This window comes from Reyranella sp., from assembly GCF_030651995.1.
GTDB lineage: Bacteria > Pseudomonadota > Alphaproteobacteria > Reyranellales > Reyranellaceae > Reyranella.
In genome coordinates this window covers 1-52,579 of the sequence record NZ_JAUSBN010000050.1, presented here as the reverse complement: position 1 = coordinate 52,579, position 52,579 = coordinate 1, and the positions used below count along the sequence as shown (strand labels likewise).

Here is a 52,579-nt window from a genome sequence, read left to right as displayed (position 1 = left end):
GACTTGGCGGATCGAATGGCCGGCCTGGTGTAGCTCGGCAACCTTGCCGCGCTCTTCAAGACTGAGCTGGTCGTATTGTTCGCCCATTGCAACACCCTAAGCTGGTGTTGCACTTCGTTTGTGAATTCAGGGGGACCTTTGACCCACATGCGATAGCCTGGTCGGCCTGCCTCTACTGTGAGGCAGACCGGGGCGCTCCTGGCTACTTCGCGTACTTGCCCGTGAGTTGCGGCGTGTGCGGGCCTTCGCCCCCCTTCTCCTTGTGCTCGAGGCGCGTGGTGCGGGCCCAGGTTCGCTTGAGCTCGTCCTTCACGTTGAACTTCAGCGTGCCGATCTTCTCGACCGTCAGCTCGATCCTGTCGCCGTCCATGAAGGAATGGAGACCGCGATGGTTGGTGCCGGTGGCGACGATGTCGCCGGGCTCCAGCGTGTGAATGGAACTCACCCACTCGATGATGCGCGGGATGTGGTGCGCCATGTCGGAGGTGTTGAACTTCTGCATCACCGTGCCGTTGTTGGTCAGCGTGATGGCGAGATTCTGCGGATCGGCGATCTCGTCGGCGGTCACGATGCAGGGACCGATCGGCGCGAAGGTGTCGCGCGACTTCATCTGGAAGAAGACGTTGCCCGGCGGCGGCAGGCCGCGGGCCGAGCCGTCGATGAAGCAGGTGTAGCCGAAGATGTGCTTGAAGGCGTCGGCCGGCGCGACGCGCGTCGCACGCTTGCCAATGACCAGCGCCATCTCCGCCTCGCCCTCGAAGATCGTGGCCGGCGCGTCGGGCAGCACCATCGTGTCGCCGTCGCCGATCACCGCGGTCGCCGCCTTGTGGAAGGCATTGATGGCGGGCTTCTCCGGCAGCGTGCCGTCTTCCATGTAGTTCACCGCCATGCAGACGATGTTGCCGGGCTTCGGCACCGGCGGACGCAGCTTCACGCCGGATACGGGCACGCCCTTGCCGTCGGCGGCGGCCTTCTCGACCTTGGCCTTGTAGGCGTCCCACCGGGCGATCAGACCGACGATGAGATCCCGCGCATCGAGATGCGGGATGTCCTTCACGGCGTCGGTCACGTCGACCACCTGGTCGCCCTTGATGACGCCCAGGCGGTAGTCATTGAAATAGCAAAGCTTCACTTCTTCTCTCCCTCTTCGAGCACTTTCCTGGCGACGTTGGCGGCCGACATCGCGGTCGGCCAGCCGGAATAGAATGCGAGATGCGTGATGAGCTCGATCAGCTCGTCCTTGGTAACCCCATTGTTGATGGCACGGGTAAAGTGTCCCGTCTGCTGTTCGGTACGGTTCATCGCCACCAGGGCTGCACACGTGATGAGACTGCGGTCGCGCTTCGACAGCCCGGGCCGCTCCCACACGTCGCCGAACAGGACATCGTCGGTAAGCTCGATCAACTTGGGCGCGAAGGAACGGAGTGCATCGCGCGGATTGGGAGCCGGCGGGCTGGACATGGAAACTCTCCTTTTCAGCATCGGAAGACGAGGCTAGCGTTCCTCCAAAGAGCGGAGGAAACAATGGCCGTCATCAAGGCTGCGGAATTTGCCTGGCCCCGTATGGAGGCGCCCGACCTCGACCAGATGGAGGAGTTCCTTACCCATTTCGGCCTCGTCCGCGCTGAGCGAACGCCCACGGCGCTCTACATGCGCGGCACCGACGATCACCCTCACCTGCATGTCACGCACAAGGGGGGCACGAAGTTCATCGGCTTCGCCTACCACGCCGCCGATGAGGAGGACCTGAAGCGCCTCGCCCAGTTGCCCGGCGCCTCGGGTATCGAAACCCTCGACGAGCCGGGCGGCGGCAAGCGCGTGCGCCTGACCGAGCCCAACGGCTACCAGATCGAGGTGGTGGCCGGGCAGAAACGCGTCGAGCCGATCAAGGTCCCCCGTGACGAGCATAACACCGCCCGCGAGCCCGGCCGCCGCGTGGGACGGGTGATGCGGCTCGGCAAGTCGCCCACATCGATCCAGCGCATTGGGCACGGCGTGCTTTCGTCGCCCAGGGTCACGGAGACCGTGGCCTGGTTCCGCGAGACGCTGGGCATGATCCGCTCCGACGACGTCTATGTCGGCGAAAAGGACAACATCATCGGTTCGTTCAATCGCCTCGACCGCGGTGACGCTTACGTCGATCACCATGTCTTCTTCTGCAATCACAATCCGAAGGCCGGCCTGAACTACGTCTCCTACGAGGTCCAGGACATCGACTGCGTCTTCCAGGACCACGAGTACATCAAGCGACTGGGCAAGTACGACCATATGTGGGGCATCGGCCGTCACCTGCTGGGCAGCCAGGTCTACGACTACTGGTGCGATCCCTGGGGCCGCGTCCACGAGCGCTGGGCCGACACCGACCGCCTGAAGGCGGCCAATGGCGGCAATCTCGTCAGCGCCGAGGAAGGCTTCCAGTCGCAATGGGGCGACCGGCCGCCGGACCGTTTCCTGGGTCACGCCAGCCCCTAGGGTCGCTACCTGGTCTTGAACTTGTCCGGCAGGCGCTCCTCGTTGCCGAGCGCCACCTTGCGCACGCCTTCGCTGTCGGGGCTGGGCGGGAAGCCTTCGGAGGCACGCGGTGCCGGCGTCTCGACGACAGTGTTCGAGAGGCGGCCGACGCCCGTCACCTCGATGTCGATCGTGTCGCCCACCTCCAACGGACGGGAGTTGGCCGGCGTGCCGGTCAGCAGGATGTCGCCCGGCAGGAAGGTAATGTGGCGGGCGAGATCGGCTATCAGGTAGCCGCAGTCGAAGATCTGCTCGCTGACCGCGCCCTCCTGGACCATCTTGCCGTTCTTGTAGCTGCGCAGCGTCGACTGTCGCACGTCCACACCCGACACCAGGCCCGGCCCGATCGGGCAGAACCCGTCCATGCCCTTCACGCGCAGCATCGAGCCGGCGTCGGTGTCGCGGAAGTCGTGGCAGCCGAAGTCGTTGGCCGGCGCGAAGCCTGCGATGCAGTCCCAGGCCTCCTCGCGGCTCACGTTCTTGGTGACCTTCGAGAAGACGACCGCCATCTCGCCTTCGTAGTTCACGTACTTGTAGCCCTCGGGCTTCACCAGCTCGCCTTTGTGGGCGTTGAGCGCGGTCAGCGGCTTCTGGAAATAGGTCGGCGTCTTGGGCGGCACGTGGGTGTTGTTGAACTCATAGTAGCGCGAGATGTAGTTCACATGGACGCACAGGATCTTGGTCGGATTGCACGGCGGCAGGTGCACGACATCCTTCTCGTCGGCGGTGCGGCCGTCGGCGAAGACGATTTTTCCGTCCTTGAACTCGACCCAATAGGCGCTGCCGCCCTTCATGACGTGACGGATTTCCCTGCGCGGTCCCTCTAGAACACTCATCTCAGCCAACTCCCCTCACAGAACATCGAACCAGACATGCACATTGCCGGTACCGGCCGCGTTCTCGTACTCCGAGAGCTGCGTGCCGCGGGCACGACAATCCCTGCCGCCCAGCGCCCCCATCATCTGCGCGTAGTGCGCGCCGCGACCTTCGTACTTGGCCGCCTCCAGCTCCGGGAACCGGTCGAGCACGCTGTCGTGCCGCCCCTGCTTCCAGAGCGCAAGCACCTCCATGTCGAGCGCGCGGTTCTCCGGCTCTGACACATTGTCCGGATGCCAGACCCTCGGATTGGGCGGCACATGGTCGAGATCGTAGAACTTGTGGCTCATCGCGCCCGAGGCCAGCAGCACGACCCTCGCATCCGAGCGCCGGATCGCCTCGCCGACGACCTCGCCCATCTGCAGGAAGTGTTTCAACCTGGCCGTCTGGCAGGTGCCGACGCTCAGCACCTTCTCGCCGCGCCCGAGATAGTGGATCACGTTCAGCGTCGGGTAATGGACCGGCAGCGTCTCCTCGACGACGTTGCGCGCCGCGACCTTCTTCTCCTATGCCACCTTCTCGACCTCGGCGGCCAGCGCCGGCGCGCCAGCATGATCGTACGGAAAGCGCGTCATCGAGAACGGCAGCTCGTCGGACGTGTAGGTGCCCTTGTAGTGCGCCGCGCCCGCCACGAGGTGCAGCGAGGTGGTGAGCCAGTGCGTGTCGAACAGCACGAAGGTATCGGGCTTCACCTCGTCGATCTTCGCCCGCACGCGCTCGAAGCCCTCGACAAGGTCCGAGTCGCGACCGTTTCCACGCTGGACCCTGATCTCCTTCGGTTGGACCAGGCCGGGATGGTGCGAGACGATGGCCGCGCCGACGATCTGTCCCATGGCCTTAGGCCTCCTTCGCCGCCTGGATGGCGCGCCAGACATTCTCCGCCGTGGCCGGCATGACCATGTCCCGGACGCCGAGCGGCGCCAGCGCGTCGATCACCGCGTTCATCACCACGGGCATCGCACCCACTGTGCCCGCCTCGCCCGCGCCCTTGGCACCCAGCGGATTGTACTTGGTCGGCACAGGGTTGGATTTGACCTCCATGCTGCACATCATGTCGGCCCGCGGCATCGTGTAGTCGAGGAAGCTCGCGGTCAGGAGCTGGCCGCTCTCGCGGTCCCAGATCACCTGCTCGCCCAGGATCTGGCCGACACCCTGGGCCACGCCGCCATGGATCTGCCCCTTGAGGCCGATCGGGTTCATCACCGTGCCGACATCGTCGACCACGGCGTAGCGGTCGAGCTTTACTTCGCCGGTCTCCGGATCGACCTCGACCTCGCAGATGTGGCAGCCGTTGGGATAGGTGTCCTTCTCGCCGAGATAGGTGGCGTTCTCGTAGAGACCGCCCTCGAAGCCGGTCTTGGGCCACTTGGTGGGGTTGAACGCCGCCATCGCGACCGCCTTCAGCGTCACCATCCTGTCGGTGCCCGCCACCTTGAAGATGCCGTCGGCAAACTCGATGTCCTGCTCGCCCGCCTCGAGAAGATGGCCGGCCAGCCGCTTGCCCTTCGCAATCACCTTCTCGGCCGCCATGAACAGCGCCGAGCCGCCCAGCACCGTCGAGCGCGAGCCGTTGGTGCCCATGCCGAAGGCCACGCGGTCGGTGTCGCCGTCGATGAACTGGACGTCATAGGGATCGATGCCCAGCCGCTCGTTCAGGATCTGCTTGAACATGGTCTCGTGGCCCTGCCCCTGGGCCTTGGTGCCCATCAGCAGCGCCGCCGTGCCCGCCGGATTGAAGCGGATCTCGGCATATTCGGGTTGGGCCGTGCCGGCCGCCTGCTCGATGGCGTTGATAATGCCGAGCCCGCGCAGCTTGCCGCGCTTCTTCGACTCCTCGGCGCGCGCCGCATAGCCTGCCACGTCGGCGAGCTTCAGCGCCATGTCCATGTTCTTCTCGAACTCGCCGCAGTCGTAGTACGGCCCGACCGGGCTCTGGTACGGCAAGGCCGCTTCGGACAGCATGTTCCTGCGCCGCAGCTCGACCCGGTCGACGCCCAGCTCGCGCGCTGCATCGTCGATCAGGCGCTCGATCAGGTAGATCGCCTCCGGCCGCCCGGCGCCGCGATAGGGCGCCGTCGGGTTGGTGTTCGAGAGCACGCCCACCACGTTGATGTAGGCCTTGGGGATCAGGTAGACGCCCAGCACCGTGCCGATCATGCCGAAGGGCGCCAGCAGGTTGCGGTCGGAGCCGACATAGGCGCCGATATTGGCCAGCATGTTGAGGCGCAACGCCACGAACCTGTTGTCCGCGTCGAGCGCCAGCTCGATCTCGCCGACATTGTCGCGGCCATGCTCGTCGGCCATCACCGCCTCCGAGCGTTCGCAGCACCATTTGACCGGCCGCAGCAGCTTGCGGGCCGCCCACAGGGTCAGCCGGTGCTCGACATACTGCCAGCCCTTGGTGCCGAAGCCTCCGCCGACATCGCCCGTGATCACCCGCATCTTGCTTTCGGGCACCTTGAACACGTTCTGCGCCAGCATGTTGCGCACGCGGTGGGGATACTGCACGTCCGCATAGAGCGTCATGCGATCCTCGCCCGGGTCGTAGACGCCCAGGGTGCCGCGCGGCTCCATGTACTGGGCATGCACGCGCGTGATGACGTAGCGGCGCTTGATGACCTTCGCGGCGCCCTTGATCGCCTCCTCGGTCGCGGCCTTGTTGCCGCGCTCGATGAAGTTGGAGATGTTGTCCGGGCAATCGTCCCATACGGCCGGCGCGCCGGGCTTGACCGTGTCTTCGGTGAGCGTCACCGACGGGATCGGCTCATAATCTATCTCGACCAGCTCGGCCGCATCCTTGGCCTGGGCGAGCGTATCGGCGATCACCATCGCCACCGGATCGCCGACGTAGCGCACGCGATCGACGACCAGCGCCGGCCGCTGCGGCGCGAACATCGGCTTACCGTCGGGCCGCTTCCTCGGCATGTTGGCCTTGGGCATGCCGAGCCCGTCGGCCACCACGTCGTGGCCGGTGAGAACCGCTGCCACGCCCGGCGCCCCGGACGCGGCCTTGGTGTCGATGGACCGGATCTTCGCGTGCGCGTGCGGCGAGCGCACGAATACGGCGTGGGCCTGGCCCGGGAGATTCACATCATTGACGAAGCGGCCCTGCCCGCGCAGCAGGCGCGGGTCCTCGAAACGCAACACCGGCTGGCCGATTCCATACTTGCTCATGAAGCTCTCTCCCGCGAACGCTCGAACTGACTGACTCTAGGACTGGCTGACGACGTGGGCGAGCGGGCGCCAGCGCGCAATGTCCGCCTCCACGCGTGCCCGGAACTCGGCCGGACTGGTAACGCGCGTGTCGTTGCCCAGCTCTTCCAGCTTGGCCTTCACCTCGGGCCGCGCCATCGCCTGCTTGAACGCCTCGTAGAGGCGATCCCGGATGGCGGGTGGCAGGCCGGCTGGCGAGGTGAAGCCCAGCCAGGACACGACATCGTAGTCCGGCACGAGAGTTTCGGCGATCGTCGGGACATCCTTGAAGCCCGGATGCCGCTCCTTGGAGGTGACCGCGAGCGCGCGCATCTTGTCGGTCTTCATCAGCGGCTGCGCACTCGAGAAAGTCGCGACATGCATGTCGAGCCGGCCGCCGACCAGGTCGTTGTACGGCGCTCCCATGCCGCCCTTGTACGGAACGTGGACCATCTTGGTCCCCGTCTTCTCCAGGATGAGCTCCATCGCCATGTGCAGCGTCGAGCCGACCCCCGATGTCCCGTAGGTGATCTTGCCCGGCTCCTTCTTCGCTTCGTCGAAGTAGGCCTGCACCGTCTTGAAGCGCGAGTCCGGCGCTACGCAAAGCACGAAGGGGAAACGTGTCACGATCGAGATGAAGTCGAAATCCTTCAGAAGATCGTAGCTGAGGCTCCGGTCGGTCGCCGACACGACGGCCTGCCCGCCGGTCATCAGGTAGAGCGTGTAGCCATCGGGCTTCATGCGCGCGATCTGGCTGGCCGCCAGCCGCTCCGCCGCACCGGGCCGCGGCTCGATGACGATCTGCTGCCCGAGGATCTCGGTCAGCGGCCCGCTGAGATGACGGGCGATCGTGTCAGGGTTGGAGCCGGCGTCGTAGCCGTGCATCAGGCGAATGGTCTGCGACGGGTAGGCCTGCGCACGCGCAATCACGGGTGCGCCGACCGCCGCCGCCGCGGCAGACATCAGCAAAGTCCTGCGTCTCATTTTTCCTCCTCCTGGTTTCCATTGTTCGGGCCGCTGTTATCCCAACGGTCCCATGAACGTCTGATCGGCGTAGGTGTCGGACATCGGTTCGATCGCCTCGGGCCAGTCCTTGCCGACCTTGCGGCGCAGCTCGGCCGGGCGCGGTTTGCCGTCCCAGCCGATCCGTTCCATGTAGTAATGCAACATCAGGCAGTGTCCGGCCGGATCGAGAATGTGCGCGGCGTAGTCGACACCGGGGTAGAGTTCCGGCGGGATGGCGTCGGTGAAGGGCACGCCCTGCTTCTTCAGGAAGCTCACCGCGTCGCGAAGCTGCTGGTAGCTGCCGACCTCGACGCCCATCGAGGCGCAACTCGTCTCGGGGTTCAGCCCCAGCTCGCCGCGCAGCGCCTTGGGGAACAGCGACAGGGAATGGTGCTCGCTGCCGTTGCGCAGGAAGACGCAGCGATGCCCCTTCCAGGTCACGACCTCGGTGCGAATGAAGCCCATCGTCTGCGTGTAGAAGGCTTCCGACGCGCCGACGTCCGTCACGAACAGGCTCATCGGCCCGATATTGGTGACCTTGAACGGCCGCGGCAGGCGTGTGCCGGCGACGACATATTCCTCGCCGGTTCGATCCTGGATGACGTTGCCGGCATTGATATCGATGCCCTTGGCGATGGCGTCGCGCACCTCCTGCTCCTCGGAGATCTGCGGCAGCTCCGGCGTTTCTCGGAAGGCGCGGTAATACATCGACTCCGGCTTGGACCGGCCGTCCCAGCCGATCTGCTCCATGCCGTAATAGAGCTCGACCGTGTGCCCGTCGGGATCGCGAATGTAGGTGTGCCAGTTGCTGCCCGGCATGTCGCGGCCGACCCGGCGGATCTCGACGTCCCGATCGCGGAAATAGTCGGCCGCGGCGAACACCTCGTCCATCGTGCCGACCTGCCAGGTGATCTGGTTGACCGTGACGTCGCGCGAGACGGCGTCGTCGCCGAAGATAGCCCCCAGCGATTTGTGCGCCAGCAGGAAGGCGTGATGATCCGAATTGTGGCTCATGAAGACGATGCGCGGGTCCTGCAGCCGCTTCGCCATCTCCTCGCGTCCCGGCACCTTGGAGAAGTCGCGCGTGTCGGTGACGCGGAAGCCCAGCAGGCGGGCATAGAAATCGAGCCCCCTGTCCATGTCGGCGACGTTGAAGCCGAAATGGCCGAGCCGGCGGATCTTGAACGGCCGCGGATAGCGCACGCCGCCGACGTCGTAGGTGGTTGGCTTCTGAATCGTGTCCATGGTTCCCTCCTCAGCTCTTGCGACGCTTGCCGGGCTTCAGCACGCGGGCATTGCCGCGGATCAGTCCGGGAACGTCGGCGACCGCCTGCTCGACGGTGGTACGGATGTGCTGCTCCAGCAGGGAGCAGGCGAGATCGGAGTCGCGCGCCAGCACGGCGTCGCGAATCTCGAGATGCTCGTTGCGGCGGTGCAGCCGGCTGTGGATCATGGTCAGCCAGTGGTACCGGCGGGCCTGGTCGAACAGCTCGCTCCGGTAATGCAGCGACCAGGGCGAACGGCAGGTCGCCACCAGCGCGTCGTGATAGCGCTTGTGGCGTTTGCCCCACTCCTGCTTCACCGACAGCGGATCGTCCTGCTTGGGCGCCCCGAGTTTGCTCAGCAGGAAGTACGAGCTGACGATCTCGGCTTCCCAGGCATCGGTGCCGTGCCGGATCGCGTCGGCCAGCGTCTTGGTCTCGAGATAGACCCGCAACTCGGAGAGATCGAGGAAGTCGGCCAGCGAGATCGGCGAAACCTGGAACCCGCGTCCCGATTCCGTGCGAGCGAGGCCTTCCGACACGAGATGCGACAGTGCCTCGCGCAGGGTTCCGACGCTGGTGTCATAGCGCTGGCGCAGCTCGCCGAATTTCAGCTTCTGGTCGGGCTTCAGGACGCAGCACAGGATATCCTCGCGCATCTTGCGCAGGACGTCGAAGGTGGCGGCGTCCTCGCGGCTGACATCCTGCGGCGCGGTGGTCGCCGCCAGGTTCTCGTTGGCGCCCTCGAACGGAGCGGCGGGCAGAACTTTGGCCATGAAGGCTCCTCAAACTCCCAGATAGGCTTCGCGGATGTGCGGCTGCTTCAATAGCTCGTCCGGCAGGCCGGTGGCCACGATGCGCCCCTGCTCCAGCACATAGGCGCGGTCGGCGACGCCCAGCGCCTTCAGCACGTTCTGCTCGACCAGCAGCACGGCGGCCCCCTCGTCGCGCACGCGGACGATGATGTCGAACATGTCGTCGACGATGGTCGGCGCGAGGCCGAGTGACGGCTCGTCGAACAGGACGATCCGGGGCTGCGCCATGAGGGCCCGGCCGATCGCCACCATCTGCTGCTGCCCGCCCGACAGTTCGCCGGCCGGCTGGGACCGCTTCTGGCGCAGGATCGGGAACAGGTCGTAGACGCGTTCCAGCGACTGCGCCCGCGCCGCCCGTGGCCCCGGCAGATAGCAGCCCAGTTCGAGATTCTCCTCGACCGTCATCTTGGTGAACAGCCGCCGCCCCTCGGGCACGAGGGCGATGCCGTGGCTGCAATAGCCGTGCGGGCGCACGCGCTTCATGTCGGTCCCATCGAAACGCAACTCGCCCTGCCGGCAGCGCAGCATGCCGGCGATGGCGTTGATCAAGGTCGTCTTGCCCGCGCCGTTGGGTCCGATCACCGACACGATCTCGCCGGCATCGACGTCGAGCGAGACGTCCCACTCCGCGGGTGCGTCGCCGTAGCCGACATGGAGGTTGCGGACTTCAAGCAGCATAGGCCTTGCCGAGATAGATGCTGACGACGCGCGGATCGCGCATGACTTCGCGCGGGGCACCCAGCGCGAAGAGCTTGCCTTCGTTCAGGACGGCCACCCGGTCGGAAAGCTCGACCACGGCCCGCATGAGATGCTCGACGAACACGATGGTGGCGCCCTGCGCGCGGATGGCCCGCACAAGCCGGATGGCATTGTCGACCTCGGCCGGATTGAGCCCAGACAGGACCTCGTCGAGCAGCAGCAGCTTGGGCTTGGCCGCCAGCGCGCGGGCCAGTTCCAGGAACTTGCGCTCGTGCAGGTTCAGCGCGGCCGGCAGCGCCTCTTCCTTGCCGGCGAGCCCGGTGAAGCCGATCCAGTGCAGTGCTTCGTCCCTGATCTCGGTGGCGGTGCGCGGCGGCCCGCCGAAGGTGGCGGCCATCGCCACGTTGTCGAACACGCTCATGTTCGCGAACGGTCGCGGGATCTGGTAGGTCCGCGCCACGCCGCGGCAGGCGATCTCGTGCGCCGGCAGGTGGCCGATCTCCGCGCCGTCCACCGTGATCGTGCCGCCGCTGAGCGGATAGAAGCCCGAGATGACGTTGATCAGGGTGGTCTTGCCGGAACCGTTTGGCCCGACCAGCCCGAGGATTTCCCCCTCGCGCACGTCGAGGTCTACTCCTGCCAGCGCCTGCAGGCCGCCGAACCGCTTGGCCGCTCCCCTCGCCTCGAGGAGGTTGCGCGTGCCGATCCGGGGCGGCGTGACCGGTACGACCGGCACCACGGCAGCATGTGGTTTCTCTTGGACGGGCCGCCGCGGCTTCAGCCACGCCTTGAGCGCCGGCACGATGCCGTCCGGCAGCCAGAGGATGGCCAGGATCAGGATCAGGGCAACGATCGCGCGCCCCACCATTGCCTCTCCGCCGCTGATGAAGGCGTAGAGAAGGGTCGTGATGATCGTCGCCCCGACGGCCGGGCCGAACCAGTTGCGCGAGCCGCCCAGCACGCTCATCAGCACGACGTAAAGCGGCACGGTGAGTTCGAAGGTGCCGGCGACCGTGAGGAAGCCGACATACATCGCATGGATGCCGCCCACGGCACCCGCAATGCCCGCCGACAGCGCGAAGGCGACCAGTTTGTAGCGGAAGGTCGGCACGCCCTTGGCTTCGGCCACATCCTCGTCGTCGTGGATGGCGAACAGGCCGAGGCCGAGCCGCGAATGGGCGACCCACCACGCGATGCCGAGCGTGAGCACGCACATCGCGAAGCCCAGCACGTAGATCGTGCCGGTCTGGGTCGGCATCAGATTCGGCATCGGCACGGCGCTCATGAAAACGCCGGCGCCGCCGTCGATCGGCGTGTTGAGGATGATCGTGGCGATCACGAAGGTGACCGCGAGCGTCAGCAGCGCGAACAGCTCGCCGCGCAGCCGCTTCATGCGGAACACGACCGCGCCGATGCCGACGCCCAGCAGGGCCGCCATTGCCGCCGCGATCGGCACCGTCAGGAGGAACGGCACGTCCGCCTTGGTCGTCAGCGTCGCGGTCGTGTACATGCCGACACCGAAGAAGGCAGCATGCCCCAGGCTGAAATAGCCCGCGAACCCCGAGAGCAGCGCCCAGCTCGTCGACAGCGAGATCCAGAAGAAGACGAGATAGAAGAACGAATCGTAGAAGGCCGGCAAGCCCGCGGTCGGCAGGATCGCGAAGACAGCAATGCCGAGGACCGCCGCGACCTTGGGAATTGTATGCCCCGTGGTCATGACCACTCCGGGTCCCACAGCAGGATGGCGATCAGCACCGAGAAGGAGACGACCGGCGCCCAGGCGGGACTGATGACCGCCATGGCGATCGACTCGCTGGCGCCGATCAGCAGGCCGGCGAACAGGGCGCCCAGCGGATTGCCGAGCCGGCCGATGATCACCACCGCGAAGACGACACCCAGCCAAGCCCAGATCTGGGCCGGCGCCAGGGTCGCGATCAGGGCGATGAAGGTGCCGGCGACGCCGGCATAGGCCGCCCCGATGCCCGAGAGCAGATAGGCGAGCTTGCGGTGATCGACGCCGTAGGCGGCCGCGATGTCGGCATCCTCCGCGCTGGCCCGCAAGGCCTTGCCGACATAGGTCTTGCGCAGCCACAGCCACGTGCCCCAGGCCAGCACGCCCGCCACCAGGCACAGGATCAGCTCCAGCACGGGAATGTAGAACGGCCCGGCCTTGATCGACCAGGTCGCGTAGTGCGTCTCGAAGCGGCGGTAGTCCGCCGTCCAGTAGAGCTGGATGCCGACTTCGAGCATGACGGCGAAGCTGAAGGTGATCAGCAGCGAGCCCAGCTCGTTCACCTTGAAACGCACGAACACCCAGTGCTGCGCCAGGCCGATCGCGAACATGGCCGGCACGATGACCATCACCGACCACCACGGGGCGACGTGATAGGTCGTACCGAGCTCGTAGGTCAGGTAGGCCGCGAGGAAGGCGAGCGCGAAATGGCTGAGATTGACCAGCCGCAGCAGGCCCCAGCTCAGGCTGAGACCCAGCGCCAGCAATCCATACATCCCACCGGCCAGCACGCCCGAGATCAGCGCCTGGCCGAGAAGCGTTGCACTTGGCATCCGACGTTACGGCCCGATCAGCTTCACGCCGGGCGCGGCGAACTCCCGCGGCCAGACGACCTTCCATTGCTTGTTCTGCACCTGCCGGATGAGCTGCGCCGGGGCGCCGTGATTGTAGAGGCCATCGAACTTCATCGGCCCGTAGATCGTGTTGACCACGTTCTTCTTCAGGAAGGCGGCGATCTGCTTGTCCTCGAGGCTCTTCGCGCCGTTCACACCCTGCTCGAGGATCTGCCACTCAGAGACCATGCCGGCGGCCTGCGCATCGATCAGCGGATACGGCAGGTTGGCCTTGGTCGCGCGCTCCTTGTAGGCCGCGGCGATCCTGGCGACACCGGGCCGGCTCATGAAGGGCTCGTCCGGCTCGAGGAAGGTCGACGACCAGACGAGATTGCCGTCGGGCGACAGTGCCAGCGGCCCCGGCGCGGGATAGAGATGGAAGCTGCTCTTGGGCGTGTAGTCGAGCTTGCGCAGCGCCTCGAGGACCTGGTTGCTCTCCAGTCCCAGCGATCCGACCCACAGGAAGTCGGCATTGGCCTCCTTCACGCGCGCGGCAATGGCGCCGAAGTCGCGGTTCCCGGACTCGTATTCGAGATAGAGTGGCACCTTCACGCCGCGCTTCTCCGCCTCCACCTTCATGCCCTGCGCCATGAATTGGGCCGAGGGGAACTTGCTGGTCAGGATGACCATGCTCCTGGGCGGCGTCGGCAGGCTGGCCATCGCGTCCAGGATCACGTTGGGATAGGTCTTGTCCGGTTCCGGTCCGAACGGCGTCGCCGGAAATGCCATGTCGTAGGTCTGCAGCTTCGGGATGCCCATGCTGCTCTGGATGATGACCTTGCCGTAGCGTTGGGCCACGCCCATCGCCGCCAGGATCGGCGCCGTCGCATAGGGGCCCTGGATCAGGTCGACCTTGTCGACCGTGATCAGCTTCTCGTAGAGGCTGCGCGCCACGTCCGGCTTGGATTGGTCGTCGAGCAACACGTACTCGACCGGCCGCCCGAGGAAGCCGTCGCGGCTGTTGATCTCCTCGACCATGATTTCCGAGGCGATCTTGTGGATGACAGCGGTCTGCGCCAGGAAGCCCGTCAGCGAGAGCGTGCCGCCAACGCGCACCGGCTTGCCCGAAGGCGCTGCTCGTCCGATCACCGGCGCCGCCAGCATTGCCGTCGAGCCCAACAATCCTGCCAAGACATGGCGACGCCGCCATGAGCCCACCCGCTCACGCATCCGTTTCCTCCTTCGACGTTTATTGATTTGAACGTCGTTGGAATAGATCGTGGCGGATCGATCCTCGTAAGTAAACCAGATTTTCGAAACTTTCGACAATCTTGAACTGTGGTGTTCTGCGGCATTCGGGGCCTCACGGGCAACGCAGACGCGGCGCTTCTTTCGGCTTATTCTCCGCCCGGGTTCGCAACGGAGAAGTCCCAATGAAGAGCTACAAGGTCGTCGAGTTCGGCCAGCCCCTGCAGAAGGTTGAAGAGAGCAATCCCGCGCCCCAGGGCGCCGAAGTGCTGGTCAAGGTCACGGCCGCCGGCGTCTGCCACAGCGACGTGCACCTGTGGGAAGGCTTCTTCGACATGGGCGGCGGCAACAAGGTGTCGACGCAGAAGACGATGAACCCGCCGCGCACCATGGGCCACGAGATCGTGGGCGAGGTCGTGGCGCTGGGTCCCGATGCCAAGGGCGCCAGGGTCGGCGACAAGGCCGTGGTCTATCCCTGGATCGGCTGCGGCACCTGCTGGTACTGCGCCAATGGCCGCGAGCATCTCTGCCCGACGCCGCGTGCGCTCGGCGTCAACAAGGACGGCGGTTATGCCGACCATGTCCTCGTCCCCGACGCGAAGTACCTCTATCCTTACGGCGACATCCCGACCGAGCTGGCCTGCCTCTATGCCTGCTCCGGCATCACCGCCTTCAGCGCGGTCAAGAAGGCGGTCGGCGAGGATGCAGGCAAGCCCATCCTGGTGATCGGTGCCGGCGGCGTCGGTCTGATGGGCGTGAAGTTCGCCCAATCGGTGCTGGGCCATGCGCCGATCGTTGCAGACATCGACGAGAACAAGCGCAAGCTCGCCCTCGACAACGGGGCGGTCGCCGCCATCGATCCGCGCGACAAGGATGCCCGCAAGAAGGTCTTCGAACTCACCGGCGGCACCGGCGTGGGCGCGGCCATCGACTTCGTGGGCGCCGAGAGCACCGCACAGTTCGGCGTCAAGGCGCTGGCCCGCGGCGGCCGCCTGGTCGTCGTCGGCCTGTTCGGCGGCACCTTCTCGCTGCCGATGCCGATGTTCGCCTTCACCGGCTGCCAGATCGTGGGCTCCGTCACGGGCAGCCCGGGCGAGATGAAGGAAATGATGGACCTCGTCACCGCCGGCAAGGTGACGCCGGTGCCGGTCGTCAAGCGCACGCTCGACGAGGCCGACACGACGCTGCAGGAACTGCGCAAGGGCCTGATCATGGGGCGGGCCGTCCTCGTTCCGTGAGCCAGGCGACACGCGCCCTCGCCCACGCCTTCGACACCGGAGCGCTCGCCGCCAGGCGGGCGTTCTTCCTGCGCGCCGAGGATCCGCCCTTCGCGGAGATCGACGCGGAGCAGTCGTTCCGGCCGGCCTATCTGCGCCTGAAGCAGGCCGTGCCGCGGCTGGAGAGCGGCGGGCACGAACTCGGCCTCGTGCTGCTGACCAAGCACAAGGAAGAGAACTTCGCCAACATCGCGCGCGGCTGGGTGCTGCTCGCAGCCGGCGGCACGCTGGTCTGTGCCGGCGCCAACGATGACGGGGCGGCGAGCCTCGAGAAGCATGTCGGCAAGGCCTTCAGCGGCGTCGACACGCTCTCGAAGTACCACAGCCGCGTCTTCTGGTTCACGAAGGGCGAGCCCACACCGCCCGACTACTGGCAGAAGCTCACGACCCTGCAGCCGGTCGGCGACGGCTCGTGGCTGAGCCAACCGGGCGTCTTCTCGTGGGATCATGTCGACGACGGGTCCGCCCTCCTGGCGACCCATCTTCCGCACGACCTCTCGGGCCATGTCGCCGATTTCGGATGTGGCTGGGGATTCCTGACGCGGCACGTGCTCGCCACCTGCCCTGCGATCACAAAGATCGACGGCATCGACGCCGAGCACCGCGCCGTCGAAGCCGCCCGGGCGAACGTCCCCGATCCGCGGGCGACATTCCATTGGCTCGACCTGATCAACGAGCCGGCGCCCGCGGCCTACGACGCCATCGTCTGCAATCCGCCGTTCCATGCCGGGCGCGCCGCGGAGCCGGCGCTCGGCCAGGGCTTCATCGCCGTCGCCGCCCGCGCCCTCAAACCCGGCGGCCGCTTCTACATGGTGGCCAATCGCGGCCTACCCTACGAGCCGCTCCTGAAGGCGAACTTCGCATCGTTCGAGACGCTGGCCGACAACAACAAGTTCAGGGTGACGCTGGCGCGCCGTTGAGAACGGCGGCGATCAGGAACTCCCTGTTTCCTTCCGCGCCGGTGATCGGGCTCTCCGTCACGCCGAGGACGTGCCAGCCGGGTTGCTCGGCCAGCCACGATGAAATCGTCTCGACGACTTCGGCATGCAGTTCCGGTTCGCGCACGATACCGCCCTTGCCGACACGGCCCTTGCCGACCTCGAACTGCGGCTTGATCAGCGCCGCGAGATGCGCGCCCGGCGCGGCGAGAGCGAGAGCGGCCGGCAGGACGAGCCGCAGGCCGACGAACGAGGCGTCACAGACGACGAGGTCGATCGGGCCCGGAATCTCCGCCCGCGTGACGTCGCGGATGTTGGTCTTCTCCATCGACACGACGCGCGGGTCGGTGCGCAGTTTCCAGGCAAGCTGGTTGGTCCCGACATCGACGGCGTAGACCTTCGCAGCACCGCGCTGCAGGAGGCAGTCGGTGAAACCGCCGGTCGAGGAGCCGACGTCGAGCGCAGTGCGACCCGTCACCGGGATCGCGAAATGATCCAGCGCCTTCTCGAGCTTCAGCCCGCCGCGCGAGACATAGGGATGGAGCTGACCGCGCACCTCGATCGGCATGTCGTCGGCGACGGGCTGCCCCGCCTTCTCCAGCCGCCGGTCGTTCGAAAAGACGAGTCCGGCCATTACCAGCCGCTGCGCCGCCGCGCGCGTCTCCACGAGCCCCCGCTCGACCAGCGCCACATCCAGCCGCATCTTCGCCAATACTGTCTCCCTTCGGACGACCTGCTAGCATGCCCCTCATGAGCATGAAACTTCTGGAGGGCGAGCGCGCCCTGATCACCGGCTGCGCCGGCGGCATCGGCCGCGGCATCGCCAGGGCACTCAAGGCCGAGGGCGCGACCGTGCTCGGCAGCGACATCGCTGCCCCGCCCGCCGAGGACGGCATCGATTTCCTTGCCGCCGACCTGTCGAAGCGCGACGGCTGGAAGGGCCTGCTCGACGGGGCCGTGAAGAAGCTCGGTTCGATCTCCCTGTTCGTCCATGCGGCGAGCCCACGCCGTCTCGAGGTCGACACGCCGCTGTCGGTCAGCGAGGAGACATGGGATCTGATGACCGACATCAACCTGCGCTCCGGCTTCTTCCTCGCCCGCGAAGTCGGTCGTCACATGCGCGACAACAAGATCAAGGGCCGCATGATCCTGGTCACCTCGCAGCACCGCGAGACGCCGCGCAACCTGGCCCACTACAGCGCCTCGAAGGCCGGCATGACCATGGTCATGAAGGAACTCGCGCGCGTGCTCGCGCCCGACGGCATCCGCGTGAACGCGATCGCGCCGGGCGCGATTCCGGGCGGCGGCTTCGTGGCGGACAATCTCGCGGAGCTGGTCGCGCAAATCCCGCTCGGCCGCGCCGGCACGCCCGACGACATCGCACAGGTCGCCGTCGCGATTCTCTCGGAAAGATTTGGCCGCTATGTGGTGGGTACGACAGTAGAAGTTGATGGTGGATTGGGCCTCGCGAGCTGGATTCCTTCCAAGGCTTGACCTCGCTGGGCGGAAAGGTTGAGGTGCGGCCCGAAACGGAGGACTTCAACCATGACGCTTCGCATCAATTCGACTGCCCCGGACTTCAAGGCCGAAACGACCCAGGGTCCGATCGAGTTCCACAAGTGGATCGGCGACAGCTGGGCGATCCTGTTCTCGCATCCCAAGGACTTCACGCCGGTCTGCACCACCGAGCTGGGTTACATGGCCGGTCTCAAGCCGCAGTTCGACAAGCTCAACACCAAGATCGTCGGCCTCTCGGTCGATCCCGTCACCAACCACTCCAAGTGGGCCAAGGACATCGAAGAGACGCAGGGCCACGCCGTCACCTTCCCGATGATCGGCGATCCCGAACTCAAGGTCGCGACCGCCTATGACATGCTGCCCGAAGGCGCGGGCACGACGTCCGATGGCCGCACCGCCGCCGACAATGCCACGGTGCGTTCGGTGTTCATCATCGGCCCCGACAAGAAGATCAAGGCGATGCTCACCTACCCGATGAGCAGCGGCCGCAACTTCGACGAGGTGCTGCGGCTCCTCGAATCCTGCCAGCTCACCGCCCGGCACCAGGTGGCGACGCCGGTGAACTGGAAGAAGGGCGAGGACGTGATCATCGTCCCCGCCGTGTCGGACGAGGCCGCCAAGGCCAAGTACCCGAACGGCTGGAAGGCGCCGAAGCCCTACCTGCGCATCGTTCCGCAGCCCAAAGACTGAGATCGCAAATGACGTAAAGGTCCCTCACTCCGTTCGGGATGACACCGTTTGTTTGTTCGGCGCACTGCGCAGATTCCAACAAATTGTCATCCCGAACGGAGTGAGGGACCTTTCACTTTCTTGGAAGCGCCGGCGGAGGTGAAAGACTTGGGTGTCGAAGCTAAAGTCATCTCCTCCTATTGTCGCACTCCTACGCTTACTTGAGCTGCAGGTGACACGGGTATGACCAACGAACTCTGGCGCTGGTCGGCGGTCGACCTGGCGCAGGCGATCGCACGGGGCGCGGTATCGAGCGAGGGCGCGACGCGCTCCGTGCTGGGTCGCATCGAGGCCGTCAATCCGCAGGTCAATGCCGTCGTCGACGTCATGGCCGATGAGGCCCTGCAGGCCGCGCGCGAGGCCGATGCCGCCCGCCGCCGCGGCGCCGCCTGCGGCCCGCTGCATGGCGTACCGGTGACGGTGAAGGTCAATGTCGACACCAAGGGCCGCGCCACCACCAACGGCGTCGTAGCCTTTCGCGACCTGGTGGCGACCGAAGACAGCCCGGTCGTCGCCAACCTGCGCACGGCGGGCGCGGTCATCGTCGGGCGCACCAACACACCTGCCTTCTCTCACCGCTGGTTCACCGACAACGAACTACACGGCGCGACGCGTAACCCGTGGGGCAAGGGCCTGACGCCCGGCGGATCGAGCGGCGGCGCGGCGGCTGCCCTGGCGGCCGGCATGGGCGCCATCGCGCATGGCAACGATTATGGCGGGTCGATCCGCTACCCGGCCTATGCCTGCGGCGTGGCCGGCCTGCGGCCGACGCCTGGCCGCGTGCCGGCCTTCAACCCCTCTTCGACCGCCGAACGGCCGATCACGGCGCAGCTCATGTCCGTTCAGGGACCGCTGGCGCGCAGCGTCGCGGACCTGCGCCTCGCCTTAGCCGCCATGGCGATGGGCGATGCGCGCGATCCCAACTGGGTGCCGGCGCCGCTCATCGGGCCCGCGCCATCGCGTCCGCTGCGCGCCGCCATCGCGCCCGCCCCGTTCGACGACGTGGTGCCGGAGGTGCGCGCGGCGATCGTCGCCGCCGGCAAGGCGCTCGAAGCTGCGGGCTACGAAGTCGACGAGATCGCACCGCCGCAGCTGGGCGAAGCGGCAGAGCTCTGGCATCGCATGGTCGTCAACGACGAGCGGCGGGGCTTCGTCGCCACTGTGCAGGCGCTGGGCGACGCCGCGGCCCGGCGCAACGTCGAGGGCCATCTGCGCTACGTGCCGGAGGTCGATGCCGGCGGTCTGCTCGACGCCTTCGGTCCCCGCCTCGCCCTCATGCGGGCCTGGTCGCTGTTCTTCGCGAAGTATGCGGTCGCGGTCGTGCCGGTGTCGCACGTCCTGCCCTTCCCCGACGGGCTCGACCTGCAGGACCAGCCGGTGGTCGATCGCATGATGGCGGCGCAGCACTGCCTGCTCGCAACGCCCGTGCTGGGCTATCCCTCGGTATCGGTGCCGACGGGCCTTGCCGGTGGCACGCCGGTCGGGGTGCAGGTGATCGCGGCCCGCTTCCGCGAGGATCTCTGCCTCGATGCCGCGGAGATTGTCGAGGCCCACGCCCCCCGTCTCACGCCCATCGATCCGCGCGGTTAGCCGCGTGCGCGCTCGGTCTGTTGGCCCGAGCGCGGCCAGCGCGGTCGCCACGATCTGCGGCGCGTTGAGGCCGGCCCACTCGTATTGCCGGGCCGGCGAGGCACCGTCTCGCGCGGGCCAATTCGACACGCGGGAAGGACAGATTTTTCTCCGGTCCTACTCGCCAAAGGCGATGCCTCCCCCACGTGCCCCGGCCGGATAAATTCACCTCGAACGGAACCCAAGGAATCATGGATCTGGTTTTGCTCCACGCACTTCCATTCGACGGCTCCATGTGGGATCGGCAAAGGGACTTATTGCCGGTCACGAGCCATGCGCCGACGCTTTACGATCTCGGGAACACACTGCCGGAATGGGCTACAGCGGTCCTTCAGGGGGTCCGAAGCGACCGGCTGATCGTCGTAGGCAATTCGATTGGTGGCTCCTGTGCGCTGGAAATGGCAGCGCTGGCACCGGAACGCATCGCGGCGCTCGTGCTGATCGGCACGAAAGCTGGCCACAAGCCGGACCCATCTCTGCATGCCACCGCTCTTTCGACACTGTCGGGCCAAGGGATGGAAGCTGCATGGAACATATATTGGGCGCCCCTCTTCTCGACATCCTCCTCTCCAGAACTTCTCGTACATGCGATGCGCCTTGCTACCGCCATCGACGCGCGCAGGATCGCAAGGGGAGTGACTGCCTTTCATACGCGTCCAGGGCGCGAAATGCTGGTGCCTACGCTTCGCTGCCCAATCGTCTGCGTTTCCGGCGAGCATGATGTGGCCCCGGGCCTACTCACGACCCAAGCACAAGCGAACTCGGCGAAAGACGGGCGGTTGGTCGTCGTGCCGGACTGCGGACATTATGTTCCCCTGGAGCAGCCCGGCAAGATGAACGCCATCCTGCGTTCACTCGTTCACGAGCTGATGTCACCGCCAGGAAGCGTACGCGGGGTGGCCAGCTGACGACCGGCTGCATCTCAAAGCTTCGGCTTCGCATTCCATGTCGCCTCGGCTGGCGGACCCCACCCCCTCGGCATGTGCAGTGGACTACTGTGTCGGTCGCGAGCGCAAAACCGGCGGACGCAAAACGATCGCGCTCTTCACCCGCGCGCGCGCTCCGAGGATTGTCCCAGGGCGGCAAGCGCGGTTGCCACGATCTGCGGCGCGTTGAGGCCGGCCCATTCGTATTGCCGGGCCGGCGAGGCGTGATCGATGAAGCGGTCGGGCAGGACCATCGGCCGCACCTTGAGGCCGCCATCCAGCAGGCCCGACGTCGCGAGATACTGCAGCACGAAGCTCGCGAAGCCGCCGACCGAGCCTTCCTCGATCGTGATCAGCACCTCGTGCTCGCGCGCGAGGCGGCGGATCAGGTCGGTGTCGAGCGGCTTGGCAAAGCGCGCATCGGCCACCGTGGTACTCAGTCCCTTGGCGCCGAGATCTTCCGCCGCCACCAGGCACTCCTGCAGGCGCGCGCCGAAATTCAGGATCGCGATCTTGGTGCCCTCGCGCACGATCCGGCCCTTGCCGATCTCCAGCGGCGTCCCCCTGGCCGGCAGCTCGACGCCGACACCCTCGCCGCGCGGATAGCGGAAGGCGGAGGGTCTGTCGTCGATCTGGGCCGCCGTCGCCACCATGTGCATCAGCTCGAGCTCATCGCCGGCGGCCATGATCACGAAGTCCGGCAGGCAACCGAGATAGGCGACGTCGAACGAGCCTGCATGGGTGGCACCGTCAGCCCCGACCAGCCCGGCGCGATCGATGGCGAAGCGCACCGGCAGCTTCTGGAGGGCGACGTCATGCACGACCTGGTCGAAGGCGCGCTGCAGGAAGGTCGAGTAAATCGCCGCGAAGGGCTTGAAGCCCTCGGTCGCCAGGCCGGCGGCGAAGGTGACGCCGTGCTGCTCGGCGATCGCCACATCGAAGGTGCGCTCGGGAAAACGTTCGGCGAACTTTTCGAGGCCGGTGCCCGACGGCATCGCCGCGGTGATCGCCACGATCTTCTTGTCGGCTTCCGCTTCGGCGATCAGCGCCTTGCCGAACACCGCCGTGTATTGCGGCGCGTTGGCGATCGGCTTGGACTGCTTGCCGGTGATGACGTCGAACTTCACGACGCCGTGGTACTTGTCCGCACTCGCCTCGGCTGGGGGATAGCCCTTGCCCTTCTTGGTGACGACGTGGACCAGGATCGGCTTGTCGAGATCGCTGTCGCGGGCGTTCTTCAGGACAGGCAGCAGATGGTCGAGATCGTGACCGTCGACCGGGCCGACATAGTAGAAACCCAGCTCGTCGAACAGCGTGCCGCCGGCGACGAAGCCGCGGGCGAATTCCTCGGCCCGCTTGGCCGCGAGTTCCAGCGGCTTGGGCAAGCTCTCGGCGAAGGTGCGGCCGAGATTGCGCAGGGTGACGTAAGGCCGGCCGGACAGGAGGCGCGAGAGGTGACCCGAGAGGGCACCGACCGGCGGCGCGATCGACATGTCGTTGTCGTTCAGCACCACGATCAGCCGCGAGCGCAGGGCGCCCGCATTGTTCATCGCCTCGTAGGCCATGCCGGCGCTGAGCGCGCCGTCGCCGATCACGGCGACCACGTTGTTCGAGCCGCCGGCGAGGTCGCGCGCCACCGCCATACCCAGCCCCGCCGAGATCGAGGTCGAGGAGTGGGCTGCGCCGAACGGGTCGTACTCGCTTTCGGACCGCCGCGTGAAACCGGAAAGACCGCCCTCCTGGCGCAGGGTGCGAATCCGGCTGCGGCGCCCCGTGACGATCTTGTGCGGATAGGCCTGGTGGCCGACGTCCCAGATCAACCGGTCCTTGGGCGTGTCGAAGACGTAGTGCAGGGCCACGGTCAGCTCGACCACGCCCAATCCCGCGCCGAGATGGCCGCCGGTGACCGAAACCGCCGAAATCGTCTCCTGACGCAGCTCGTCGGCGAGCTGGCGCAGCTGGTCGGCGCGCAGGCGCCGAATGTCGGCGGGAACGTCGACGGTATCGAGGAGCGGCGTCGTACTCTGCCTGGTCATTGAACTATCATACTCCTGCACGGCACCCCGCGCCCCAACTTCAGCTGCGACGCGCCACGACGAATTCTGTGGCTTGCCTCAACAAATCCGCCGCCTCGCCGAAAGGCTCGAGATGCACGGCAGCCTGTCGCGCCAGAATCTCCGCCTGTGCCCGCGCCCGCTCGATCCCCAGGATGGATACGAAAGTCGCTTTCCCGGCCGCTTCGTCCTTACCCGTCGCCTTGCCGAGCTCGGCCGCATCGCCCTCGATGTCGAGCAGGTCGTCGACGATCTGGAAGGCGAGGCCGAGATCGTGAGCATACATCGAAAGCGCCGACCGGGCGTGGTCGCTGGCCTTCCCGAGGATGGCGCCCGCGGCGCACGAGAATGAGATCAACGCGCCGGTCTTCAAACGTTGCAGGTGCGTGATGGCGCCGATCGACTGATCGGAGCCCTCCTCCTCGGCCAGCAGGTCCAGCATCTGGCCGCCGACCATTCCGCGGGCCCCGGCAGCCTTTGCCAGCTCCGCGACCAGCGCCACCCGGACCGCCGGGTCGCCATGCGTGTCCTCGTGTGCGAGCACCTCGAAGGCCAGCGCCTGCAGCGCGTCGCCCGCCAGGATGGCCGTCGCCTCGTCGAACTGTCGATGGCAGGAAGGCTTGCCGCGCCGCAGGTCATCGTCATCCATTGCCGGCAGGTCGTCGTGGATCAGCGAATAGGCGTGCACGAATTCGATGGCGCTGGCGGTGCGCAGGGCGGGCAAGGTCCCGACCTTGAACAGGGTGGCACCGGCCAGCACGAAGAAGCCCCGCAGCCTCTTGCCGCCGCCCAGGCTGGAATAGCGCATCGCCTCGAAGACGCGCGCTTCGCCCGAGGCGCCGCTGGGCAGCAGGCGCTCCATGGTGCGTTCGACCGACTCGGCGGCAAACGAAAGCGCAGCGCCAAACCGGGTGTGCGACGACAACGGCATGGGGGTGAGGATCAGCCGAGATCGGCGGGCTGGGTCGCGACCGCACCGTCGGCGGAGAAGACGATCTTCTCCACCTTCATCTTCGCCTCGGAGAGCCGCTGCTCGCAGTGGCGCTTCAGCAGGGCGCCGCGCTCATAGGCCGAAATCGCCTCGTCCAGCTTCACCTGGCCGCGTTCCAGCTGCTGGACAATGCCTTCCAGTTCCTTGAGCGCATCCTCGAAGGAGAGCGCCGCAATGTCCTTTGGAAGTGTGGGTTCTTTGGCCAATTCCTGCCTCTCGAAGGGGTTGGTCTGCATGGTACCCGGCGGCGGCGAACATGTCGAAAAATGCCGCCCGCGTCACGAAAATAGACCGAAAATTCCCGAATCAGAGAGCAGAATGGCGCGAGTGCAACTGATGATACTCAATTCACGCATTAGTGACATGGCCGCCTTGCACGTTCGCAGGTCAAAACCCGCTCTGGCGCATTGCGGTCCAACTGAGGCGATGGCAGGTTCCGCTCCGCAAAGAAATAAACGGCCATTTACCAAAAGGAGCAAACGCCGATGGGCAACGTCAGTCATCTCGTAACGCGAACCGCGGCTTTCCAGAGCTCGCTTGAAAACGGCCTTGCAGAGGGATCGAGCAGCAAGGATCGGCAGTTTGTCACCGCGCTCGCCCGCGGCCTCGACATCCTGCGCGCCTTCCACGCCGGCGAGGGCATGCTGGGCAACCAGGAGATCGCCCATCGCACCGGCCTGCCGAAGCCGACCGTCGCCCGCCTCACCCACACGCTGACCGAGCTGGGCTACCTGAACTACATCCGCCGCTTCCGGAAGTACGAGCTGGGCGCCTCGGTCCTGGCGCTGGGCTATGCCGCGATCTCGAGCATGGACGTCCGCCGCGCCTCGCGTCAGCCGCTGGAGCAGCTCGCGCATGCCCTCAACGCGTCGACCGCGCTGGGCGGCCGCGACCGCCACTCGATGATCTACCTCGAAGCCTGCCGCGGCCCGTCCGTGGTGGCGATCACCCACGATGTCGGCACGCGCGTCCCGATGGCAAGCACGGCGATGGGCCGCGCCTACCTGTTCACGCTGCCGGACGTCGACCGCAACAAGCAGATCGACGCGATCCGCCGCCGCTGGCGCGACGACTGGACCAAGGTCAAGACCGGTCTCGAGCGCTCGTTCAAGGAACTGGCCGACCGCGGCTTCTGCGTCACCTGGGGCGAGTGGCTGCCCGAGCTCTGCGGCGTCGGCGCCCCCCTGCGCAATTCCGATGGTACGGCGGCCTATGCCGTCAACGCCTCGGCGCCGATCTACCAGATCAGCCGCGACCGTCTCGAAGCCGACTGGGGTCCGCGCCTGGTCAAGGTCGCACGCGACATCCGCACCGGCATGGCGGCCCAGCCGGCCATCTCGGCCTCGGCCGGGCCGGCGATGCGTCCGATGATGGGCAACGGTCATCGGCCGCCGATGTCGGCGATGGCGCGCCGCTAGGCGCGCCCTCCTTCCGAGGCTTTCCAGACATGGCGATCCAACGACCGGCCGACGCTCGGCCGGTCGCTCCTTATGTGTTCCGCGGCTTCAATGGCGTGATCGGCCATCAGGTCGTGGCGTGGCGTCCCGGCTTTGTCGAGATGCGTCTCGACGTGCGCGCCGAACTCTGCAACGCCAACGGCCTGCTGCATGGCGGCGTGCTGATGACGCTGCTCGACTCTGCGAGCGGCTTTGCCTGCACCTTCAACGAGACGGCGACGACGCGGCGGCTTTCCGTGACGCTGGCCTTCACCACCCAGTTCATCAAGGCCGGCCGCGAGGGCGACGTGCTCACGATCCTGGGCGCGTGGCGGCCCTCGACCAGCCAGAGCACCTTCGCCGCCGAGACCGAGATCTACAACCAGGCGAACGAGTTGCTCGCCACTGGCGCCGGCACCTTCCGCTATCTCAAGGGCGAGCGCAGCGACGGCACGCTCGAGTTCCTCGACCGGAAGGCCGCGGACTGATCATCCGGCCGCCGTCGACCGCAACTTGTAGCGCAGCCACATCGTGCCGCCTTCGAGTACGTCGTGGCTTACCAGCGTCATGCTCTCGATCGGCGCCGGCCCGAGGTCGGTGTCGCCCGAGTTGAACACGATGGGCCCACCGGTGCTGCCGTCGATCACGGGACAGATCACAAGGCTCAATTCGTCGATCAGCCCGGCGCGCAGGAAGGCGCCGTTCGCGCCGCCCCCGCCCTCCAGCATGATCCGCTCGATGCCCAGCTCGCGGTTGAGCGTCTCCAGCGCCGCCGCAAGGTCGATCTCGCTCTTGCCGGCAAAGATGTAGGAGACGCCGTCGGCCCGCAGGCCCGCCAGATGCCGGTCCGGCACGGCCTCCGTCAGGATCACGAGGATCGGATCGCCGCCGATGTCGCGGCGCGCCCACACCGCCTTGCCGTGCCCGTCGAGGAAGATCCCCCACGCCCGGGCCTCGCGCTGCGCAAACCAGTTCTCGCGCGGGAACGCCCGGTCGGTCGGCGGATAGTGTGGCTCCTTGCCCTTGGCGAATTCCTGCGCCGTCACACGCCCGCACAACCACGAGCCGCCGCCCATCTCGTCGTGCAGCCGCTCGAACAGGTTGGGCACGACATTGACCTTGGGCCGCCAGCGGCTGCCCCAGATGCGACCGTCGACGCTGCAGACCATGTGGCAGAGGACATAGGGACGCCGGTTCGTCGTCATCGAGTGTCTCCGAGAGTGCGGTCTGCTGCTGCTTTCCGAGCCAGGCAACAGCGACATTGGCTCGATCGCCGCCTATGCTGTCTTACGGCTCTTCGACCGTCTATTCGCATTGGCGGTCGCCTTTTGCAGGACTGCATCTATACGACCCTGCCAGCCAGGCCCACCGGACTTGAAATGCTGGAGAACCTCCGGGCTTAGACGGATCGACACTGGAATCTTGGTTGGCGCCTTCTGCGGTCCTCTCGTCTTGGGGAATGCCGCCCGGATATGCGCAGGCAGCTCGCTTGCAGGCCGCGCCTTTTTGAAGTCTGCCCTGGTCCACTCGGGATTATCGTCTCTATCAATCTTTCGGCGGGGCATAGCGGTCCAACTCCTTCTTGTGCGCCCGGCGGAGGCTGATCGCGCGCACGACGCCCTTCCGGTCCGTAAAGACAAGACAGTGGGCAACGCCATCGATCATGCCCCAGGCACGGTAACGAACTTCACCGTAATCAGTTCGATCGTCCTCGATGACAGCGAGGATTTCGAGATCGACCGCACGGGCGAGCGACATGCCGTGCTTGGCCATGTTGGCCTTGTCCTTGGTGGCATCGAACTCGACCGACATGTCTTGTATATACAATTTGCCATATCGCCGGTCAAACTCGAAGCAGCTTCAATCTGCAACGATATGAGCCTGCCCGATCAGAGATCGAATCCCGGCAACGACAACTGCCGTGTCCTCAACGGCAGGCACCCGACAAGACGGTGCGTCGCCCTGCCCAGCTGGCTGTGCACGAGGACGATCTCGCGTACCGTCCAGCCGATCGCCTTGATGCGGCGCTCAGGCAGGATCGTCTCGCTCCTCATGAGCGTCATGTGGGGCAGGAAGGCGCACCCTCTTTCCGCGCCGGGCGGGGTCAGCGCATCGCGCAGCCGGATCGATAGTTTTTTGAGCTCGGCGCTTCCCCTGCCGCCACACAGCACGAGGGCACCTCTGCCGAGAGACTTCGCGCACCTGAAGGAGATCCGGAACGGCGGCATCTCGACGGTGCCGGCCCGTCGCAGGATCGCGTCGATGTCCTGCGCCGTCGGGGGCACCACGTAGTCGCCGACACGCCACAGCGGGACGTGAAGCTGCTCCGGCGGGACGTCCGGTCCCGAGAGGCCTGCCTTCTCGCACAGTTTCCGCCGGGCGCTGCAGATCGCCTCCACCGTCTCCGCGTCGGGACGCACGGCGAAGGACAGCCGGTCGGTCGGCCTCACCGTAATCATGTCTCGTCCCGAACGTCGTCCCGGGAGGGATCAGGCCAGCGGCAGGCGCATCAGGTGGCGGTGCGTCGTCTGGCCGACCGGACTGTGAACCAGCACGATCTCGCGGACCGTCCAGGCGATGGGCTCAACCGGCTCGGCCTCGATGTGGCGGCCGTCGTGAAGCAGGGTCACGTGCGGCGTGTAGCGGCGGGCCGGCCGCGGCGTGTCGTCGAGCGCATCGCTCAGGCGCTGCTGCAGCACCTCGAGGCCGATGGTTGCCTCTTCCCCCGTGAGCACGAGCGCCCCGTTGGCGAAGCTGGTCAGCCGATCGAACGCGACGCGGAAGGACGGCATCGGAATCTCCCGGACGCGCGCCATCCAGCCCTCGATCTCGTCGGCATCCGGCAAGCCGTTGCCCTCGTGCACGGGCGCCAGGTTGACGTGGAAGTGCGCGGCCTTCAGCAGCCTGCCCGTCAGCCCATGGCGGGCCCGCCAGACGGCGGCACGCTGGGCGATCTTCTCCGCCGTGCCGGCATCCGGCACGACCGCGAAGAACAGACGGTCGGTGACGCGGGGTCCCGCCCGGCGAATCCCGGCATGACGTCTCAGGAGGCGGTCGACACCCAGCCGCGAGACGCCGTGGTGCGGCCAGCGTGGCAGGGAGCGGCCTGCGCCAAGCGTCTCACTTGTCCTTGCGAAAGATCCGCCCACAGCTTCCTCCCTGGCTATGTGTTCATGATATGTTCTCCTTCAGATCGAAGCAAGGGCTCGGGGTGGCCCCGAAACATTTGATACGATGGAACCATGCGGATCCGCGGATTCTACGAACTGGGCCATGCCCTCGACGTGCTCGACGGCGAGAGCCACGGCTTCGTGCCGGCCGACATCGAAAAGGTCGAGCGCTACTGGGCGTATGGCGACATGCACGACAGCGCCGCCGGGTTCGTGCTCCGTTTGCGTGACGGCCGCCGCGCCTATGGCGAGTTCCTGCACTGGCACGGCTTCGAGCAGGACGAGGATTTCCGGATCGACGTCGAGATACTGGAGGGCGATGAGGTGCCGTTCTCGCCCCTGCGCGAGCCGATCGACCCTTCGGCGCCATGGCCGCCGGGCGGCTGGTCAGACGAGACGGCGCATCTCGATCGGCTGCTCGCCAACGGACCGAGCCACTGACGTCGTCCCCGAAGCAGCCGATAGCGCCGGTCGCCGGACCGGAGTTCGCCCTCCGCACTTTGTCATCCCGAGCGCAGGGAGGGACCTTTAAGGCCACCGATAAAGGTCCCTCGCTGCGCTCGGGATGACAATTTTCCCTATCCGAAATCGCGCGTCATTTTCCCCGAACAGACCTGCTCCAGGATGAGGAACATCTCCTCCTCACCACAATGGCTGTGGAACGGGCACTGGGCCATGCCCGCCTCCGCCGTCAGGGATACTCTTACTTGACGGTGATCTCCGCGCCGCCCAGTCCGACGAACTCGGTCTTGGCGACGCCGGGGCCCGGCAGGAACTGCGGCGGGTGGACCGACCCGGTCAGGATCATGTCGCCGGCCTTCAGCTGCTTGCCGTTGGCGATCAGCTTGTTGGCGAGCCAGGCGAGCGAGATCATCGCGCCGCCCATAACGTTGCTGCCGGGGCCGGCGCCGATCTCCTTGCCCTCGAACTCGGAGCGGCCCTTCACGTTGGCGAAGTCGGTCTTCTGCCAGTCCTTGATCTCGGTGCCGACGATGCAGGCGGCCTGCAGCACGTCGTCGACGATGCGGCCCGGCCCACCCAGCTTGGAGGCATCGCCGTAGCGGTTCTCCACCACTTCCATGCCGCAATAGAGGTTGGCGACGTAGTCCTTGATCGAGTCGGCCGTGTATTGCGTGCCGGCCGGCGCGTCCTTGGCCATGCGCGCGACCATCTCGCATTCGACGCCGGCCTTGAGCGGCCAGCCCTTCTCGAACACCGCGCCGCTCTGCTTGATGCCGCTGGTGTAGATGCCGGCGAAGGCCGGGCCCGAGAGCTTCAGCGGCTCGTACTGCGCCGGAACGGCGAACGCGACCTTCCAGCCAGCGAGCTTCCAGCCGGCGGCCTCGAGCTTGTCGTGGACGGCGAACTGGACCTTGTAGGCATCGGTCTCGGAGAGGCTCGCCGTGGCATCCGCAAGCCAGTCCATCGTCGTCTTCGAGCAGCGGCCTTCGACGATGCGGTCGGCGAGTGCGGCGATTTCCTTGGCGTCCACGGCATTTCCCTCCAGATTTGCGATATCGGGCTTTTGTACTTCCCCACGTCGCGACGTCAAACCTCATGTTCCTCTCCGCCCGCTTTAGCGGGGGGGGGAGAGGTTAGGAGAGGTGGGTCATGTGGAGTGTACGGGCGAGGTGTGTGCCCTGCAGAAGCACCCACCTCACCTACCCCACGCAGACGCGCGGGGCCCCCTCCTCTCCCCCCGCTGACGCGGGCGGAGAGGACGGTAGGAGCGGTGTGGCAGCCTACGCCGCCTTCGCCGGGTGGTAGTTGCCGTAGAAGCTCTCGCCCTTGGCGGCCATGTCGCGCAGGAGCTTGGGCACCTCGAACTGGTTGCCGTACTTCTTGGCGAACTCGTCGCACTCGGCGACGAACGTCTTGATGCCGACCTGGTCGATCAGGCTGATCGCCCCGCCGGTCTGCGGCGCGAAGCCCAGGCCCATGATCGAGCCGACGTCGCCGTCCTGCGGGTTGGTCAGCACATTGCTTTCGAGGCAGCGCGCGGTGTCGACCGCCTGGACGTAGAGCAGGCGCTTCTTGATCTCGTCCTCCTTGGCGCGCTTGTCCTCGCCCTCGCCGTAGAGGAGCGCCGGGTCGGCCGGGAAGTACTTCTCGAGTTCCGGCCACAGGCGCTTCTTGCCGTCGGCCGGATACTCGTAGAAGCCCTTGCCGTTCTTGCGGCCGAAGCGCTCCAGCTTCTTGACCATCAGCTCGAGGATGTCCTCGGTGCCGGCGCCTTCGAACTTCTGGCCAGAAGCCTCGGCGTCGCGCCGCGCCTGGTCCATGATCTTCCACGACAGGTCGATGGCGACCTCGTCGTTGAGCGACAGCGGGCCGACCGGCATGCCGGCATAGCGCGCGCAGTTCTCGATCATGGCGGCCGGGATGCCCTCCTTCAGCATGCGATGGCCTTCGCTGATGAAGGCGCCGCAGACGCGGGAGGTGAAGAAGCCGCGGCTGTCGTTCACGACGATCGGCGTCTTGCGGATCTTCTGGACGTAGTCGAGAGCCCGCGCGAGCGTCTCCTGCGAGGTCTTCTGCCCGACGATGATCTCGACCAGCGGCATCTTCTCGACCGGCGAGAAGAAGTGCAGGCCGATGAACTGGTCCGGCCGCGACGAGGCTTCGGCGAGGCCGGTGATCGGCAGCGTCGAGGTGTTCGATGCGAAGACCGCGGTCTTTGGCAGCGCGGCCTCGGCCTTCTTGGTGGCCTCGGCCTTCACTTCGCGGTTCTCGAACACCGCCTCTATCACGAGGTCGCAGTCCTTGAGCGCGCCGAAGTCCGGGGTCGCCGTGACCTTGGCCAGCATCGCGTCGGCCTTGGCCTGGTCGAGGCGCTTGCGCTTCACCAGCTTGCCCAGCTCGTCGGCGATGTGCGCCTTGCCCTTGTCGGCTGCGGCCTGGTCACGGTCGATCAGCACGATGTCGAGGCCGGCCTGCACCGAGACGGTGGCGATGCCGGCGCCCATCAGGCCGGCGCCCAGCACGCCGATCTTCTTGTAGTCCTGCTTCGGCACGCCCTTCGGCCGGCGCACCAGCTTGTTGGCTTCCTGCAGGCCGAAGAACAGCGTGCGGATCATGCTCTTGGCGACGGGATCGCGCAGCAGCGAGACGAAGTAGCGGGTCTCGACCCTGAGGCCGGCATCGAACGGAAGCTGCAGCCCCTCGTAGACGCAGCTCATGATCGCCTTCGGTGCCGGATAGATGCCGTTGGTCTTGCCGCGCACCATCGCGCTGCCGCCGATGAAGGTCATGACGCCCGGCGGGCTCCAGACCTGGCCGCCGGGGAAGCCCGGCACCTTGAAGCCCTTGCGGTCCCACGGCTGCACGGCGCGGCCGTCGATCGCCTTGGCGCCCTTGCCGGCATATTCCGGCACGACCTGCTCGGTCGCCGGCGCCGTCAGCCAGGCCTTGGCGCGGGCCAGCAGCTCGCCCGCCGGCACGACCTCGTGGATCAGGCCGAGGCCCTTGGCGGCATCGACCGTCAGGTCCTTGCCTTCGAGCAGGATCGGCGCCGCGTTCTGCACGCCGATCAGGCGCGGAATGCGCTGCGTGCCGCCGCCGCCCGGCAGCAGGCCTATCTTCACCTCGGGCTGGCCGACCTTGGTCTTCGGGTTGGCCGCGGCGATACGGTAGTGAGTGGCGAGACAGATCTCGAAGCCGCCGCCCAGCGCCGTGCCGTTGATCGCGGCCACGATCGGCTTGCCGCCCGTCTCCTGGCGGCGGAACATCTTCTGCAGCTGGCTGAACTGCTCCATAAGCTTCGACGCGTCGGACGTGTCGAGGCTCAGGATCATCTCGAGATCGGCGCCGGCGATGAAGCTGTCCTTGCCCGACGTGATGATGATGCCCTTGACCTTCTCGTCCTTCAGGGCGGTCTCGAGCGCACCGGCATAGGCCGTCATCGAGGCCTCGTTCAGCACGTTCATCGCGCGGTTCGGCATGTCCCAGGTGATGGTCGCGATGCCGTCCGAATCGACGTTGTAGTTGATCATGGTTGGTCTCCGAATTCTTCCCGTGGCCACCCTTCGAGACGCTCGCTCTGCTCGCTCCTCAGGGTGAGGACTTCTCTTGAACCACTGCCTCACCCTGAGGAGGCCGCCCAGCGGCCGTCTCGAAGGGTGGGCAATGGGTCGAGGTTTCTCAGACGCGCTCGATGATGGTGGCGGTGCCCATGCCGCCGCCGACGCAGAGCGTGGCGAGGCCGGTCGAGAGGTTGCGGCGCTCGAGCTCGTCGAGCAGCGTGCCTAGGATCATCGCGCCGGTGGCGCCCAGCGGATGGCCCATGGCGATCGCGCCGCCATTCACGTTGATCTTGTCGTGCGGCATCTTGAGGATCTGCATGTAGCGCAGCACGACGGCGGCGAAGGCCTCGTTCAGCTCGAACAGGTCGATGTCGCCCACCGACATGCCGGCGCGCTTCAGCGCCTTCTCCGAGGCCGGCGCCGGGCCGGTCAGCATGATCGCCGGCTCCGAGCCAATCGAGGCGAAGGAGCGGATACGGGCGCGCGGCTTGAGGCCGGCCTTCTCGCCGAACTCCTTGGAGCCCACCAGGATCGCGGCGGCGCCGTCGACGATGCCCGACGAGTTGCCGGCATGGTGCACGTGATGGATCTTCTCGACCTCGGGATAGCGCTGCTGCGCCACCGCGTTGAAGCCGGGCATCATTTCGCCCTGCATCTTGAAGCTGGGCTCCAGCGCGGCCAGCGTCTGCATGGTCGTGGTCGGGCGCAGGAACTCGTCATGGCCCAGCAGCTCGATGCCGTTCTGGTCGCGCACAGGCACGATCGACTTCTTGAAGTGGCCGGCGTCCCAGGCAGCCTTGGCGCGCCTCTGCGATTCGACGGCATAGCTGTCGACGTCGTCGCGGCTCATGCCGTACTTGGTGGCGATCAGGTCGGCCGAAACACCCTGCGGCACGAAGTACATCGGGATCGCCACGGCCGGATCGACCGCCCAGGCGCCGCCGTCCGAGCCCATCGGCACGCGGCTCATGCTCTCGACACCGCCGCCGATCGCGGCCTGGCTCTGGCCCGACATGACCTGCGCGGCCGCCATGTTGGTGGCTTCGAGGCCCGAGGCGCAAAAGCGGTTGATCTGCACGCCCGACACGGTCTCGGCATAGCCCGCCATCACCGACGCGGTGCGCGCGATGTCGGCCCCCTGCTCGCCGATCGGCATGACGCAGCCGAGCACGATGTCGTCGACCAGGTGCGTGTCGAGATTGTTGCGGTCGCGCACGGCCTGCAGCGCGGTGACGGCCAGGCGCACCGGAGTCACTTCATGCAGCGAACCATCCTTGCGGCCCTTGCCGCGCGGGGTGCGAACGGCGTCGTAGATGTATGCGTCGGTCATGTCGGTCTCCTATTCGCTAATTCAGATTACCTTTTGACCTCACCCTGAGGAGCGGTCCGCAGGACCGCGTCTCGAAGGGTGGGAACCAGTCTTTATGTTGCCCATGCTTCGAGACGCCGCGCAAAACGCGGCTCCTCAGGATGAGGTTGTTTGTCAGAGCGTCCGTCCAATAAGCTCTTTCATGATCTCGTTGGTGCCGCCGTAGATCTTCTGCACGCGGGCGTCGGCGTAGAGGCGCGCAATCGGGTATTCCCACATGTAGCCATAGCCGCCGTGGAACTGCAGGCACTCGTCGATCAGCTCGCACTGAAGGTCGGTCGTCCAGTACTTGGCCATCGCCGCGGTCGCGACGTCGAGCTCGCCCTTGAGGTGCTTGGCCACGCAATCGTCGACGAAGACGCGCGCGATATGGGCCTTGGTCTTGAGTTCGGCGAGCTTGAAGCGGGTGTTCTGGAAATCGATGATCTGCTTTCCGAACGCCTTGCGCTCCTTCACGTAGGCCAGCGTATGCTCCAGCGCGGCCTCGATGGCGGCGACCGCCTGGATGGCGATGACCAGCCGCTCCTGCGGCAGCTGCTGCATCAGCTGGACGAAACCCATGCCGGGCCCGCCCAGCAGGTGATCGGCCGGCACGCGCACGTCCTGGAAGAACAGCTCCGACGTGTCCTGCGCCTTCATGCCGATCTTCTCGAGATTGCGGCCGCGCTTGAAGCCCTCGGTGTTCGTCTCGACGGCGATGAGAGACGTGCCCTTGGCGCCCAGCTTGGGATCGGTCTTGGCGACCACGATCACCAGGTCGGCGAGCTGGCCGTTGGAGATGAAGGTCTTGGAACCGTTGATGACCAAGTGATTGCCGTCCATGACGGCCGTGGTCTTCACCGCCTGCAGGTCCGAGCCCGTGCCCGGCTCGGTCATGGCGATGGCCGTGACCAGCTCGCCGGAGCAGGCCTTGGGGATCCACTTCTTCTTCTGCTCCTCGGTGCCGTAGTGGAGCAGATAGGGGACCACGATGTCGTTGTGCAGCGAGAACGCCGGACCGGACGCCAGTGCCCGTCCCTGCTCCTCGATCATGATGGCGCTGTAGAGGAAATCGGCGCCGGCGCCGCCATAGGCCTCGGGCATGGTCATGCCCAGCAGCCCCTGCTCACCCGCCTTGCGCCACAGCTCGCGCGGCACGACACCCTCTTCCTCCCACTTCATGTGGAACGGGGTCACTTCCTTCTCGAAGAAACGCCGGCAGGTCTCACGAAACATCTGGTGTTCTTGCGTGTAATGCGCGGCCAGAGCGGCAGTCACGGGCATCGTCCTCCAACGATCAGGATGGTCAGTCTTCTTGAAGGGACTGTGGGCCGCCGGCGGTTGGTCCGCCAGCCCAAGGTAGGTAGTTTACCTTTACGTAAACGTCAACGGCGGCTCGGAGGGGCGATGACCATCGAAAATGAAGAGCAGCTGGAGAAGCTGCGCGCCGTCGGCAGGCTGGTGGCCCGCACCCTCACCGCCATGGGCGAGGCGCTGGAGCCCGGCATGACCACGCGGGAACTGGACGATCTCGGACGCGCCCTGCTGGAGAAGGAAGGCGCACGCTCGGCGCCGGAACTCACCTACGACTTTCCGGGCGCGACCTGCATCTCGGTCGGCCCCGACTGCGCCCACGGCATCCCGGACGACACGATCATCAAGGCCGGCGACCTGATCAACATCGACGTTTCGGCCGAGCTGGACGGCTATTTCGGCGATACCGGCGCGAGCTTCGCCGTCCCGCCGACCAGCCCGCGCATCGAACGCCTCTGCGAGGATGGCCGGCGCGCCATGTGGGCCGGCATCAGGGCCGTGAAGCCGGGCGTCCGGTTGAACGAGATCGGGCGGTCGATCGAGACCTTCGCGCAGAAAAACGGCTACAGCCTGATCCCCAATCTGGCGAGCCACGGCATCGGGCATTCGCTGCACGACGAGCCGTCGGAAATCCCGACCTGGTACGAGAAGCACGACCGCCGGAAGATCACCGAAGGCCTGGTCTTCACGATCGAGCCATTCCTGTCGCTGGGCGCTGACCATGTCGAAGAAATGGACGATGGCTGGACCCTGCGCCCGCCGCTGCGTGAGGCCACGGTGCAGTACGAGCACACCTTGGTCGCGACCCGTCGCGGGCCGCTGATCCTGACTCTGGCTTGAGCCGCGCGCGCTATTTGACCGTCGCTATTTGACGGTCGGGCAGGCCCGCGACGGCAGGCGCGAATCGCAGACGCTGACGCTCGCGATGTACTTCTTCATCGTCTCCAGGCGCTCCGGCGTCGGGACCGAGCGCACGGCGCGCTGCACGACGTAAAAACTGTCGTTGCCCTTGATTGCCGTAAGCATCGTCGTCTCCGGCCTGCCGGTCGACGCCACCAGCGGACAGCGCAGGAGGACCGAGGCGGCGTCGTAGCCGTTCACCTTGCCGGTCGCGAGCGGCGTCGCGGTGCTGCCCTTGCAGGCGCCCGCCCACTGTTGCTGCATGGCGCCGAGAAACGGCACCGGCTGAAGGTCCTTGCGGCTGAGGAACACCTGGACGGTGACCATCTCCGTCCAGTTCTGCACCGTCTCACCCACCGGAATGAACTCCTGCATGTTCATGCCGTTCTTCGAGTCCTTGAAGCCGAGCTTGAACCCCTGCGGCATGCCCACGAGCAGGTTCTCATTGGTCAGCGATTGAGCCTGCACGGCCCCGGCGGTGGCGCCAACCACCAGCGCCAGGCCGACCGCCGTCCATGTGCGTCGCATCATCGGGTTCCCCTGCAAAGACTGCAGGGGATTGAACGACGATGCAGCGGCGCTGTTCCCACCGAACGCTATTCGACCGCCCTATTCGACCGTGGTGGCGCTGAGCCCCAGCATCGCGCGGCGGCGCAGCCACTGGCTGGGGCGATAACGGTCGTCGCCGGTGATCGCCTGGATCTGCACCAGGATCTCGTGGCACTCCTTGACGCCCAGCCAGTCGGCCAGCGCCAGCGGCCCGCGCGGATAGTTGAGGCCGAGCGTCATCGCGGTGTCGACGTCGGCGGCCGAGGCGATGCCGATCATCGCCATCTCGCAGCCCAGGTTGGCGATCATCGAACACATGCGCTGGGCGATGAAGCCGGGCGAGTCCTTGATCACCGTCACCTTGGTGCCGGACCTGGCGAGCAGCGCCACGGTGGCGTTGCGGATGGCCGGATCGAAACCCGGCGCCATCATGATGGTGATGCGCTTGGACACGTCGCCGGTCAGGTCGACCGCGACGGTGCGCTTCGGGTCGAGGCCCAGTTCGATCGCGGTGGTGGTGCAGTCCTTGCCGATCGGCGCCACGAGAATCGGGCTCTTGCCGTCGTCGGCCGCCAGCATCTTCGCACCGTCGGCGCTGACGAGGCTGAGCAGCTTGGTGTTGTGCGTGTCCATGATGACGACGCTCGATGCCGGCACATGCGAGGTCGGATGGTCGGCACCGGCGTCGATCTTCGCGCCCTTCTCGTCGTAGCCGTACCAGCCGCCGCCGGTCTTGCGGCCGAGCCTGCCCGCCGCATAGAGGCTCTCGTGATAGGGGCTGGGCGTCATGCGCCGGTCGTGGAAGAAGCCCTCGTAGATGATCTTGCGCGCCGGGAAGTTCACGTCGATGCCGGTGAGGTCCATCAGCTCGAACGGGCCCATCCGGAAGCCACAGGTGTCGCGCATCACGGCGTCGACCTGCGACGGCGTCGCCCTGCCCTCCTGCATGATGCGCAGGCCCTCGGTGCCGATCGCGGTGCCGCCGAGATTGACCAGGAAGCCCGGCGTGTCGCCCACGACCACAGGCACGCGGGTCTGGCGCTTGCCCAGCGCCACCATGGCGTCGACCACCCACTGCGCGGTGTCGGCGGCGCGGATGACCTCGACCAGCTTCATCAGCGGCACGGGATTGAAATAGTGCATGCCGCAGACGCGATCGCGATGCTTGAGCGCGCGCGCGATCGAGGCGATGCGAATCGAGGAGGTGTTGGACGCCAGGATGGCGTCGGGAGCGATCACCGCCTCGAGCTCTCCGAACAGCTTCTGCTTCACTTCGAGATTCTCGAACACCGCCTCGACGACGACGTGGCAGCCCTTCAGGTCCTCGATCTTCTCGGCAACGCCGAGATTGGCATCGGTCTTCGCGAGGTCCGCATCGGTCAACCGGCCCTTGGCCACCAGCCCCTTCAAGGTGTCGAGAATCGCCGCCTTGGCCTTTGCCGCACCGCCGGGTGCCGCGTCATACATGATGGCCTTCATGCCGCCCTGCGCGGTGACCTGAGCGATGCCGCGGCCCATGGCGCCGGTTCCCACGACGCCGACGGTGAGGTCGGGGCGGTTGATGTCGAGACTCATATCTACTCCTGCTTGTTTGCAAAACCGGCCGTCTTCAGGCCGTCCTTGATTTCTTCCAGCACCGCCGGATCCTCGATCGTGGCCGGCAGGGTCCACGGCTGGCTGTCCGCCATCTTCTGCATCGTGCCACGCAGGATCTTGCCCGAGCGTGTCTTGGGCAGCCGCTGCACGACCAGCGCGCTCTTGAAGAAAGCGACGGGACCGATGCGGTCGCGCACCATCTGCACGACCTCAGCGGTGATCTCCTGCGGCGGCCGGTTGACGCCAGCCTTCAACACCAGGAAGCCGAGGGGCACCTGCCCTTTCAACTCGTCGGCGATGCCGATCACGGCGCATTCGGCGACATCGTTGTGCGCGCCCAGCACCTCCTCGATCTGACCCGTCGAGAGGCGATGACCGGCGACGTTGATCACATCGTCCACGCGGGTCATCACCGAGACGTAGCCATCCTGATCGATGAAGCCGGCGTCCCCGGTTTTATAGTAGCCGGGGAACTCGCTCATGTAGCTCTGCCTGTAGCGATCGTCGGCGTTCCACAGCGTCGGAAAGGTTCCCGGCGGCAACGGCAGCTTGCCGGCCAGCGCGCCGACCTCGCCGGGCTTCATCGGCTTGCCGTTCTCGTCCAGCACGTCGAGATGCCAGCCCGGCGACGGCACCGAGGTCGAGCCGAGCTTCACCGGCATCGGGTCGAGGCCCTGGAAGTTGCCGCAGATCGCCCAGCCGGTCTCGGTCTGCCACCAGTGATCGACCACCGGCACGCCTAAAAGCTTCTGCGCCCATTCGACGGTCGGCGGATCGCCGCGCTCGCCGGCCAGGAACAGCGTGCGGAAGTTCGAGAGGTCGTACTGCCCAAGCAGCTTGCCTTCAGGGTCCTCGCGCTTGATCGCCCGGAAGGCCGTTGGCGCGGTGAACAGCGCCATGGCCTTGTGCTCGGAGATCACGCGCCAGAAAGCGCCGGCGTCGGGCGTGCCGACCGGCTTGCCCTCGTAGAGGATCGTTGTCGCGCCGTGGATCAGCGGCCCGTAGACGATGTAGCTGTGGCCCACGACCCAACCCACGTCCGAGGCGCACCAGTACACCTCGCCCGGCTGGACGCCGTAGAGGTTCTTCATCGACCAGGCGAGCGCCACGCAGTAGCCGCCGGTGTCGCGCACCACGCCCTTGGGCTGGCCGGTCGTGCCCGACGTGTAGAGGATGTAGAGTGGATCGGTGGCCTTCACCGGCACGCAAGGCGCCGGCTGCGCGGTGGCGAGCGCCTCGTTCCAGTCGAGGTCGCGCCCGGGAACCATTGTCGCCGCACATTGCGGCCGCTGCAGCAGGATGACCCGCGGCACCTTGTGTTTGGCCTGCTCGATCGCCTGGTCGACCAGCGGCCTGTACTGAACGATGCGCGACGGCTCGATGCCGCACGAGGCGGTGAGGATCAGCTTCGGCGCGCAATCGTCGATGCGGCTCGACAGTTCCTTGGCCGCGAAGCCGCCGAACACCACCGAATGGATCGCGCCCAGCCGTGCGCAGGCGAGCATCGCCATCACCGCTTCGGGGATCATCGGCATGTAGAGGATGACGCGATCGCCCTTGCCCACGCCCTCAGCCGCGATCATCCCGGCGATGCGCGCCACCTGGTCGCGCAGCTCGCGATAGGTGAAGGTCTTCTTCGTGTTGGTGAGCGGCGAATCGTAGATCAGCGCCGCCTGCTCGGCGCGGCCGCCGTCGACATGCCGGTCGAGCGCATTGTGACAGGCGTTGAGCTCGCCGCCCTCGAACCAGCGATAGAAAGGCGGCTTCGTCCCGTCGAGCACCTTGTCCCAGCGCTTCGTCCAGTCGATCGCCGCCGCCTGCTCGGCCCAGAATCCCTCGGGATCCTGGAGCGACCGCGCATGCAGCGCACGATATTCGTCGCCAACAGCCATGACCGGCATCCTCTGCGTTTCCGCCCTTGGCTTAGCCCCGCCCCCGGCCCGTCGCAATGTGGTTATGTGAAACCGACTCGCAGGGACGGGCTATCGCATATCAGGCAAAGGTCCCTCTCTACGCTCGGGATGACACCATTTGTTTGTTCAGCGCACTGCGCAAATCCCAACAACATTGTCATCACGGGCGGGGTAACCCCCGCCCTGGATGACAAAGGTCCCTCACTGCGTTCGGGATGACACCACTTGTTGGATCGGCGCACTGCTTAAATCTCAACAAAATTGTCATCCCGAACGCAGTGAGGGACCTTTTGCCTCCTTAGGAACGCCAACTATTCCGGCTTTTCCGGGCCCTATGCGAAAGCCCTGCCCCCGCCGGGGTTCAGGCGAAGACGTCGGAAACGTAGCGCCCGTGCTCGTGTTCGACGATCTCGCCCCACTTCTGGGCATCGGCCTCGCTGGCGCCCGAGGCCTCGCGATAGATTCGCACCAGCGTCTCGCGCACGGCCGGCGCCATGTATTGCCCGTCGCCGCAGACAAAGACGCTGCCGCCCTGCCGGAAGAGTTCCACGATGCGGGCGCGTTCCTCCCACACCCGATGCTGCACGAACGACACCTCACCGCGAGGCTGCAGCGAGAAGGCCGGCAGGACCGTGACGACGCCCGCCGCCTGCCATTGCTCGAGTTCGTCGCGATAGAGATAGTCGACGCCTTCATGGTTAGTGCCGAAGAAGAGCAAGGCCGGTCCCACATCCTGGCCGCCCTGCTTCTGCGTCGCGCGGTCCTGCAGGAAGCCACGAAACGGCGCGATGCCGGAGCCGGCGCAGATCAGGATGAGCGGTGTCCTGGGATCCGCCGGCGGATGGAAGCGGGCGTTGGACGGGCGCACCGCGAGCGAGATCCGGTCGCCCGGCTGCAGATGCGCCAGGTAGGACGAGGCCACGCCGCGGAAGGTGCCGGTTCCCGAGTAGGCCGGCGCATCGACCACGGCGACCGTCAGGGTGACGTGGTCGGGCTTCCACAGCGGCGACGACGAGATCGAATACTGCCGGGCCCGCATGGGCGGCAGCATGTCGAGATAGGGACCGAAGCCCAGGGCGCAGGACTGGAAGCGGTCCAGCAGGTCGAGGACGCTGCACCGTGGCTTCAGCACCAGCGTGCCGTGGGCCTCGCCCGCCATCGCCTCCAGTTCGGCCTGCTCGGGCGGACAGGGCGTGGCCGCGGCGAGCGCAGCCACCTGGGCGCGCGTCGCGGGCTGGGCCAGTTCCACATAGTTGGACAGCAGCTCGCCGCAGCTGACGGGCCGGCCGATCGGCAGGCTGGCCGCGCCCTCGCGACGAAGCACCACGAGCGTGTCGCGCGCCAGCCCGAAGCGGCGCAGCACGCGATCGACCAGCTCCTGGGGATTCGTCGCCAGCACGGCCAGATAGTCGCCCGCGCGGTAGCTCATCCCGGCGGGCAGCGAGAATTCCAGGTGCCGCTTCGACCGCGCATTGGGCGCGCTCATGTCCACCAGCTCGCGGTTCTCGACCACGATGCCGCGTTGCAGGTCACCCAGCCGCAGCGCGCCCTCGCGACCGTCCTTGACGTACTCGACCTGCAGACCGGACGCGGCCGGCGCAGCCGCAGCCTCCTTGCCCAGCGCCTCGCGCAGGCGCGGCAGGAAGCCCGCCCACCATTCGTCGAAGGCGCCGAAGAAGTCGCCGCCCGAATCCGTCTCGCCGCGCTCGGCAAGGCGTGTGGCGCCGGCCCTGGCCAAGGCTGCATCGACTCGCTTGGGAACCGCCTGGTAGGTGCGCGCCCATTGCCGGTTGCCGCATCCGAACACCGCGAAGCGCGCGCCGGCCAACGCGCCCTCCTGCAGCGCCTCGACAGAGGAGACGAACTGGCGGGCATTGTCCGGCGGCTGGCCTTCGTAGGACGCCGTGACCACGACGATCGCCCCCTCGCGCGGCAGGTTGCCCGCATAGTCGTCCATCGCCGCCACGGTCGGCGCGAAGCCGTTGGCCGGCGCCTCGTCGGCGATGCGGTTGGCGAAGGCCTCCGACGAACCGGTATTGCTGCCATACAGGATCAACAGCGGCGTGGTGGCGGCATCCGCGGCCGGGCGCCGAGCGGGCTGCGGCGTCAGCGCCTTCTGCGGCGTCGATGGCACGGCGCTGCGCCGCAACGACGTTCCCGTGCGGCGCGCCCGCGCACGGATGCGCAGCCCTTCGGGCTTGAGCGTCAGCGTCTCGTGGATCTTCAACGTGTAGGACGGGTCGTCGAGCACGAAATCGAAGCGCTGCAGCATCAGGATGAGGACGAGCTGGGCTTCCTGCATGGCGAAGGGCCGCCCGATACAGGCCCGCGCGCCATTGCCGAAGGGTTTCCAGGCATTCGGCGGCAACTGGCTGGCATTCTCGGGGGCGAAGCGCTCGGGCCTGAACGCTTCCACGTCGTCGCCCCAGACCTTGGGGTCGCGATGGAGCATCGGCTCGAGGACCATCACGATGTCCTTGGTCGTGAGCGGGTACTTCCCGGCCAGCACCGTGTCCTTGTGCGGGCTGACGGAGAACACCGAAGCGGTCGGCCAGATACGCAGGCTCTCCATCAGGATCTGCTCGATGTACCGAAGCTGTGCCAGATGCTCGACGCGCGGCACCTCCTCGCCGAGCACCTCGTCGACGAGGGCCCGCGCCTTCTGGAGGACGTCGGGATTCTTGAGCAGCAGATAGGTCGCGAAGGACAGAAGCCCGCTCGTGGTCTCGTGACCGGCGATCAGGAAGGTGATCATCTGATAGCCGATGTTCTCGTCGCTCAGCTTTTCGCCGGTGACGGGATCGACGCCGTTGAGCATCAGATTGAGCAGGTCGTTCTTCTCGTTGCCCTTCGGATCGCGCCGCCGCTCGGCGATGAGTTCGCGCGCGACCTGGTCCATCAACTCCTTGTCGGCCTGGAACTGGCGCGCCTTGGACAGCATGAGGTTGCTCAGCAGCTTCGGCCGGCGCGCGCGGTTCGAGGCTTCCTGCAGCGTTCCCACCATGGCGGAAACGAAGGGATGCATGTCGTCCTGGTAGAAGCTGTTGAAGCGATAATCGAAGGCGCAGAGGGCGATCGTGTCGAGCGTGAGGCGCGTCATGTTGTCGGCGACCTCGATGACGGCGCTGGGCCCGAACCGCTCCCAGCGCACGAACATCTGGTCGGCGATGTCGAGCATCCTGTCGAACATGCCGCGGATGGCGATCGGCCCGAACGCCGGAACGAGAATACGATGCGCCTTCGCCCAGTTGGGCTCGTGGCCATAGGCCGTGAACAGCCCGTCGCCGGCAACCGCCCGGATCTCCTTCAGCGCCCCCTGGATGCGCTTGCCGAACCGCGTCTCGTCGCACAGCTCGTTGACCAGCTCCTGCGAACTGGCGACATGGACGTCGCGGTCCATGATCGTGAGCTTGAAGTACGGCCCGTAGGTGCGGGCGAGCGCCATGAGGCTCTGGACCGGACAGCCACCCTGCAATTCCGTGAGATTGCCGACGATGGGTTTCAGGGGCGGTTGGGGAACCGGCTCATTCAGCGACATGATGCGATGCCTTCACACAAAGTTCGAGTTCCCGAGGACCAGCGGCCGACGTCGTGACTCGATCTAAAATGGCCTGTCCCCTCGCACCTTGTCGACGCCTTCGTGAGAGCTGAGAGTTCTGACCCACATCGGTCGGGTCGGGGATGGGTGGAGTCCGCAGCGACCAGATCCATTTCGCGAAGCTGCTGAAAGACCTGGATATAAGCTGGAATAGGCAAGCCGCCCTGTGAGAGAGTGTCGCTGCACGGGGAGGCGAACGGAAAGACATCATGGCCAAGCGCAAGACGGTAAAGAGCAGCGGGACGTCGAAGCGTCCGGCCAAGCGCAAGGTCGCCGCAAAGGCGAAGAAGCCTGCCCGGCGGGTCGTCAAGAAAGCGGCGCCAAAGAAGGCCTCATCTCCGAAGAAGGCTCCTGCTCCCAGGAAGCTGGCGCCCAAGCAGATTGCCCGTCCCGGCCTGCGTCGCTCGGTCAAGAGCCGCACCTCGGTAACCCGCCTCGCCGCGCCGCGTCCGGTGTCGCACAAGACCGCCCTCGCCGCGCAGAACATCTACGAGCGCGACCTCGACAGGACGCCTGCGAATTACGCGGCACTTACCCCGCTGCAGTTCATCGAGCGCACCGCCAGCGTCTATCCCGATCACCTCGCGCTGATCCACGGCCAACGCCGTCAGACCTGGGCCGAGACCTATGCACGCTGCCGGCGGCTTGCCTCGGCGCTGGTCAAGGTCGGCATCGGCATCGGCGACACGGTGGCGATCATGGCGCCCAACATTCCCGAGATGTACGAGGCGCATTTCGGCGTGCCGATGACAGGCGGCGTGTTGAATTCTCTGAACACACGCCTCGACGCCGCGATGGTCGCCTTCATCCTCGACCACAGCGAGACCAAGGTGCTGCTGGTCGACCGCGAGTTCCATCGCGTCGTCACCGAGGCGCTGGCGATCGCCAGGACCCAGCCGCTGGTCGTCGACATCGACGATCCCGAGTGCGAGGACCGCGCGCAGATCGGCGACACGACCTGGGAGGAGTTCATCGCCGACGGCGATCCCGATTTCGCCTGGTCCTATCCGTCGGACGAATGGAACGCGATCTCGCTCAACTACACGTCGGGCACGACCGGCAATCCCAAGGGCGTCGTCTACAGCCACCGCGGCGCCACGCTCTCGTCCTACGGCAACGCCACGCAATGGCCGATCGGCCTGCACCCGGTCTATCTCTGGACCCTGCCGATGTTCCACTGCAACGGCTGGTGCTTCCCCTGGACGCTGGCGCTGGTGGCCGGCACCTCGGTGTGCCTGCGCCGCCCTGCGGCCAAGCCGATCTTCGATGCGCTGGCCGACAACGACGTGAGCCACATGTGCGGCGCGCCGATCATCATGCAGCTCATCATCGGCGCGAGCGAAGCCGAACGCCGGCCGCTCGGCCGCAAGGTCGAGTTCATGACCGCGGCCTCGCCGCCCCCCGCGGCGGTGCTCGAGGCGCTGGAAAAGCAGAATTTCCGGGTGACCCACGTCTATGGCCTCACCGAGGTCTACGGCCCTGCTACGATCTGTTCATGGCACCAGGAGTGGGACGCGCTGCCCGCCCATGACCGCGCGCGGTTGAAGGCGCGCCAGGGCGTGCGCTACGCGGCCCAGGACGGCGTGACCGTGATGGATCCCACGACCATGAAGGAGGTGCCGCGCGACGGCACCACGATGGGCGAGGTCATGTTCCGCGGCAACATCACCATGAAGGGCTACCTCAAGAACCCGGCGGCCACACGCGACGCTTTCGCCAGCGGCTGGTTCCACTCCGGTGACCTCGGCGTCATGCACGAGGACGGCTACATCGAGCTGCGCGACCGGTCCAAGGACATCATCATCTCGGGCGGCGAGAACATCTCGACCATCGAGGTCGAAGGCGTGATCATCGCCCATCCCGCCGTCGCAAACGCGGCCGTGGTCGCCAAGCCCGACGAGAAGTGGGGCGAGACTCCCTGCGCCTTCGTGACGCTCAAGCCTGGCGCCACGGCCACCGCAGCGGACATCATCGCCCACTGCCGCGCCAACCTCGCCGGCTACAAGTGCCCGCGCTACGTGGTGTTCCGCGACCTGCCGATGACCTCGACCGGCAAGGTGCAGAAGTTCGTGCTGCGCGAGTGGGCGAAGGCCGCCTGACGCGGCGCGTGGCCAACAGGTGACCAAACTGACGCATTGCCTGCAGTAACGACGGCAAACCATCGCGCCGCCATAATCGCCGGGCTAGGTTCGGTATCCCATGCCCGGCGAATCAACGCTCATCGTGACCACCCGCAGCGGCGTGCGCCCGCTCGGCGTACGCGGCGAGCCATTGCACAATGCCGCGCCCCAGCTTCGCCGCGTGGTGCGCCGGCGCCTGGGCGACGAAGCCGCCGACCTGCTGGCCGATCCGCAGCTCCATGAGAACGACCAGGGCATCGACTGGTACGCCGGCTGGTCCGGCCCGGTTCGCGCCGTCACCGACCTGCCGCCGACGGAGCGCGAGGCCATCCTGGCCGCGGTCGAGCGCACGCTGGCGGAAATCCGGCGACTGGGCGACCTGCTCGCCGGCCATGGGCCCAAGGAAGAGACCGGCGTCGTCGGCCTGTCGCTGAAGCTCGCGGCGCGCGCCCCGTCGCCTGCCTTCGTCTTCCTGGTCGGCGACCGGCCCGTCATCGTCGCCTGGGGCTACGAGACGGAAGCGGCCAACGCGCTGCTGCCCCTCGCCCTGCCGCGCGTGCCCGATGCCCGCGTGCCGGACGCAGGCGTGTCGGGCCGGCGCCCCGTGCTCGAAGCCGCGCAGCGGGCGCCGGCGTCCACCCTGCCCGCTCTCGTTCCAGCCGCCGGCATTCCCTGGTGGCGCACGCTCGCCGCCGCCCTGCCGCTCCTGCTGCTGCTGCTGGCCGGTGCCTGGGCCCTGCGCGGCCTGCTGCCCGTCCCGCCCGACGTGGCCATCGCCACGCGCGAGGGGCCGGACGCTCCCCCGGCACCCGATGCCCCGCCCGACCCGTTGCCGGCGCTGAAAGCGTCCTTTTCGACCGAGCAGTCGCGCGAGCGCGTGCTGAAGGTCGAGCTGGCCCTGGCCGAGGCGGAACTGAAGCGGCGGATCGCCGATTGCAAACCGCCCGAACCGCCGAAACCTCCCCAGGTCGCGGTCGCGCCACCGCCACCCGCCCCTGCCCCACCCAAGGTCGCGCCACCGAAGCCCGCACCCGCGCCGACGCCGCGGAACCCGGCCGACGATCGCCTGCGCCTGCCCAATGCGCCGACCAACGACTATTCCTTCATGCAGGGCTGCTGGCGCACCGACCCGTTCCGCCACGAGGCGCTGCAGATGCAGCCGGGCGTCTCGTCTTATTGTTTCGACGCGAGCGGTGCGGGCCAGCTCGAGTGGCGGCGGGGCCGCACCGCCTGCCGCACGCGCGCCCAGGCGCGGTTCGAGGGCGCGGTCCTGCGATTGCGCGATGCCGACTCGACCTGCAACGACGGCTCGCGCTGGTTCGCCGACCAGCTGGTCTGCCAGCGCGGCGCCGACAACGTGGCGATCTGCAGCGGCCAGTCGCGCAATGCCTACGGCGCGCCCGTCCGCTGGTCGGTCAACCTGCACAAGCTGAACTGACCCGCCTAATGCACGGTTGAGCTAAACTCGGTTCCGGCACGCCGGCATGTCCCATAGAGTGCCGCTCCCTTCCTCATCCGGTAGCTTCCGTGTCCCTTTCCGCGCGCGTCACGTGGCGCAGTTTCCAGGCCGGCGCCCTGCGCATGATCCTGCCCGGCCTCGCTTCGCTTCCCTTCGGCATCGGCTTCGGTGTCGCCGCCGCCCAGAAGGGCCTGAGCGCCTTCGAGACGACGCTGATGAGCTTCACCGTCATGGCCGGCACCAGCCAGATGGTGGCGCTCGACATCTGGGCCCAGCCTCTGCCGCTGATTGCGCTGGCCGTGTCGGTGTTCGTGGCCAACCTGCGCTACTTCGTGATGGGCGCGGCGCTGCAGCCGCATCTGCCGCACCTGCCGTGGTGGCTGCAGCCGCCGGTCTGGTACGTGACGGTCGACCAGAACTGGGCGGTCAACATCGCGGAGTATCGCCGCGGCCACGGCGATCTCGGCAAGTTCCTGGGCGGCGGCTTCGTGATGGCCTGCATCTGGTCGGGTTCGACTTTGGCGGGCCACCTTGCCGCCGGCGGTCTGCTCTCCGATCCCGCCACGGCGCGACGCCTCGGCCTCGATTTCGTCGGCGTGGCCGTGTTCGTCGTGGTGGCTACCATCCTGTTCCGCGGCAAGCGGGATATCGCGCCCTGGGCGGTCGCGATTGCAGCCGCGCTCGCCGCCAAGTGGGCGATCGGTGGCAACTGGTACATCGTGATCGGCGGTCTGGTCGGCGGCCTCTTCGGCGCGCTGCGAGACCTCAGGAACGGCCATGTCCGCCAGTCCTGAGAATCTCATCGCGATTCTCGTCATGGCGCTCGCCGCCATGGCGGCCAAGGGCGGCGGTTTCATCGCCATGCGATGGCTTGGCCGCTATCGTTTCGTGAACGCATTGCTCGACCACGCGCCCGGCGCGGTGCTGGTGTCAGCCGCCGTCGTTCCGCTGACGCAGGGCGGTGGCGCCTTCGTCGTCGGCGCCGTGGTCGGCGCCGCACTGACGCGAACGGTCGGAGGGTTCACCGCCGGCCTGTTCGGCGCCGTCGGCGCCGTGGCACTGGCCCGCTGGGCGGGCCTCACCTGAGGATCAGTGGGAGGTCGGCTCGCTCAGTCGGACGATCTGGTCCTTGATCATGAGCTTTCGCTTCTTGAGGCTGCAGAGCGCATCGTCGTCGGGATGCGGCCGCGTCGTCTCCTTACGGATCGCGTGCTCAAGAGTCGCATGCTTGTTCTTGAGAGCTTCGATGTGGTCCACGGTGCTCATAGTCGGATACCTCCGAGTTTGTTAGCGGGACGATGGAAGTCTGACTCTGACATTGGGTCGAGTCACGTCGAATCAACCCGTAATCGAACGGTCACACGAAGAATGTGAATAACCCGTCAGCAGTATTGAACCATCGGTTCAAGCCGCGAGCCCGACGGCCTCCGCGACTTCCACCGCTGCAAAGGCGGGAAAGGTGGCGCGCATCAGGGCCGCCACGGACTTGCGATCCGCCTCGTCCGGCACGACGCCCAGGCACACCGCATAGACGCCAAGATTGCCGACCGCCGCCCGCAGGCGCTTCTCCAGAGGACGCTCGCGATCAGCGGACGGTGAATGCAGGCTCGCCAGCTTGAGCTGCTCGGCATGCTCGGCCGCCAGTTCCGCATCGGCGACCCGACGACGGACGGCATCGACGGTCTCGGGCAGCGCGCCGGGCCACACCTTGTCCTTGAGCCGCCGCCGCATCTCGCGCAGCGGCTTCACGACGTCCGACTGCCAGGCCTCGCTCGCGGCCAGGATGGCGCGCAGCCGCTCGGCGGTCAGGGTCGGCCGGCCGGAAGCGCCCAGCCAGCAGCAGAACAGCAGGATGTTGACGTCGCAGCCGCGCCGCTCCTGCAGGTCGAGGCAGGCCTCCGCCACGCCCTCGCCGGCATAGAGTTCGAGCGAGAAGTTCCAGAACGGGTGGGGGAGAAAGTCCGACACGATTGGTTGGCTTTTGCGTGCTTCCCTTTGGGCGGGCTCCGGGGTACACGGCCGGGAGCGACGTGGCTAGCCTGCCTGGACGAGTGCGCCCCGCATGAATGACTTGACGTCGTCGGATCTGCCGGACGCCCAGACCATCAAGGCCAAGCTTGAGGCCCTGAAGAGCGAGCATCGCGACCTCGACGAGGTGATCGATCGCCTGATCGAGAAGCCGCCTTTCGACCAGCTCCAGCTCCAGCGGCTCAAGAAGCGCAAGCTCGGTCTGAAGGACCAGATCCTCCGGCTGGAAAGCCAGCTCATTCCCGATATCATCGCCTGAGAGAGTCATGGCCAAGAAAACCAGCAAACGCCCGGCCGCCAAGCCGGTGGTCGGTGTCATCATGGGCAGCCAGTCCGACTGGTCGACCATGCGGCATGCCGCGGAGACTCTGGAGGCGCTGGGTGTCCCCTTCGAGGCGCGCATCATTTCGGCGCATCGGACTCCGAAGCGCATGATGGACTACGCCTCGGGCGCAAAAGGGCGCGGCCTGAAGGTCATCATCGCCGGCGCGGGCGGTGCCGCCCACCTGCCGGGCATGACCGCCGCCATGACCCCGCTGCCAGTTCTGGGCGTCCCGGTCGAAAGTGCCGCCCTCAAGGGACAGGACAGTCTTCTTTCCATCGTCCAGATGCCAGCCGGCATTCCCGTCGGCACCTTGGCGATCGGACGTGCCGGATCGATCAATGCTGCCCTTCTTGCAGCCTCCATCGTTGGTCTTGGCGACGCCCAGATCATGGCGGCGTTGGAAGCCTGGCGAACCCGACAGTCGCTGGCCGTCGCCAAGATCCCGACCGACGACGCCCCGGCTCATCGCTGATGCCGGCCTCCCGACCTCTGCCGCCGGGATCGACCATCGGGATCCTGGGCGGCGGCCAGTTGGGCCGCATGACCGCCCTGGCGGCCGCCCGCCTGGGCTACCCCTGCATCGTCTACGCCCCCGACGACCATCCGGTCGCCGCCCAGGTCTGCGCCGGCCATGTCCGCGGGGCCTATGACGACGCCAAGGCCCTCGCCCGCTTCGCCGCCCAGGTCGACGTCGTCACCTACGAATTCGAGAACGTGCCGGAGGGCGCCGTCCTGGAATGCCAGGAGCTGAAGCCGGTGCGGCCGGGCGTGAAGCCCATCCACTTTGCCCAGCACCGCGTCCGCGAGAAGGACTTCCTGCGCAAGCTGGGCATCGGCACGGCCGACTATCAGCCCATCCGCTCCGAGGCCGATTTCGCGGCCGCCACCGCCCTGCCCGGCATCCTGAAGACCTGCACCGAGGGATATGACGGCAAGGGCCAGGCCCGCGTCGCCGACCGGGCCGAACTCTCAGCCGCCTGGGCGAGGCTCGGCCGGCGCGAATGCATCCTCGAGGCGATGGTCGACTTCGAGTGCGAGGTCTCGGCGATCGTCGCCCGCGGGCTCGACGGCGCGACGCGCTGCTTCCCGATCGGCATCAACGGCCATCGCGACGGTATCCTGCGCACGACCACCGTGCCCTCGGGCCTGCCGGCGACGACCCTGGCGACGGCGGAGCGCTTCGGCGTCGAACTCGCCCAGGGCCTCGATCTGGTGGGTCTGGTGGCGCTGGAAATGTTCGTGACCAAGGACGGGCGGGTGCTGGCCAACGAGATGGCGCCGCGGCCGCACAATTCGGGTCACTGGACCCTGGACGCCTGCGCCACCAGCCAGTTCGAGCAGCTCGTGCGCGCCATCTGCGGCCTGCCGCTGGGCTCCGTCGAGGTGCTGGCGCCCTCGCGGATGGTGAACCTGATCGGCGACGAGGCCGACGACTGGCAGCGCTATCTCGTGGAGCCGACGGCGCGGCTGCATCTCTACGGCAAGGCGGAGGCCCGCCCCGGCCGCAAGATGGGCCACGTCACCTACGTGCTGCCGGCCGCGCGCCCGGCCGCTTCGGGCCCGTCCACGACCTGATCTGCCCCTTCAGCTTCTCGAACTTCATCACGTCGTCGATGCGGCGGTCGAGGAAGGCCCAGGTCGCCTCCGCACCGGGCGACCGGTCGTTCAGCCAGTAGAGCAGCGTCGACGAATAGACGCCCGCCAGGGTGGCGCGCTTGGTGTAGAAATTGAAGTCGGTGCTGGTGTCGCCGGCCGCGTACCACATGGCGTCGACCGTCTTATAAAGCAGCTTCAGCGCCAGCCCGGCATTGAGCGGCAGCGACAGCGTCGACAGCGCCCGGCGGGCCGCCTCACGCGGGCCGGCATGGCGCTCCAGCCGGAGGCGGACCGCGCTCTTGATGCGGTCGCGGATCTTGAGGGCGGGAATTCCCTCCTTTTCCATGTCCTCGACCGTGCGCCGGTCGGCGCGCTCGCTGACATAGGTCAGCGCCTGGAGCGGCCCGCCCGGGAACAGACGGTCGGCCTCCCCCGTCGGCAGGTCGAGTGCCCGGCCACTGGCCGCCAGGGCGGCCCGCGTCCAGCCGTCGAACGCCGCTTCGGCCATGAACTCGTCCGCCAGCCGATCCCGGAGGGCGGAGTCGGGGTCCATTTCCGGTGAATTCTGGGTGTTTTGTTCGGTCATCCGTGGAATATAGGCCCCAATCGGGGGGTTCCCAAGGGTATCGGCCTGTGATACCTACGCGGCCTCTGAATTCCGGCCCCGGACGATCCGCGGGCCAAGCCGCATTGGAAGGAAGCGATCGAAGTGCAGGTTCTCGTTCGTGAAAACAACGTCGATCAGGCGCTGCGCGTCGTGAAGAAGAAGATGCAGCGCGAAGGCATCTTCCGCGAGATGAAGCTCCGCCGCAACTACGAGAAGCCCTCCGAGCGCCGCGCCCGTGAGCGCGCCGAGGCCATCCGCCGCACCCGCAAGCTGATGCGCAAGCGCATGGAGCGCGAGGGCTACTAGTCCTCCCCTCCTCGCACGAGACGACAACCCCCGGCATCCCCGGGGGTTTTTGTTTGG

General features: G+C 66.7%; 50 protein-coding genes and 1 pseudogene. 19 read left to right on the top strand and 32 right to left on the bottom strand.

All coding sequences use genetic code 11. The annotated features are described in order from the left end of the window. Nucleotides 1-202: 202 nt before the first annotated feature. Both Q7V45_RS15170 and Q7V45_RS15165 read right to left on the bottom strand, forming a co-directional pair. Entirely contained in the window at nt 203-1,132 is a 930-nt protein-coding gene (locus tag Q7V45_RS15170; RefSeq protein WP_304853598.1) for a fumarylacetoacetate hydrolase family protein, read from the bottom strand. Then, nucleotides 1,129-1,461, bottom strand: coding sequence for a carboxymuconolactone decarboxylase family protein (locus tag Q7V45_RS15165; protein ID WP_304853596.1), 333 nt, complete (start codon nt 1,459-1,461; stop codon nt 1,129-1,131). The genes Q7V45_RS15170 and Q7V45_RS15165 overlap by 4 nt, the downstream gene beginning before the upstream one ends. A gap of 63 nt (nt 1,462-1,524) precedes the next feature. Between Q7V45_RS15165 and Q7V45_RS15160 the strand changes: the two genes are divergently transcribed. After that, nucleotides 1,525-2,472, top strand: coding sequence for a hypothetical protein (locus Q7V45_RS15160; protein WP_304853595.1), 948 nt, complete (start codon nt 1,525-1,527; stop codon nt 2,470-2,472). Between the two features lie 5 nt (nt 2,473-2,477). On the opposite strand, the gene Q7V45_RS15155 is transcribed toward Q7V45_RS15160, so the two are convergent. From Q7V45_RS15155 to Q7V45_RS15110, 10 genes and pseudogenes are all read right to left on the bottom strand, one after another. Next, entirely contained in the window at nt 2,478-3,347 is an 870-nt protein-coding gene (locus tag Q7V45_RS15155; protein WP_304853594.1) for a fumarylacetoacetate hydrolase family protein, read from the bottom strand. 15 nt (nt 3,348-3,362) lie between these two features. Continuing rightward, nucleotides 3,363-4,220, bottom strand: a pseudogene (locus Q7V45_RS15150) (hypothetical protein). Nucleotides 4,221-4,224: 4 nt separating this feature from the next. After that, nucleotides 4,225-6,561, bottom strand: coding sequence for a xanthine dehydrogenase family protein molybdopterin-binding subunit (locus Q7V45_RS15145; protein WP_304853593.1), 2,337 nt, complete (start codon nt 6,559-6,561; stop codon nt 4,225-4,227). Between the two features lie 36 nt (nt 6,562-6,597). Next, the gene (locus Q7V45_RS15140) at nt 6,598-7,563 is read right to left on the bottom strand and encodes a tripartite tricarboxylate transporter substrate binding protein (protein WP_304853592.1); all 966 of its coding nucleotides are present in this window, start codon (nt 7,561-7,563) and stop codon (nt 6,598-6,600) included. 36 nt (nt 7,564-7,599) lie between these two features. Continuing rightward, nucleotides 7,600-8,829 (bottom strand): VOC family protein, encoded by a 1,230-nt coding sequence (locus Q7V45_RS15135; RefSeq protein ID WP_304853590.1) that lies wholly within the window; start codon nt 8,827-8,829, stop codon nt 7,600-7,602. Between the two features lie 10 nt (nt 8,830-8,839). Then, the gene (locus Q7V45_RS15130; RefSeq protein WP_304853587.1) at nt 8,840-9,622 is read right to left on the bottom strand and encodes an FCD domain-containing protein; all 783 of its coding nucleotides are present in this window, start codon (nt 9,620-9,622) and stop codon (nt 8,840-8,842) included. Between the two features lie 9 nt (nt 9,623-9,631). Then, nucleotides 9,632-10,339, bottom strand: coding sequence for an ABC transporter ATP-binding protein (locus Q7V45_RS15125; RefSeq protein WP_304853585.1), 708 nt, complete (start codon nt 10,337-10,339; stop codon nt 9,632-9,634). Beyond that, entirely contained in the window at nt 10,329-12,077 is a 1,749-nt protein-coding gene (locus tag Q7V45_RS15120) for a branched-chain amino acid ABC transporter ATP-binding protein/permease (RefSeq protein ID WP_304853582.1), read from the bottom strand. The genes Q7V45_RS15125 and Q7V45_RS15120 overlap by 11 nt, the downstream gene beginning before the upstream one ends. Further along, a complete protein-coding gene (locus Q7V45_RS15115; protein WP_304853580.1) occupies nt 12,074-12,925 on the bottom strand; it encodes a branched-chain amino acid ABC transporter permease in 852 nt (283 codons plus the stop codon). Before Q7V45_RS15115 ends, Q7V45_RS15120 begins: the two co-directional genes overlap by 4 nt. 6 nt (nt 12,926-12,931) lie before the next feature. Beyond that, on the bottom strand, nt 12,932-14,155 hold the full coding sequence (locus Q7V45_RS15110) for an amino acid ABC transporter substrate-binding protein (RefSeq protein ID WP_304853575.1): 1,224 nt from the start codon (nt 14,153-14,155) through the stop codon (nt 12,932-12,934). Nucleotides 14,156-14,358: 203 nt separating this feature from the next. Here Q7V45_RS15110 and Q7V45_RS15105 point away from each other — a divergent pair, with 203 nt between their 5' ends. Both Q7V45_RS15105 and Q7V45_RS15100 read left to right on the top strand, forming a co-directional pair. Next, a complete protein-coding gene (locus tag Q7V45_RS15105; RefSeq protein ID WP_304853572.1) occupies nt 14,359-15,411 on the top strand; it encodes an alcohol dehydrogenase in 1,053 nt (350 codons plus the stop codon). Beyond that, nucleotides 15,408-16,370, top strand: a complete 963-nt coding sequence (locus tag Q7V45_RS15100; RefSeq protein WP_304853569.1) for a class I SAM-dependent methyltransferase — start codon at nt 15,408-15,410, stop codon at nt 16,368-16,370. The genes Q7V45_RS15105 and Q7V45_RS15100 overlap by 4 nt, the downstream gene beginning before the upstream one ends. Here Q7V45_RS15100 and Q7V45_RS15095 read toward each other — a convergent pair. Beyond that, nucleotides 16,345-17,091, bottom strand: coding sequence for a TlyA family RNA methyltransferase (locus Q7V45_RS15095; RefSeq protein ID WP_304853600.1), 747 nt, complete (start codon nt 17,089-17,091; stop codon nt 16,345-16,347). The genes Q7V45_RS15100 and Q7V45_RS15095 overlap by 26 nt on opposite strands. A 47-nt stretch (nt 17,092-17,138) precedes the next feature. On the opposite strand from Q7V45_RS15095, the gene Q7V45_RS15090 reads away from it, so the two are divergent. The 4 genes from Q7V45_RS15090 to Q7V45_RS15075 all read left to right on the top strand — a co-directional run bounded on the left by Q7V45_RS15090 (nt 17,139) and on the right by Q7V45_RS15075 (nt 21,172). Continuing rightward, entirely contained in the window at nt 17,139-17,882 is a 744-nt protein-coding gene (locus tag Q7V45_RS15090; RefSeq protein ID WP_304853566.1) for an SDR family NAD(P)-dependent oxidoreductase, read from the top strand. Between the two features lie 51 nt (nt 17,883-17,933). Continuing rightward, nucleotides 17,934-18,596, top strand: a complete 663-nt coding sequence (locus Q7V45_RS15085; RefSeq protein WP_304853563.1) for a peroxiredoxin — start codon at nt 17,934-17,936, stop codon at nt 18,594-18,596. A 222-nt stretch (nt 18,597-18,818) separates the two neighbouring features. Continuing rightward, entirely contained in the window at nt 18,819-20,225 is a 1,407-nt protein-coding gene (locus Q7V45_RS15080; RefSeq protein ID WP_304853560.1) for an amidase family protein, read from the top strand. A gap of 230 nt (nt 20,226-20,455) precedes the next feature. Then, on the top strand, nt 20,456-21,172 hold the full coding sequence (locus Q7V45_RS15075) for an alpha/beta fold hydrolase (protein WP_304853557.1): 717 nt from the start codon (nt 20,456-20,458) through the stop codon (nt 21,170-21,172). Nucleotides 21,173-21,309: 137 nt separating this feature from the next. Here Q7V45_RS15075 and dxs read toward each other — a convergent pair whose 3' ends face one another. Genes dxs through Q7V45_RS15060 form a run of 3 tightly spaced genes read right to left on the bottom strand, consistent with a single transcriptional unit; the run spans nt 21,310 to nt 24,471 of the window. Beyond that, the gene (dxs, locus tag Q7V45_RS15070; RefSeq protein WP_304853554.1) at nt 21,310-23,226 is read right to left on the bottom strand and encodes a 1-deoxy-D-xylulose-5-phosphate synthase; all 1,917 of its coding nucleotides are present in this window, start codon (nt 23,224-23,226) and stop codon (nt 21,310-21,312) included. A gap of 40 nt (nt 23,227-23,266) precedes the next feature. Next, the gene (locus tag Q7V45_RS15065; RefSeq protein ID WP_304853552.1) at nt 23,267-24,175 is read right to left on the bottom strand and encodes a polyprenyl synthetase family protein; all 909 of its coding nucleotides are present in this window, start codon (nt 24,173-24,175) and stop codon (nt 23,267-23,269) included. 11 nt (nt 24,176-24,186) lie between these two features. Further along, nucleotides 24,187-24,471, bottom strand: a complete 285-nt coding sequence (locus tag Q7V45_RS15060) for an exodeoxyribonuclease VII small subunit (protein WP_370692605.1) — start codon at nt 24,469-24,471, stop codon at nt 24,187-24,189. 249 nt (nt 24,472-24,720) lie between these two features. Here Q7V45_RS15060 and Q7V45_RS15055 point away from each other — a divergent pair, with 249 nt between their 5' ends. After that, on the top strand, nt 24,721-25,653 hold the full coding sequence (locus tag Q7V45_RS15055) for an IclR family transcriptional regulator (RefSeq protein WP_304853547.1): 933 nt from the start codon (nt 24,721-24,723) through the stop codon (nt 25,651-25,653). A 29-nt stretch (nt 25,654-25,682) separates the two neighbouring features. Continuing rightward, nucleotides 25,683-26,159: a PaaI family thioesterase gene (locus tag Q7V45_RS15050; protein ID WP_304853545.1), complete on the top strand. Its 477-nt coding sequence runs from the start codon at nt 25,683-25,685 to the stop codon at nt 26,157-26,159. Here Q7V45_RS15050 and Q7V45_RS15045 read toward each other — a convergent pair whose 3' ends face one another. The 5 genes from Q7V45_RS15045 to Q7V45_RS15025 all read right to left on the bottom strand — a co-directional run bounded on the left by Q7V45_RS15045 (nt 26,160) and on the right by Q7V45_RS15025 (nt 28,820). Then, nucleotides 26,160-26,876, bottom strand: a complete 717-nt coding sequence (locus Q7V45_RS15045; RefSeq protein WP_304853543.1) for a dihydrofolate reductase family protein — start codon at nt 26,874-26,876, stop codon at nt 26,160-26,162. 72 nt (nt 26,877-26,948) lie between these two features. Further along, the gene (locus tag Q7V45_RS15040; protein ID WP_304853541.1) at nt 26,949-27,236 is read right to left on the bottom strand and encodes a BrnA antitoxin family protein; all 288 of its coding nucleotides are present in this window, start codon (nt 27,234-27,236) and stop codon (nt 26,949-26,951) included. Further along, the gene (locus Q7V45_RS15035) at nt 27,217-27,483 is read right to left on the bottom strand and encodes a BrnT family toxin (protein WP_304853538.1); all 267 of its coding nucleotides are present in this window, start codon (nt 27,481-27,483) and stop codon (nt 27,217-27,219) included. Before Q7V45_RS15035 ends, Q7V45_RS15040 begins: the two co-directional genes overlap by 20 nt. A gap of 77 nt (nt 27,484-27,560) precedes the next feature. Continuing rightward, nucleotides 27,561-28,130, bottom strand: coding sequence for a 2'-5' RNA ligase family protein (locus Q7V45_RS15030; RefSeq protein ID WP_304853536.1), 570 nt, complete (start codon nt 28,128-28,130; stop codon nt 27,561-27,563). A gap of 30 nt (nt 28,131-28,160) precedes the next feature. After that, nucleotides 28,161-28,820 carry a 2'-5' RNA ligase family protein gene (locus Q7V45_RS15025; RefSeq protein WP_304853533.1) on the bottom strand — a complete coding sequence of 220 codons (660 nt, stop codon included), beginning with the start codon at nt 28,818-28,820 and terminating at the stop codon, nt 28,161-28,163. A gap of 93 nt (nt 28,821-28,913) precedes the next feature. Here Q7V45_RS15025 and Q7V45_RS15020 point away from each other — a divergent pair, with 93 nt between their 5' ends. Continuing rightward, a complete protein-coding gene (locus tag Q7V45_RS15020; protein WP_304853531.1) occupies nt 28,914-29,282 on the top strand; it encodes a hypothetical protein in 369 nt (122 codons plus the stop codon). Between the two features lie 262 nt (nt 29,283-29,544). Here the strand turns inward: Q7V45_RS15020 and Q7V45_RS15015 are convergent, their stop codons facing one another. From Q7V45_RS15015 to Q7V45_RS15000, 4 genes are all read right to left on the bottom strand, one after another. Beyond that, complete coding sequence (locus tag Q7V45_RS15015; protein WP_304853529.1) at nt 29,545-30,333, bottom strand: 2-keto-4-pentenoate hydratase; 789 nt, start codon at nt 30,331-30,333, stop codon at nt 29,545-29,547. Nucleotides 30,334-30,583: 250 nt separating this feature from the next. After that, nucleotides 30,584-32,833, bottom strand: coding sequence for a 3-hydroxyacyl-CoA dehydrogenase NAD-binding domain-containing protein (locus Q7V45_RS15010; protein WP_304853527.1), 2,250 nt, complete (start codon nt 32,831-32,833; stop codon nt 30,584-30,586). A 148-nt stretch (nt 32,834-32,981) separates the two neighbouring features. Beyond that, complete coding sequence (locus Q7V45_RS15005; protein WP_304853524.1) at nt 32,982-34,193, bottom strand: acetyl-CoA C-acetyltransferase; 1,212 nt, start codon at nt 34,191-34,193, stop codon at nt 32,982-32,984. 153 nt (nt 34,194-34,346) lie between these two features. Beyond that, nucleotides 34,347-35,495, bottom strand: coding sequence for an acyl-CoA dehydrogenase family protein (locus Q7V45_RS15000; RefSeq protein ID WP_304853521.1), 1,149 nt, complete (start codon nt 35,493-35,495; stop codon nt 34,347-34,349). A 123-nt stretch (nt 35,496-35,618) separates the two neighbouring features. Here Q7V45_RS15000 and map point away from each other — a divergent pair, with 123 nt between their 5' ends. After that, complete coding sequence (gene map / locus Q7V45_RS14995; RefSeq protein WP_304853518.1) at nt 35,619-36,365, top strand: type I methionyl aminopeptidase; 747 nt, start codon at nt 35,619-35,621, stop codon at nt 36,363-36,365. A 24-nt stretch (nt 36,366-36,389) separates the two neighbouring features. Here map and Q7V45_RS14990 read toward each other — a convergent pair whose 3' ends face one another. From Q7V45_RS14990 to Q7V45_RS14975, 4 genes are all read right to left on the bottom strand, one after another. Continuing rightward, nucleotides 36,390-36,956, bottom strand: a complete 567-nt coding sequence (locus Q7V45_RS14990) for a hypothetical protein (protein WP_304853516.1) — start codon at nt 36,954-36,956, stop codon at nt 36,390-36,392. Between the two features lie 78 nt (nt 36,957-37,034). Beyond that, complete coding sequence (locus Q7V45_RS14985) at nt 37,035-38,549, bottom strand: 3-hydroxyacyl-CoA dehydrogenase (RefSeq protein ID WP_304853513.1); 1,515 nt, start codon at nt 38,547-38,549, stop codon at nt 37,035-37,037. Nucleotides 38,550-38,551: 2 nt separating this feature from the next. Next, nucleotides 38,552-40,462, bottom strand: a complete 1,911-nt coding sequence (locus Q7V45_RS14980) for a propionyl-CoA synthetase (protein ID WP_304853510.1) — start codon at nt 40,460-40,462, stop codon at nt 38,552-38,554. A 382-nt stretch (nt 40,463-40,844) separates the two neighbouring features. Beyond that, nucleotides 40,845-44,021 (bottom strand): bifunctional cytochrome P450/NADPH--P450 reductase, encoded by a 3,177-nt coding sequence (locus Q7V45_RS14975; RefSeq protein WP_304853506.1) that lies wholly within the window; start codon nt 44,019-44,021, stop codon nt 40,845-40,847. A gap of 269 nt (nt 44,022-44,290) precedes the next feature. Here Q7V45_RS14975 and Q7V45_RS14970 point away from each other — a divergent pair, with 269 nt between their 5' ends. The 4 genes from Q7V45_RS14970 to Q7V45_RS14955 all read left to right on the top strand — a co-directional run bounded on the left by Q7V45_RS14970 (nt 44,291) and on the right by Q7V45_RS14955 (nt 48,746). Further along, nucleotides 44,291-46,180, top strand: coding sequence for an acyl-CoA synthetase (locus Q7V45_RS14970; protein WP_304853504.1), 1,890 nt, complete (start codon nt 44,291-44,293; stop codon nt 46,178-46,180). A 100-nt stretch (nt 46,181-46,280) separates the two neighbouring features. Beyond that, entirely contained in the window at nt 46,281-47,639 is a 1,359-nt protein-coding gene (locus Q7V45_RS14965; RefSeq protein WP_304853502.1) for an SrfA family protein, read from the top strand. Between the two features lie 89 nt (nt 47,640-47,728). After that, a complete protein-coding gene (locus Q7V45_RS14960; protein ID WP_304853499.1) occupies nt 47,729-48,454 on the top strand; it encodes an AzlC family ABC transporter permease in 726 nt (241 codons plus the stop codon). Next, nucleotides 48,438-48,746 carry a hypothetical protein gene (locus tag Q7V45_RS14955; protein ID WP_304853496.1) on the top strand — a complete coding sequence of 103 codons (309 nt, stop codon included), beginning with the start codon at nt 48,438-48,440 and terminating at the stop codon, nt 48,744-48,746. Before Q7V45_RS14960 ends, Q7V45_RS14955 begins: the two co-directional genes overlap by 17 nt. A 3-nt stretch (nt 48,747-48,749) precedes the next feature. Here the strand turns inward: Q7V45_RS14955 and Q7V45_RS14950 are convergent, their stop codons facing one another. Together Q7V45_RS14950 and Q7V45_RS14945 are read right to left on the bottom strand one after the other, a co-directional pair. Continuing rightward, nucleotides 48,750-48,926 (bottom strand): YdcH family protein, encoded by a 177-nt coding sequence (locus tag Q7V45_RS14950; RefSeq protein ID WP_304853493.1) that lies wholly within the window; start codon nt 48,924-48,926, stop codon nt 48,750-48,752. A 138-nt stretch (nt 48,927-49,064) separates the two neighbouring features. After that, nucleotides 49,065-49,628, bottom strand: a complete 564-nt coding sequence (locus tag Q7V45_RS14945; RefSeq protein ID WP_304853492.1) for a TIGR02444 family protein — start codon at nt 49,626-49,628, stop codon at nt 49,065-49,067. A gap of 94 nt (nt 49,629-49,722) precedes the next feature. Between Q7V45_RS14945 and Q7V45_RS14940 the strand changes: the two genes are divergently transcribed. From Q7V45_RS14940 to Q7V45_RS14930, 3 genes are read left to right on the top strand one after another with little or no spacing between them, the layout of a single operon-like run. Further along, on the top strand, nt 49,723-49,947 hold the full coding sequence (locus tag Q7V45_RS14940) for a YdcH family protein (RefSeq protein WP_304853490.1): 225 nt from the start codon (nt 49,723-49,725) through the stop codon (nt 49,945-49,947). Between the two features lie 7 nt (nt 49,948-49,954). Next, nucleotides 49,955-50,485: a 5-(carboxyamino)imidazole ribonucleotide mutase gene (gene purE / locus Q7V45_RS14935; protein ID WP_304853488.1), complete on the top strand. Its 531-nt coding sequence runs from the start codon at nt 49,955-49,957 to the stop codon at nt 50,483-50,485. After that, nucleotides 50,485-51,588 (top strand): 5-(carboxyamino)imidazole ribonucleotide synthase, encoded by a 1,104-nt coding sequence (locus Q7V45_RS14930; RefSeq protein ID WP_304853485.1) that lies wholly within the window; start codon nt 50,485-50,487, stop codon nt 51,586-51,588. The genes purE and Q7V45_RS14930 overlap by 1 nt, the downstream gene beginning before the upstream one ends. Here Q7V45_RS14930 and Q7V45_RS14925 read toward each other — a convergent pair. Further along, nucleotides 51,533-52,162, bottom strand: a complete 630-nt coding sequence (locus Q7V45_RS14925; RefSeq protein ID WP_304853482.1) for a COQ9 family protein — start codon at nt 52,160-52,162, stop codon at nt 51,533-51,535. The two genes, Q7V45_RS14930 and Q7V45_RS14925, sit on opposite strands and share 56 nt — an antisense overlap. 156 nt (nt 52,163-52,318) lie before the next feature. Here Q7V45_RS14925 and rpsU point away from each other — a divergent pair, with 156 nt between their 5' ends. Then, a complete protein-coding gene (rpsU, locus tag Q7V45_RS14920; protein ID WP_304853479.1) occupies nt 52,319-52,522 on the top strand; it encodes a 30S ribosomal protein S21 in 204 nt (67 codons plus the stop codon). Nucleotides 52,523-52,579 lie beyond the last annotated feature (57 nt).

What these genes read in the sequence shown, in the direction of transcription:
- Q7V45_RS15165 (WP_304853596.1), bottom strand. Translation starts at nt 1,461, where the DNA reads ATGTCCAGCCCGCCGGCTCCCAATCCGCGCGATGCACTCCGTTCCTTC.
- Q7V45_RS15160 (WP_304853595.1), top strand. Translation starts at nt 1,525, where the DNA reads ATGGCCGTCATCAAGGCTGCGGAATTTGCCTGGCCCCGTATGGAGGCG.
- Q7V45_RS15155 (WP_304853594.1), bottom strand. Translation starts at nt 3,347, where the DNA reads ATGAGTGTTCTAGAGGGACCGCGCAGGGAAATCCGTCACGTCATGAAG.
- Q7V45_RS15145 (WP_304853593.1), bottom strand. Translation starts at nt 6,561, where the DNA reads ATGAGCAAGTATGGAATCGGCCAGCCGGTGTTGCGTTTCGAGGACCCG.
- Q7V45_RS15140 (WP_304853592.1), bottom strand. Translation starts at nt 7,563, where the DNA reads ATGAGACGCAGGACTTTGCTGATGTCTGCCGCGGCGGCGGCGGTCGGC.
- Q7V45_RS15135 (WP_304853590.1), bottom strand. Translation starts at nt 8,829, where the DNA reads ATGGACACGATTCAGAAGCCAACCACCTACGACGTCGGCGGCGTGCGC.
- Q7V45_RS15130 (WP_304853587.1), bottom strand. Translation starts at nt 9,622, where the DNA reads ATGGCCAAAGTTCTGCCCGCCGCTCCGTTCGAGGGCGCCAACGAGAAC.
- Q7V45_RS15125 (WP_304853585.1), bottom strand. Translation starts at nt 10,339, where the DNA reads ATGCTGCTTGAAGTCCGCAACCTCCATGTCGGCTACGGCGACGCACCC.
- Q7V45_RS15120 (WP_304853582.1), bottom strand. Translation starts at nt 12,077, where the DNA reads ATGACCACGGGGCATACAATTCCCAAGGTCGCGGCGGTCCTCGGCATT.
- Q7V45_RS15115 (WP_304853580.1), bottom strand. Translation starts at nt 12,925, where the DNA reads ATGCCAAGTGCAACGCTTCTCGGCCAGGCGCTGATCTCGGGCGTGCTG.
- Q7V45_RS15110 (WP_304853575.1), bottom strand. Translation starts at nt 14,155, where the DNA reads ATGCGTGAGCGGGTGGGCTCATGGCGGCGTCGCCATGTCTTGGCAGGA.
- Q7V45_RS15105 (WP_304853572.1), top strand. Translation starts at nt 14,359, where the DNA reads ATGAAGAGCTACAAGGTCGTCGAGTTCGGCCAGCCCCTGCAGAAGGTT.
- Q7V45_RS15095 (WP_304853600.1), bottom strand. Translation starts at nt 17,091, where the DNA reads ATGCGGCTGGATGTGGCGCTGGTCGAGCGGGGGCTCGTGGAGACGCGC.
- Q7V45_RS15090 (WP_304853566.1), top strand. Translation starts at nt 17,139, where the DNA reads ATGAGCATGAAACTTCTGGAGGGCGAGCGCGCCCTGATCACCGGCTGC.
- Q7V45_RS15085 (WP_304853563.1), top strand. Translation starts at nt 17,934, where the DNA reads ATGACGCTTCGCATCAATTCGACTGCCCCGGACTTCAAGGCCGAAACG.
- Q7V45_RS15080 (WP_304853560.1), top strand. Translation starts at nt 18,819, where the DNA reads ATGACCAACGAACTCTGGCGCTGGTCGGCGGTCGACCTGGCGCAGGCG.
- Q7V45_RS15075 (WP_304853557.1), top strand. Translation starts at nt 20,456, where the DNA reads ATGGATCTGGTTTTGCTCCACGCACTTCCATTCGACGGCTCCATGTGG.
- dxs (WP_304853554.1), bottom strand. Translation starts at nt 23,226, where the DNA reads ATGACCAGGCAGAGTACGACGCCGCTCCTCGATACCGTCGACGTTCCC.
- Q7V45_RS15065 (WP_304853552.1), bottom strand. Translation starts at nt 24,175, where the DNA reads ATGCCGTTGTCGTCGCACACCCGGTTTGGCGCTGCGCTTTCGTTTGCC.
- Q7V45_RS15060 (WP_370692605.1), bottom strand. Translation starts at nt 24,471, where the DNA reads ATGCAGACCAACCCCTTCGAGAGGCAGGAATTGGCCAAAGAACCCACA.
- Q7V45_RS15055 (WP_304853547.1), top strand. Translation starts at nt 24,721, where the DNA reads ATGGGCAACGTCAGTCATCTCGTAACGCGAACCGCGGCTTTCCAGAGC.
- Q7V45_RS15050 (WP_304853545.1), top strand. Translation starts at nt 25,683, where the DNA reads ATGGCGATCCAACGACCGGCCGACGCTCGGCCGGTCGCTCCTTATGTG.
- Q7V45_RS15045 (WP_304853543.1), bottom strand. Translation starts at nt 26,876, where the DNA reads ATGACGACGAACCGGCGTCCCTATGTCCTCTGCCACATGGTCTGCAGC.
- Q7V45_RS15040 (WP_304853541.1), bottom strand. Translation starts at nt 27,236, where the DNA reads ATGCCCCGCCGAAAGATTGATAGAGACGATAATCCCGAGTGGACCAGG.
- Q7V45_RS15035 (WP_304853538.1), bottom strand. Translation starts at nt 27,483, where the DNA reads ATGTCGGTCGAGTTCGATGCCACCAAGGACAAGGCCAACATGGCCAAG.
- Q7V45_RS15030 (WP_304853536.1), bottom strand. Translation starts at nt 28,130, where the DNA reads ATGATTACGGTGAGGCCGACCGACCGGCTGTCCTTCGCCGTGCGTCCC.
- Q7V45_RS15020 (WP_304853531.1), top strand. Translation starts at nt 28,914, where the DNA reads ATGCGGATCCGCGGATTCTACGAACTGGGCCATGCCCTCGACGTGCTC.
- Q7V45_RS15010 (WP_304853527.1), bottom strand. Translation starts at nt 32,833, where the DNA reads ATGATCAACTACAACGTCGATTCGGACGGCATCGCGACCATCACCTGG.
- Q7V45_RS15005 (WP_304853524.1), bottom strand. Translation starts at nt 34,193, where the DNA reads ATGACCGACGCATACATCTACGACGCCGTTCGCACCCCGCGCGGCAAG.
- Q7V45_RS15000 (WP_304853521.1), bottom strand. Translation starts at nt 35,495, where the DNA reads ATGCCCGTGACTGCCGCTCTGGCCGCGCATTACACGCAAGAACACCAG.
- map (WP_304853518.1), top strand. Translation starts at nt 35,619, where the DNA reads ATGACCATCGAAAATGAAGAGCAGCTGGAGAAGCTGCGCGCCGTCGGC.
- Q7V45_RS14990 (WP_304853516.1), bottom strand. Translation starts at nt 36,956, where the DNA reads ATGATGCGACGCACATGGACGGCGGTCGGCCTGGCGCTGGTGGTTGGC.
- Q7V45_RS14985 (WP_304853513.1), bottom strand. Translation starts at nt 38,549, where the DNA reads ATGAGTCTCGACATCAACCGCCCCGACCTCACCGTCGGCGTCGTGGGA.
- Q7V45_RS14980 (WP_304853510.1), bottom strand. Translation starts at nt 40,462, where the DNA reads ATGGCTGTTGGCGACGAATATCGTGCGCTGCATGCGCGGTCGCTCCAG.
- Q7V45_RS14975 (WP_304853506.1), bottom strand. Translation starts at nt 44,021, where the DNA reads ATGTCGCTGAATGAGCCGGTTCCCCAACCGCCCCTGAAACCCATCGTC.
- Q7V45_RS14970 (WP_304853504.1), top strand. Translation starts at nt 44,291, where the DNA reads ATGGCCAAGCGCAAGACGGTAAAGAGCAGCGGGACGTCGAAGCGTCCG.
- Q7V45_RS14965 (WP_304853502.1), top strand. Translation starts at nt 46,281, where the DNA reads ATGCCCGGCGAATCAACGCTCATCGTGACCACCCGCAGCGGCGTGCGC.
- Q7V45_RS14955 (WP_304853496.1), top strand. Translation starts at nt 48,438, where the DNA reads ATGTCCGCCAGTCCTGAGAATCTCATCGCGATTCTCGTCATGGCGCTC.
- Q7V45_RS14950 (WP_304853493.1), bottom strand. Translation starts at nt 48,926, where the DNA reads ATGAGCACCGTGGACCACATCGAAGCTCTCAAGAACAAGCATGCGACT.
- Q7V45_RS14940 (WP_304853490.1), top strand. Translation starts at nt 49,723, where the DNA reads ATGAATGACTTGACGTCGTCGGATCTGCCGGACGCCCAGACCATCAAG.
- purE (WP_304853488.1), top strand. Translation starts at nt 49,955, where the DNA reads ATGGCCAAGAAAACCAGCAAACGCCCGGCCGCCAAGCCGGTGGTCGGT.
- Q7V45_RS14930 (WP_304853485.1), top strand. Translation starts at nt 50,485, where the DNA reads ATGCCGGCCTCCCGACCTCTGCCGCCGGGATCGACCATCGGGATCCTG.
- Q7V45_RS14925 (WP_304853482.1), bottom strand. Translation starts at nt 52,162, where the DNA reads ATGGACCCCGACTCCGCCCTCCGGGATCGGCTGGCGGACGAGTTCATG.